31 protein-coding genes (2 of these 31 cut by a window edge) are annotated in these 57,671 nt (G+C 53.7%); 18 read left to right on the top strand and 13 right to left on the bottom strand.

Going from position 1 to position 57,671, the window contains the following annotated elements; genetic code table 11:
• The 6 genes from MHN33_RS18800 to MHN33_RS18775 all read left to right on the top strand — a co-directional run.
• A protein-coding gene (locus tag MHN33_RS18800; RefSeq protein ID WP_239400253.1) for a non-ribosomal peptide synthetase crosses the window boundary here: on the top strand, positions 1-696 show its 3' end. Its footprint begins 4,521 nt before the window's first position; the window shows 696 of its 5,217 coding nt (coding positions 4,522-5,217); its start codon lies beyond the left edge, outside the window; the stop codon is at positions 694-696.
• Between the two features lie 2 nt (positions 697-698).
• Complete coding sequence (locus tag MHN33_RS18795) at positions 699-5,093, top strand: type I polyketide synthase (RefSeq protein ID WP_239400251.1); 4,395 nt, start codon at positions 699-701, stop codon at positions 5,091-5,093.
• A gap of 163 nt (positions 5,094-5,256) precedes the next feature.
• Positions 5,257-6,645 carry a hypothetical protein gene (locus tag MHN33_RS18790; RefSeq protein ID WP_239400249.1) on the top strand — a complete coding sequence of 463 codons (1,389 nt, stop codon included), beginning with the start codon at positions 5,257-5,259 and terminating at the stop codon, positions 6,643-6,645.
• Between the two features lie 135 nt (positions 6,646-6,780).
• Positions 6,781-7,242, top strand: coding sequence for a GNAT family N-acetyltransferase (locus MHN33_RS18785; RefSeq protein ID WP_239400247.1), 462 nt, complete (start codon positions 6,781-6,783; stop codon positions 7,240-7,242).
• Positions 7,243-7,361: 119 nt separating this feature from the next.
• Positions 7,362-9,482 (top strand): TonB-dependent receptor, encoded by a 2,121-nt coding sequence (locus MHN33_RS18780; protein ID WP_239400245.1) that lies wholly within the window; start codon positions 7,362-7,364, stop codon positions 9,480-9,482.
• A 171-nt stretch (positions 9,483-9,653) separates the two neighbouring features.
• A complete protein-coding gene (locus MHN33_RS18775; RefSeq protein WP_239400243.1) occupies positions 9,654-25,874 on the top strand; it encodes a non-ribosomal peptide synthase/polyketide synthase in 16,221 nt (5,406 codons plus the stop codon).
• 373 nt (positions 25,875-26,247) lie between these two features.
• Here the strand turns inward: MHN33_RS18775 and MHN33_RS18770 are convergent, their stop codons facing one another.
• The gene (locus MHN33_RS18770; RefSeq protein WP_239400241.1) at positions 26,248-27,480 is read right to left on the bottom strand and encodes a lysine N(6)-hydroxylase/L-ornithine N(5)-oxygenase family protein; all 1,233 of its coding nucleotides are present in this window, start codon (positions 27,478-27,480) and stop codon (positions 26,248-26,250) included.
• 268 nt (positions 27,481-27,748) lie between these two features.
• Here MHN33_RS18770 and dapE point away from each other — a divergent pair, with 268 nt between their 5' ends.
• Positions 27,749-28,972 carry a succinyl-diaminopimelate desuccinylase gene (gene dapE / locus MHN33_RS18765; protein ID WP_239400239.1) on the top strand — a complete coding sequence of 408 codons (1,224 nt, stop codon included), beginning with the start codon at positions 27,749-27,751 and terminating at the stop codon, positions 28,970-28,972.
• A 25-nt stretch (positions 28,973-28,997) separates the two neighbouring features.
• Here dapE and MHN33_RS18760 read toward each other — a convergent pair whose 3' ends face one another.
• From MHN33_RS18760 to fhuF, 6 genes are all read right to left on the bottom strand, one after another.
• Positions 28,998-29,762: an SDR family oxidoreductase gene (locus MHN33_RS18760; protein ID WP_239400237.1), complete on the bottom strand. Its 765-nt coding sequence runs from the start codon at positions 29,760-29,762 to the stop codon at positions 28,998-29,000.
• Positions 29,752-31,074 (bottom strand): condensation domain-containing protein, encoded by a 1,323-nt coding sequence (locus MHN33_RS18755; RefSeq protein ID WP_239400235.1) that lies wholly within the window; start codon positions 31,072-31,074, stop codon positions 29,752-29,754. The genes MHN33_RS18760 and MHN33_RS18755 overlap by 11 nt, the downstream gene beginning before the upstream one ends.
• The gene (locus MHN33_RS18750) at positions 31,074-31,940 is read right to left on the bottom strand and encodes an isochorismatase family protein (protein ID WP_239400233.1); all 867 of its coding nucleotides are present in this window, start codon (positions 31,938-31,940) and stop codon (positions 31,074-31,076) included. Before MHN33_RS18750 ends, MHN33_RS18755 begins: the two co-directional genes overlap by 1 nt.
• A gap of 23 nt (positions 31,941-31,963) precedes the next feature.
• Complete coding sequence (locus tag MHN33_RS18745; protein ID WP_239400231.1) at positions 31,964-33,565, bottom strand: (2,3-dihydroxybenzoyl)adenylate synthase; 1,602 nt, start codon at positions 33,563-33,565, stop codon at positions 31,964-31,966.
• Entirely contained in the window at positions 33,562-34,800 is a 1,239-nt protein-coding gene (locus tag MHN33_RS18740) for an isochorismate synthase (RefSeq protein ID WP_239400229.1), read from the bottom strand. Before MHN33_RS18740 ends, MHN33_RS18745 begins: the two co-directional genes overlap by 4 nt.
• A 78-nt stretch (positions 34,801-34,878) precedes the next feature.
• Complete coding sequence (gene fhuF / locus MHN33_RS18735) at positions 34,879-35,577, bottom strand: siderophore-iron reductase FhuF (protein ID WP_239400227.1); 699 nt, start codon at positions 35,575-35,577, stop codon at positions 34,879-34,881.
• Between the two features lie 183 nt (positions 35,578-35,760).
• Between fhuF and MHN33_RS18730 the strand changes: the two genes are divergently transcribed.
• Complete coding sequence (locus MHN33_RS18730; RefSeq protein WP_239400225.1) at positions 35,761-37,398, top strand: cyclic peptide export ABC transporter; 1,638 nt, start codon at positions 35,761-35,763, stop codon at positions 37,396-37,398.
• Here MHN33_RS18730 and MHN33_RS18725 read toward each other — a convergent pair.
• The 4 genes from MHN33_RS18725 to MHN33_RS18710 form a co-directional block, all read right to left on the bottom strand.
• Positions 37,395-38,084 (bottom strand): 4'-phosphopantetheinyl transferase superfamily protein, encoded by a 690-nt coding sequence (locus MHN33_RS18725; RefSeq protein ID WP_239400223.1) that lies wholly within the window; start codon positions 38,082-38,084, stop codon positions 37,395-37,397. The two genes, MHN33_RS18730 and MHN33_RS18725, sit on opposite strands and share 4 nt — an antisense overlap.
• A 92-nt stretch (positions 38,085-38,176) precedes the next feature.
• On the bottom strand, positions 38,177-38,563 hold the full coding sequence (locus MHN33_RS18720) for a hypothetical protein (protein WP_239400221.1): 387 nt from the start codon (positions 38,561-38,563) through the stop codon (positions 38,177-38,179).
• 2 nt (positions 38,564-38,565) lie between these two features.
• A complete protein-coding gene (locus tag MHN33_RS18715) occupies positions 38,566-40,224 on the bottom strand; it encodes a S41 family peptidase (RefSeq protein WP_239400219.1) in 1,659 nt (552 codons plus the stop codon).
• Positions 40,225-40,386: 162 nt separating this feature from the next.
• The gene (locus tag MHN33_RS18710) at positions 40,387-41,091 is read right to left on the bottom strand and encodes a hypothetical protein (RefSeq protein ID WP_239400217.1); all 705 of its coding nucleotides are present in this window, start codon (positions 41,089-41,091) and stop codon (positions 40,387-40,389) included.
• A 160-nt stretch (positions 41,092-41,251) separates the two neighbouring features.
• On the opposite strand from MHN33_RS18710, the gene MHN33_RS18705 reads away from it, so the two are divergent.
• The 5 genes from MHN33_RS18705 (at position 41,252) to MHN33_RS23935 (ending at position 48,843) form a co-directional block, all read left to right on the top strand.
• Positions 41,252-41,632 (top strand): hypothetical protein, encoded by a 381-nt coding sequence (locus MHN33_RS18705; protein WP_046006139.1) that lies wholly within the window; start codon positions 41,252-41,254, stop codon positions 41,630-41,632.
• 590 nt (positions 41,633-42,222) lie between these two features.
• Complete coding sequence (locus MHN33_RS18700) at positions 42,223-43,416, top strand: DUF3103 family protein (RefSeq protein WP_239400215.1); 1,194 nt, start codon at positions 42,223-42,225, stop codon at positions 43,414-43,416.
• A gap of 375 nt (positions 43,417-43,791) precedes the next feature.
• Entirely contained in the window at positions 43,792-45,057 is a 1,266-nt protein-coding gene (locus MHN33_RS18695) for an efflux RND transporter periplasmic adaptor subunit (protein ID WP_239400213.1), read from the top strand.
• Complete coding sequence (locus MHN33_RS18690) at positions 45,050-48,193, top strand: efflux RND transporter permease subunit (RefSeq protein WP_239400211.1); 3,144 nt, start codon at positions 45,050-45,052, stop codon at positions 48,191-48,193. Before MHN33_RS18695 ends, MHN33_RS18690 begins: the two co-directional genes overlap by 8 nt.
• A 20-nt stretch (positions 48,194-48,213) precedes the next feature.
• Positions 48,214-48,843: a TetR family transcriptional regulator gene (locus tag MHN33_RS23935; protein WP_275442896.1), complete on the top strand. Its 630-nt coding sequence runs from the start codon at positions 48,214-48,216 to the stop codon at positions 48,841-48,843.
• Between the two features lie 88 nt (positions 48,844-48,931).
• Here the strand turns inward: MHN33_RS23935 and MHN33_RS18680 are convergent, their stop codons facing one another.
• Positions 48,932-50,545: an endonuclease gene (locus tag MHN33_RS18680; RefSeq protein WP_239400273.1), complete on the bottom strand. Its 1,614-nt coding sequence runs from the start codon at positions 50,543-50,545 to the stop codon at positions 48,932-48,934.
• A 354-nt stretch (positions 50,546-50,899) separates the two neighbouring features.
• Between MHN33_RS18680 and MHN33_RS18675 the strand changes: the two genes are divergently transcribed.
• The 5 genes from MHN33_RS18675 to MHN33_RS18655 all read left to right on the top strand — a co-directional run bounded on the left by MHN33_RS18675 (position 50,900) and on the right by MHN33_RS18655 (position 56,723).
• On the top strand, positions 50,900-52,717 hold the full coding sequence (locus tag MHN33_RS18675; protein ID WP_239400209.1) for an assimilatory sulfite reductase (NADPH) flavoprotein subunit: 1,818 nt from the start codon (positions 50,900-50,902) through the stop codon (positions 52,715-52,717).
• Positions 52,718-52,771: 54 nt separating this feature from the next.
• On the top strand, positions 52,772-54,496 hold the full coding sequence (gene cysI, locus MHN33_RS18670) for an assimilatory sulfite reductase (NADPH) hemoprotein subunit (RefSeq protein WP_239400207.1): 1,725 nt from the start codon (positions 52,772-52,774) through the stop codon (positions 54,494-54,496).
• Positions 54,497-54,560: 64 nt separating this feature from the next.
• Positions 54,561-55,301 carry a phosphoadenylyl-sulfate reductase gene (locus MHN33_RS18665; protein WP_239400205.1) on the top strand — a complete coding sequence of 247 codons (741 nt, stop codon included), beginning with the start codon at positions 54,561-54,563 and terminating at the stop codon, positions 55,299-55,301.
• 124 nt (positions 55,302-55,425) lie between these two features.
• Positions 55,426-56,217, top strand: coding sequence for a hypothetical protein (locus MHN33_RS18660; protein WP_239400203.1), 792 nt, complete (start codon positions 55,426-55,428; stop codon positions 56,215-56,217).
• On the top strand, positions 56,214-56,723 hold the full coding sequence (locus MHN33_RS18655) for a DUF4124 domain-containing protein (protein WP_239400201.1): 510 nt from the start codon (positions 56,214-56,216) through the stop codon (positions 56,721-56,723). Before MHN33_RS18660 ends, MHN33_RS18655 begins: the two co-directional genes overlap by 4 nt.
• Here MHN33_RS18655 and MHN33_RS18650 read toward each other — a convergent pair.
• Positions 56,720-57,671, bottom strand: the 3' portion of a protein-coding gene (locus tag MHN33_RS18650; RefSeq protein WP_239400199.1) for an NAD(P)/FAD-dependent oxidoreductase. The gene runs 146 nt beyond the window's last position; 952 of the gene's 1,098 nt are visible here — the last part of the coding sequence; its start codon lies beyond the right edge, outside the window; the stop codon is at positions 56,720-56,722. The genes MHN33_RS18655 and MHN33_RS18650 overlap by 4 nt on opposite strands.

Below are 57,671 nucleotides of genomic sequence, written 5' to 3'. Positions count from 1 at the left end.
GATCTGGTTAGCTGGCAAAATGGCGCGCTGCATTATCATGGCCGCAGCGATCATCAGGTTAAAATTCGCGGTTTCCGGGTTGAACTGGGTGAAATCGAAACCCGCTTAACGCAGTTGCCGGACGTGGATGTGGCGGTGGTGATCACCGAGCAGCAGGCACAGTCGTTAAGCCTGATCGCCTATGTACAAAGCGAGCGCCACGACGACCCGGGCTATGCACTCAGACTCAAGCGGGCGCTGACCGAGCAGTTGCCCGACTATATGGTCCCGGCACAGATTGTGGTGCTGGCACAGCTACCTGTTAATGCCAGCGGCAAGCTGGAGCGTCAGCAACTGCCAAAAGTCCAGCCCGCGCAGGCGCCGGTAGCCAGCACGGCAACCAATCAGACAGAGCAAGCATTGGAAACAACCTGGATGAAGCATCTGGCGGTCGCTCAGGTTGACCGCAATGCAAACTTCTTCGATCTTGGAGGCCATTCGCTGCTGCTGATGGCGGTCTTCGACGACTTAAAACCGCAGTTTGCCCAGTTGCAGCTGACCGACTTATTCGCCTATCCCAGCATCGCCAGCCTGGCTGCGTATCTGGACCAGTCACAAACAACACAGTCACAAACAACTAGCGCCCCGAGTGGCGCCCGGCAGCGCCGCGGCATGGGTGCCGTCGCTGCCCGTAAACGTAAAGTAAGAGAATCATAATCATGTCAGAACAGCACTATAGTGAACTGGATATTGCCATCATAGGAATGGCCGGGCGTTTCCCCGATGCGGATAACGTCGATGCCTTGTGGCAAAATATTCGCGCCGGCCGCTGCGCCGTGCAAAGTTATGACGACGAGGCGCTGCGTCGCGCCGGGGTGAGCGAGTCTGACTTAAACGACCCGGACTATGTGAAACGCGGCATACCATTTGACGGACTGGCGCAATTTGATGCTGAGTTTTTTGGCTACACGCCAAAAGAGGCCGAGCAGCTGGATCCTCAGCAGCGTCACTTTTTACAAACCTGCTGGCATGCCATGGCCCATGCCGGACTGGCACAGGGTGAGCTGACCGGCGTTTATGCCGGGTGTGGTGTCCCTGCTTATCTGATGCAAAACTTGTTGCAGGGACAGCAGCGCGATATCACCAGTCTGCTGGCGCTGACCAACGGCAATGACAAAGATTCACTGGCGACCCGGGTAAGCTATGAGCTGGACCTCAAAGGTCCGGCGGTCACGGTTCAGACTGCTTGTTCTACGTCACTGGTTGCGGTGCATATGGCGTGTCGTGCGTTACAAAACTTTGAGTGTGACTCGGCCCTGGCAGGCGGCGTGTGGCTCAACCTGACGCAGGATCAGGGGTATCATGCCCCGGCCGGTGGCAGCTTGTCGCCGTCCGGCCAGTTGAGTGCTTTTGGTGAGCAGGCCGATGGCATATTGATCGGCAGCGGTAGCGCGGCCGTAGTATTAAAACGCCTGGCAGAAGCGCAGGAAGACGGCGACCCTATTCTGGCGGTGATCAAGGGCTCTGCCATCAACAATGATGGCCGTGATAAGGTCGGTTATACGGCACCGAGCGTCAATGGCCAGGCTAACGCTATTATGGCGGCGCTTGAGTTTGCAGACATTGAGCCGCACAGTGTGGGCTATATTGAAGCCCATGGCACCGGCACTGAGCTGGGCGACCCGATTGAAATTGCTGCACTGAGCCAGGCCTATGGCGGTGATGCAAAGCAATACTGTGCGATTGGCTCGGCCAAAACCAATCTCGGCCATCTTGATGCCGCAGCCGGGGTGACCGGCCTTATCAAGGCGGTCCAGGCGCTGCGTCATAAGGAGTTACCGCCCAGCCTGCACAGTCAGCCTTTGAACAGCAAAATCGATTTTGCCAGCAGCCCCTTTTACGTTAATACCGAGCTGAAACCCTGGCACAGTGAAGGCGTTCGCCGTGCCGCGGTAAGCTCCTTAGGCATGGGTGGCACCAACGCCCATGTGATCCTGGAAGAATACAGCCAGCAAAGCACGGAGCAAAACAGCAATGCGCCTTGGCACATGCTGCCGATCAGCGCCAGCAGCCAAAGTGCTTTGGTTCGTCAGACTCAGGCGCTGGCCGACACATTGCAGCGCTCGCCAGAGCAGTTTGGCCAGCTGGCTGCCCAGTTGCAGCATAAACGCAGCGCGCTGGCGGTGCGTTATGCCTGTGTGGCAGAAAATGCCGAGCAGGCCATTACGCAGTTACTGCGAGAGCCGCAGGGCGATAAAGCGGCCGCGCCTCGGGTAGCATTGATGTTCTCAGGGCAGGGCTCACAGTATGTCACTATGGCCCAGCCGTTACTGCGTGCAGTACCGGCATTTAAGGCCGCCTTTGATGAGGTAATGGGGCATTTCCCAGAGACCTTACAGCAGGAGCTGCGCAGCGCCTTTAGTCCGGCAGACAGTGAGATCCTGACGGCCAATCAGCTACTGAATCAGACCCGCATTACGCAACCTGCCTTGTTTGTGGTCGCTTATGCCATGGCAAAATGTTACGAGGCGCACGGCGTGGTCATCAGTGCAATGCTGGGTCACAGCATTGGCGAATATGCGGCGGCTTGTCTGGCTGGGGTGATGACCCTGGAGGTGGCAACTCAGCTTGTGACTGCACGCGGTGAAGTACTGCAAAACATGGCGCCGGGTACCATGCTTTCTGTCATGGCCGATGGTGAAACCATGGTGCCTTATCTCAATGATGGGCTCGACATTGCGGCGCTGAACAGCCCGACCAATACCGTGATTGCCGGTACGCGCGAGGCGATCAAGGCCTTGCAGGGTGAACTGAAAGCGGCCGATATCGCTGCAACGCGCCTGCACGTTTCACACGCTTTCCACAGTCACCTGACCGAAGCTGTTTTACCTGACTTTGCCAATACGCTGGAACAGGTACTGAGTGTATCGCCGCTGCGCGCGCCAGAGGTGCCGTTTGTGTCTAACGTCACAGGCGACTGGATCACGGCCGAGCAGGCCTGCTCAGCGCAGTACTGGCTGGACCATATTCGTCAGCCGGTGAACTTTGTGGCCGGTGTGAAGGTGCTGGCAGAGAACACCGATGTGTTGATTGAAGCCGGACCGGGCGACACCCTGCAAAAACTGGCCAAACAAACGGTGAGTGAAGAACGGGTGGTACTGCATTCGGTGTCTCACGCACGTGACCTTAAAGCGCCATTACCGCCGTTTGCCAAAACCTTAGCTAAGCTATGGCAGCTGGGCTGTGCGGTTGACTTTACACAGCTGACACAGCGTCCACACGGCCAGGCCAACCTGCTGCCCGAGTACGTGTTTGCGGATACCGAGTACTGGGTTGAGCCGGGTACTGTGACAGCAACGACAGCGAATGTGACTAACAATGCGGTTCAACAAGGCGCGCAGCTTTATGCACCGCAATGGCAGCAATGTGTTGCACCACAAAAAGTGGCGTCACTGGCTGGCAAACGGGTGTTGCTGCTGGCAGCCGATGTGCCTTTGGTCACACCGCTGAGCGCAGCGTTAACCCAGGCAGGTGCTGAGCTGACTCAGATCTGGCAGGGAGAAACCTTCTCAGCCATCGATGCCCAGACTTATCGCCTGAACCTGCAAGATGCAGCGCAACTGAGTGAGCTGAGTACGGCGGTGGGGGAGTTTGATCAGGTGATCGACACCCGCTTTACGCAATCACTAAGCACCGATGTGCTGGCCTATAACACCTTACTGCCAGTGGTACAGTGGCTGATGTCGCTTGGCGGGCGTCCGCTGAGTATCGTCGCAACTGAGCTATTTAATGTGCTGGGCGATGACGCGATCAGTGCACAAAAGGCCTCCCTGTTAGGGCTCACGCGGGTTGCACCTTTGGAGCTGAGCGCACAAAACTGTCAGGTACTGGCACTGACACAGCAGATGGCAGACAACCCGAGCCAAAAACTCAGCAATCGTCTGGTCGCTGATCTGGCTCAGGGGGAAGGGGAAATTGCCTATCGCGGTGCACACCGTTTTACTTTAACGCAAGCTGCCGTGACCGCTCAGCCCACGCCAGGTGCTGCACCTGAGGTGACGTTAATCACAGGTGGATTAGGCGGCATAGGCCTTGCGCTGGCTCAGCACCTGGCCGGACAGGGACATACCCTGGTGCTGCAAACGCGCCAGTCAATGGCAGAGCCTGCGCAGTGGGCACAGCTGAGCGAAGATGAGCAGCAGCCGCAGAAGTTACGTGCGCGCTATCAGCAACTCCATGCTTTGCAGCAAAGCGGCGCCAGACTGAAAGTGATCAGCGCCGATGTGACGGATCTGACACAGATGCAGATGGCGCTTAACGAAGTGCAGACAGAAACGGGCACCGTGACTCAGGTGATCCATGCCGCGGGCTTGCCCGGTGGCGGCTTGCTCAATGAGATCTCGCCAGAGCAGGCACAACAAAGCGCCGTGGCCAAAGTACAGGGCACACAAACGTTATTGAAGCTGTTTGCCGAGACGCCATTGACGTGCATGGTACTGTGTTCCTGCCTGGCCTCCATAGTGGGCGCATTTGCGCAAAGTGATTACTGCGCCGCCAACAGTTATCTGGACGCGGTTGCACAGCAGGAGCACCCATTTACCGTGCAGGTACTGAACTGGGATGCCTGGATAAACACAGGGATGACGGCCAATATGACGCTGGCCGATGGACTGGGATTGAGCCACAAAGAGGCGTGCCAGTTACTTGATGCCGCACTAAGCCTGGATTTGCCACAGGTTTACTGTGCCAGCACCGAGTGGTCGCAATTGTGCGCGGCAACGCGAGCCACGGAGCAGGCATTGCTGGCACGACTGAACAAGCCCAAAGGCCATGCGCGCCCCGAACTGGCGGTGGATTACGAAGCGCCTGAGAGCGAGCTGGAGCATAAGCTGGTTGCCCTGTGGGCCGAGTATCTGGGTTTTGAGCAGATCGGTATTTTCGACAGCATGCTGGAGCTGGGCGGCGATTCGCTGGTGGCGATCCAGATGCTGGCCAAGGCCAAACAAATGTTTGCCGTTGAGCTGGAACCGGCTGCTTTCTTTGAAGATCCAACCATAGATAATCTGGCCTTTATGATTGAAGAACAGCTGGTGGCTCAGCTGCAATCTCACTAACTCCCTCTTGCGGCCTCATCAGAGGCCGCATTTTTATCTTCGCTTATCTGCATCCCATCGCTTTTTTGATAAATAACTTACCAGCAACGCTTGCGTTCTTTTTTGTGATACTATAACATTTCCGTGTTGTTATAATGTAACGTTGGAATTTAAGGTAGTATTGATGATTTTCAGAGCAAAGGTCCTGGCAGCGGCCGTATCGGCCATCTTGTTGTCTGCGTGTGGTGGTACAGATCACACCGTTGAGCGCACGGCGCAGCCTGTAGTCGCAGATGAAGCTAAGGCTGAAGAGGCGAAAGCGACAGAATCTGAAAAAGAAGCTGATCATGATGAACATGATCACGATGAGGGCGTAACCGATGTCGCAGGGCGTCTGGTGGTTAGCAGTGCTGACAGCCACGTGCTGCATGTTTACTCAACCGCCGATCAGTCTCTGATTGACTCAATTGGCCTGACTTACGCACCTGACTATTTATATGGCTCAGAAAATCATCGCTATGCGATTTCTGTACAGCGTACCAACGGCATGGTGGAGTTTTTGGACGGCGGTTTGTATCAGGAAGCCCATGATGACCATTTCCATGCTCATCAGGATGCACCGGCCGCTGTGTCATTTTATCTTGAGTCGGTGAAACCGACTCATGTGACGGTCAGTGAAGGTGGCATTGCCGTGTTCTCTGATGGCGATGTGAAAAGCCAGCACAGCGCGTCTGTGGTCATGTTCAATGAGTCGCACATCAGTGGCGCAAACAAAGAGGTGCCGGTGTGGGAATACAGCACATATATGCACGGCGCAGCCCAGGCACGCGGTGAGTACTTGATCAGCACATTGCGTGACAGTAGCAGCGAGTCACTGTTGCCTGCCCAGGTTGGTTTGTTCCATGCCCATGGCGACCATTTCCATGCTGACAAAGTCTTTGATGTTAGCTGTCCGGGCTTGCACGGCAGTGCACAGAATGAAGAAACCATTGTATTTGGTTGTGCTGACGGGGTGGCCTTGATCACTCAGGAAGGTCAGGCCTTCAGCGCAAGCAAAATCGCCAACCCGGAGCGCTTTGCCGAAGGTCAGCGTGTAGGCTCTTTGAAAGGTCACCGTCACAGTGATCAGTATATTGCCAGCGCCGGTGGTCAGTTATTTATGCTCGACAGCCATGACGCTGAGTTTGAAGCGCTGGAATGGCAAGTAACTAATGACCACAGCATCAACTACTATGGGTTCAGTGCCAGCGGCGAGCATATTGTCGTCATGGATAGCGCAGGCAAGCTCAGTGTCTTTGCCGCTCACGATCATGATGGTGAGCACCACTGGGAAGCTGAGCACGAAGTAATGGTCAGCGACAGTGCACTGGCCGATGGTCAAAGCTTCTCACTGGCATTGTCTCAGGCCGAAGAAGCGGTATTTGTCAGCGACCCGGCGAATAAACTGATTAAGAAATTCGATTTAGAAGCCGGTGCATGGTCGCAGACCTTTGAGCTGGATATTGTACCAGGCAATCTAGTGTGGCTGGGGATCGCCAAAAGCGACGCGGCGCACGACGAACACGAACACTAATTTGCCATAACCTTTTTTGTAGTGTTAGTAAGCCATCTCGGGTCAAACCAGGTGGCTTTTTTCTTGCCTGTAGATTGGCACTGGGACCTATTTGTGAGACGCTGCCTGCTCTATGAATAGTAACCAGGACAGATCATGCAGATCCGCATCGCAACTTTAGAAGACCTGCCTGCTTTAAGTCAGTTAGAGCAGGCCGTGATAGCCGCTGAGCGCCCCTACAATCAAGCCATTAAACCACAGGATGCGCGTTATTATGATTTACCAGCCCTGCTTGACCGTCCCGACACTCTGCTGGTCGTCGGTGAGCAAGACGACAAGATTGTGGCCACAGGCTATGTGCAACACCGGGACTCGAAAGCACAGCTGGTGCATGAGCGCCATGGTTATCTGGGCTTTATGTATGTCGATCCGGATTATCGCGGTCAGGGCCTGAATCGGGCGATCATGACCTATCTGATGGACTGGAGTAAACAGCAGGCGATCCACGACTTTTACCTGGATGTGTACAGCGACAATCAGGCCGCGATACGCGCCTATAAAAAGGCCGGATTCAGTCCCTGCTTGCTGGAGATGAAAGTCCATCTAAGCGAGGAATAGGGAAAGTTATTTCCCAGTTTGTGAGCGTAATATTATCTTTTTGATAATAATTACTATTTTTACTAAATTTGCTGTTTTTTGCTTCGTCTGGTTGTCGGAAATACAACTAGGATGAAATAATGAACAAACTCAAATACAGCATTCTGCCGCTCGCCCTTGCCGTTTCACAAGCCGTTATGGCCGACGATGACGCTGAACTCAAATCGATCGAACAGATCGTTGTCTATGGTGAGAATAGTCGCAATTCACTTAAAAACACGACCTCTTCTATCGCAGTGATCGATGAAGAACAGCTAAAAAGCGGCCAGGTTAATTCCTACGTGGACGCATTGCAGGGCATTGCGAACGTAGTCGTGACCGGTGGCTTGCCAGCCATCCGGGGTCAGCAGGGTCAGGGTGTATCGCAAGGGTTTGGGTCATTTTCATCGGGTGCTAAGCCACGTATTTCTATTATGCGCGATGGTGTGGCAGAGCCGTACGTAGCTAAAGTCAGCGGCGACTTGGGTTTGTGGGATGTGGAGCAGATTGAAGTTTTGCGTGGTCCTCAGTCTTCTAACAGTGGCCGTAACAGCAGCGGGGGGGTGGTGTACATCAAAACCAAAGAGCCTTCGCTGACGGACGTCGAAGCGGGTGTGCGCGTAGGTTACTCTGACCTGAATGAACAAAGCGAGCTGGCCGGTGTGGTGTCTATCCCGTTGCTGGAAGATCAGCTTGGTGTGCGTGCCAGTGTACAGCGCGTGGCAGGCGATTTGCATCATACTTTCCAGTACGATCAGGGTTACCCATTCGATCCGAATGACTATGACAGCACACGTGCAGACATTAAATTGAAGTGGCAACCGGCCGGTGTACAGGGTCTGGAGATGTTGCTGCATTATGTAGACAGCGAAGACACAGGCGAACGTGACTGGACTGTTGAAGGGCCTGAAATCGCGCCTATTTCCAAGCATGTGGTCAGTTATGAGCGCGTTTTCAATCCGGCAACGGGCCAGAGTGTTGCGCTGGGCTCTGGGGCCAGAGACAAAACCTCTGACTATCAGCGCTGGTCTTTGCGTACACGCTATGAAATCAACAGCCAGTTTGATTTTGAGCTGATGATATCAGACACCGATTACAGCTATATCTTTGAGCAATACCCAACCTACTGGTTTGTGCGCATGGAAGAAGAAGGACGTACTTATGATGCCAAGGTTACCTATGACGGTGACGCCGGTATCAGCGGCTACCTGGGCTACTATCACAATGAGCGTGATCAGGCATTTTTCCGTGAGAGCTGGTATCAGGGGACGGACGACAGCAGCTCAAAGGCCATTTATGGTGAGCTGACTTTCGCCTTAACAGATGCCACGCGTTTGGTTGCTGGTGGTCGTGTCACCGACGAATCACAATTTAGGATCTTTGATGGTTTTGGTTTAGGGCCTCAGGGGTTGCGTTTTGACATTGATGTGGATAACCGCATTTACCTGCCTAAGCTGGCAGTGCTGCACGACCTGGGCGAGACCACCACACTGAGCGCTAGCTTCAGAAAAGGTTACACCTCAGGCGGCGGAGATTTCCACTGGTTTACCCGTACTAACTACACCTTTGAGCCGGAATACGTCGATACTTTTGAGCTGGGCGCACGTGCCACGCTGCTGGGCGGTGAACTATCTGTATCAGCGAACCTGTTCTACAACGATTATTCCAATTATCAGCTGCTTGGTCGCGGACCAAGTGGTGATTTACGAGACAGCAAAGTGCTGAATCTGGCACAAGTCGAAAGCTATGGCCTGGAAACCGAAGCACGCCTGGCCGTGACCGAAGATCTGACGCTCTCTGCCAGCCTGGGCTTACTGGACAGCAACATTGAGGAAGCCAATGCGCAAAACCGCGATTCAGAAGGTCTGGACTTGCCTATGGCAGCCGACGTCACTATGGGACTTGGCGCCGAATATTGGCTGACAGAGCAAATACAATTTAGTGCGCGTAGTCATTATGTGGGAGAGTATTACAGTAAACTGGGAGGTAAGGATACTCATCTTGCCGGCGATTATGCAGAGCTGAATTTGTCTGTGGCTTATGTGACTGAGCAGTGGCGTATCAATGCCTATGTAAACAATGCGACCGACCACGAAAGCTTGTTGCACGGTGAACGTCATGACGGTAAGAGTGCGCAATATAAACACCTTGCCGGTGAATTCCGTTACGCGCGTCTGAGCGACCCAAGAACAGTGGGGATCTCCTTTAGCTACACGCTGTAATCCCTGTGCGGTCCGGGTTGCCATAACCGGCGCCCGGGCCCGTCAGTATGGCACTTTCCCTGCCTTCGCCATGCTGGAAAAATTTCATTCCTGAGGTGGATTTTTACCACCGACATTCGTCTTGCAGTCATATTTTAGAATCCCAATTTAGCTGACTGCAGTGGAGCCAGAATGTCACAGCAAAGACGTACCAGAAGAAATCGCGCCATTTCGTCCCTCTCTAGTGAAGATCAACAACGCCTGCAGGCCCGTATTGCAGAGGCCTCGGAAACGACCGGCCAGCTGACGGTGAGCGTGGCCCCCGGTGAACAGGTGCCACTGACTGCCGCGCAGCAGATTTTATGGTATGCCTGGAAAATGGACCCGGCTGATGCGTCTTATAACCTGGCTGGTGCCCTGCATTTTGATGGCCAGCTGCAGCCATTGCGCGTTAAGCAGGCATTCGAAGTGCTGCTGACTAAACACTCTGGTTTGCGTATTCGATTTGTTGAAGCCGCTGAGCAGGTCTATCAGATTGATGGTCAATATCAGCAACTGGACGTGACTGAACTGACGGTGCACGAGGAACAGCCGGACGATCCGATCCGTGCTTTTGTGGAGCAGCCGTTCGATTTGTGTCAGGCTCCTTTGCTGCGCATTGCGATTGCCACCCGGGGGACGCAGACCAGCCTGATCGTGACTATGCATCACATCATTACCGATGGCACCTCGATGCAGCAACTGCTGGATGAGTTTGTTGCGCTGTATAGTACACAAGGCACGGCCGATCGGACGCCGGTGCCAGGCTTTTTAGAATTTGCTAAATGGGAGCAACAGCAGGAGCGCTCCGAGTTATTTGCCACACAACTGGCAAACTGGTTGTCACATTTAGTGGAGACCGATGACACCCTCAGACTACCGGCCCGCGACCACCAGCGCCATGACCTGAATTATCAGGTTGGCTTTGAAACCCGCCCGGTGCCTGGGGCACTGTGGCAAAGGATCAGCGCGCTGGCAACGCAATATCAAATTACCCCGTATCTGATTTTACTAACAGCATGGCAAACTTTACTGGCCCGGCTCAGTGGCGGGCAGCATATTCGGGTCGGTGTACCTATAGCTAATCGTCACCGCAGCGAAACGCAAAACGTGGTGGGCTATTTTGTTAATACTCAGGTGATGCCAATCGAGGTGGATGACAGCGACAGCTTCCAGCAACTCCTGGCAAAGAACACGCTCATGAGCCGGGTGGCACAGAGTAACCAGGACTTACCGATCGACAAGCTGATTGAGGCGATAAAGCCCGCGCGACAGCGTGGTGTGCATCCGGTTTTCCAGGTGATGTTTAACTACCTGCGCCGTGACAAGCGTAACTTTAGCCAGCTTGAGTCACTGACCCTGTCTGGCACGCAAATGTACCGCTTTGGTATGCCGTTTGATTTGCAACTGGATGTGATTGAAGACATTACCGATGGCACCAGCCTGAATCTGGTGTTTGCCAGTGAGTTGTATGATGCGGATTTTGCGGTGCAATGTCTGACACAGCTGGTCACTTTGCTGGATACCTGTTTGAGTGACCCGGATCAGCCCATCAATAACGTCTCATTGCTACAAAACGCACAAACTCAGGCCTTGCTGGACATCGGCACGGGCACCCCGGCGTTTGATTATCAGCGTCCGATCACGACGCTGATCAGCGAGCAAAGTGCGCGCTCGCCCGAGGCAGTGGCGCTGCGCTTTGCCCAGCAGAGCATGACTTACGCTGAGCTGGAGCAGGCCTCTAACCAACTGGCCCATTGCCTGAATGCCCGGGGCATTGGGGCAGAAGACAAAGTTGCGCTGGTGTTCGAGCGCAGCCTGGAAATGGTGATAAGCATTCTGGCAGTGGTGAAGGCCGGTGCAGCCTACGTGCCGCTGGAACCTTCGCTGCCCTTGGATCGCATCGCTTATATCGCCAGCAACAGTGGCCTATCGTTGTTCTTAGGCGATGACTCACTCGCGCGTCTGGACAGCCTGAACGATTTGGCTGAGCGCGTCACCTATCAAAGTTTGTCTCTGACAGATTATCCCTCGCAGTTACCTGGGCACGACATCCCGGCAACTCAGCTGGCCTATGTGATTTACACCTCTGGTTCGACTGGCAAGCCCAAAGGCGTGGGGAACCAGCACAGCGCGATATACAACCGTATCGCCTGGCAACAGTCGGCCTATCCGATTGGCGCAGACGACAAAATACTGCAAAAGACCCCCTTCGGGTTTGATGTGTCGGTGTGGGAGTTCTTCTGGCCGTTAATGTACGGCGCTGAGCTGGTGATTGCCCAGCCGGGTGCCCACAAAGACAGCACCCAGCTGCTCGACACCATTAATCACTTTGGCGTCACCACCTTGCACTTTGTACCCTCGATGTTGCAGGCGTTTATCGGCCATGAGTCGGTGCATACCGCAACCAGCATTCGCCGAATTCTGTGTAGTGGTGAAGCCCTGCCCAGCGAGGTACAGGCACAGGCGCTGAGCAAATTACCCCAGGCTAAGCTCTATAATTTATATGGCCCGACGGAAGCGGCGGTGGATGTCAGTCACTTTACCTGTCATGGCGACCCGGCGTTGCCGGTGCCGATTGGGGCGCCGATTGCGGGGATCCGTTTGTATGTACTGGACCGGGCACTGAACCTGTGTCCGCCGGGCGTGGCCGGTGAGCTTTATATTGCCGGTACGGGTCTGGCACGGGGATACGTTAACCGTGCCGACCTGAGCGCCGAGCGCTTTGTGGCCGACCCGTTTATGAATGATGGCAGCCGCATGTATCGCAGCGGCGACTTAGTGTGCTGGAACAGCGAAGGTCAGCTGGATTATCTCGGCCGGACCGACCATCAGGTGAAAATTCGCGGCTTCCGCATTGAGCTGGGCGAAATTGAGGCCGCCTTGTACGCCATTAGTGGTGTTCGGGAAGCCGTGATAGTGGCCGACCGTGATGGCGCGACGCAGCGTCTGGTAGGCTATGTATCGGGCGAAGCGGACGTTGAACTGGCGGTCGACGCGCTCAAAGCAGAACTGGCGGCCCAACTGCCAGAGTATATGGTGCCGGCCGTGATCATGGTGCTGGATACGTTGCCGCTGAACAGCAATGGTAAAATCGATCGTAAGGCACTGCCAAAACCCAGTCATGAATCCAGCGTGGCGTACGAAGCGCCACAGGGTGAGCGAGAACTGGCACTGGCGCAGGTATGGCAAAAAGTGCTGGGTCAGGAGCAGATAGGACGGCTGGACAACTTCTTTGAACTCGGGGGCGATTCTATCCTGAGTCTGCAAATCGTCAGTGGTTTGCGCGAGCACGGCCTGGTGGTGACCCCGAAACAAATTTTTGAACTGCACACCATTGCCCGGCTGGCTCCGGCATTGACTGAACTGCCTGCCAGCCAGCGGATTGCGCAGCAAGTCAGTGGTGAGGTAACACTGTTACCCATTCAGCAGCAGTTCTTGGCGACCAGTCTGAGCGACAAGAATCACTATAACCAGGCGCTGCTATTGACGTTGGCCGCTCCGCTGAATGGCGCGGCACTACAGCAGGTCTGGTCAGCCCTGGTTGCACATCATGATGCATTACGTCTGTGCTTTAGCCAAAACGAGGCAGGGCAGTGGCAGCAGCGCTACCTGCCTTTTGACGCCGAGCGTGCCGTGGCCAGTGTCTGGGAGCGCAACGTCGCAAGTGCTGAGATCACGTCGGTGGCTGAGCAGGCGCAGCGCAGCCTGAATATTCAAACCGGTGAACTGGCGCGAGTGGTCCATATGACGCTTGAGGATGGCACTGCGCGCTTATTGCTGGTGATCCACCATCTGGCGGTAGATGGGGTTTCCTGGCGGGTGTTGTTGGATGACCTGGCGCGCGGTTATGCACAAGCGCAGCAACAGCAGGCTTGTGAGTTTGCCAGCAAGAGCCACAGTTATCAGTACTGGGCCGAGCAGGTAGCGGATTACGCCAGCCTGAATTCGCAGGAACTGGCATTCTGGACACAACAACAGTCATCAGCGCTGACCATTCCGGGGTTAAACCCAGCGGGAAGCCGGCGCCTGGCGGACAGTGCTGAAGTGCGTGTGACGCTGGAACAGTCCACCACTGAGCGTCTGCTGCAACAAGCAGGCAGGCCTTATCGCACTGTGGTCAATGAGCTGTTATTAAGTGCGCTGAGTGAAGCCGTCTACCAGTGGACGGGTCAGCAGGAGACAGTGATCAACCTCGAAGGCCATGGCCGCGAGCCCTGGGATGCACACACCGATCTCAGCCGCAGTGTTGGCTGGTTTACTACCTTATACCCGGTCCAACTGACGCGTTTAAATGTGCTGTCAGAGACCATCAAGCATACCAAAGAGCACCTCAGAAGTGTGCCGAATAAAGGCATCGGGTATGGCGCTTTGAAATACTTTGGTGAGTCGCAAGCACAGGCGACGTTAGCTGCTCAGCCTCTGGGTCAGATTGAATTTAACTATCTGGGTCAGCTCGACAACACGCTTAACCAGGGCGATGCGCCCTGGCGCCTGGCCAGTGAGCACAGTGGCGCGTCATTCAGTCCGGACTATGAGCCACACAGTGAGTTGAGTATCAATGGTCAGGTCAGTGACGGGGCCTTGCAGCTGACTATCAGCTATGGCCGAGAGCGTATTGGTGAGGCCGACATGCAAGCCTTTGCAGCGCATCTGCATGAAGCGCTGACACAGCTGGTTGCGCACTGTTGCGACAGTCGTGGCTGTCTGACACCCAGTGATGTACCGCTGAGCGGGTTGGCTCAGCAACAGCTGGATCAGCTGCCTCTCGACACCGCTGAGCTCAGCGATTTATACCCCTTGTCGCCGATGCAGCAAGGTATGCTGTTTCACAGTCTGATGGCGGAAGGCGAGGCCTATGTCAATCAAACCAGTTTAGAGATCAAGCGATTAGACGTCGCACGTTTCAAAGCTGCCTGGCTAAATGCAATCGCCCGTCATGATGCCTTACGCAGTGGCTTTTTGAGCTTGGACCCCCGACCACTGCAATTTGTGCGCAAAACCGTGCAGCCGGTATGGGAAACCCTGGACTGGCAGCACCTCGATAGCGCGCAGCAGCAACGTCAGCTGGCCGAACTGAGCGTTTCGCACCGCCAGCAGGGCTTTGCGATGGATGCCGAGAGCGGGTTGCAGCGCTTTGTACTGGTGCAGCTGGCACCACAGCGCCACGCCTTTGTCTGGACTATTCATCATATCTTAACCGATGGCTGGAGTTGTGCCGCCCTGATGGGCGAAGTGCTGCGTATGTACGACGGCGAGACACTGGCTGAGCCGCAGGCTCAGTATGGCGATTATATTGCTTACCTTGAACAACAGGACGTCGTGGCAAACCTGGCTTACTGGCAAACACAGACTGGCATGCTGGAAGAGCCCTGCTACCTCAGCGGCGCGTTTAAAGCCCCACAAAGCGGCGCACATGCGGCTTTGGATGTACTGTTGGATGAGGCGCAAAATACCGCGCTGAATGCTTTTGCGCGACAGCATCACCTGACTGCGAATACCCTGATGCAGGGCGCCTGGGCGCTCTTGCTGAGCCGTTATCTGGGCCGTGAAGCGGTGTGTTTTGGTGCCACAACTTCGGGTCGTCCAACTGAGCTGGCAGGCCATGAAAGCATTCAGGGGATGTTTATTAATACCATGCCCGTGGTGGTTGAAGTAGCGCCTGAAGTGACCTTGGCGCAGTGGTTACAAACCTTGCAGGGGACCAACCTGGCCGGGCGAGAGTATGAGTTTACGCCGCTGCATGAGATCCAGAAGCAGGCAAAACACCTGACCCTGGATCAGCATGGTCTGTTCGATACCTTATTAGTCTTTGAAAACTATCCAATCACGACCACTCTGCCGCAGGATGAGCAGGCAACCGAATTTACCGTGCGTGAAGCCCGTGAAGAAACCAATTTCCCGCTCACCATCAGCTTTATCCAGGAGCAGACCCTGAAGCTGCACTTCAGCTATCAGGGCAGCGTGCTGGCCGAAGCGGATATCCGAGCGCTGGCGACTCAGTTTAAAACCTTGCTGTTGACTATGATGGACGCTGCACAGGCTCCGCTAGCGGCGCTGTTACAGTTGCAGGATGCGTCGCAGTGCAGCGCCTTGCTGGACACCGGCACGGGCACCCCGGCGTTTGACTACCAGCGTCCAATCACCACATTGATCAGTGAACAAAGTGCGCGCACGCCCGAGGCGGTGGCGCTGCGCTTTGCCGGGCAGAGCATGAGCTATGCTGAGCTGGAACAGGCCTCTAACCAACTGGCACACTACCTCAATGCCCGGGGCATTGGCGCAGAAGATAAAGTGGCGCTGGTGTTTGAGCGCAGTCTGGAAATGGTGGTTAGCATACTGGCGGTGGTGAAGGCCGGTGCAGCCTACGTGCCGCTGGAACCTTCGCTGCCATTGGATCGTATCGCTTATATCGCCAGCAACAGTGGCTTGTCGCTGTTCTTAGGCGATGACTCTCTGGCGCGGCTGGACAGCCTGGGTGATTTGGCAGAGCGCGTGACCTATCAGAGTTTGTTACTGGCAGACTATCCCTCGCAGTTACCTGCGCATGAGATCCCGGCAACTCAGCTGGCCTATGTGATTTACACCTCAGGTTCGACCGGCAAGCCCAAAGGCGTGGGGAACCAGCACAGCGCGATATACAACCGGATCGCCTGGCAGCAGTCGGCCTATCCGATTGGTGCCGACGACAAGGTGCTGCAAAAAACCCCCTTCGGGTTTGATGTGTCGGTGTGGGAATTCTTCTGGCCGCTGATGTACGGCGCTGAGCTGGTCATTGCCCAGCCGGGTGCCCACAAAGACAGCACTCAGCTGCTCGACACCATTAATCACTTTGGCGTCACCACCTTGCACTTTGTGCCCTCGATGCTGCAGGCGTTTATTGGCCATGAATCGGTGCATACCGCAACCAGTATCCGTCGTATCTTGTGTAGTGGTGAAGCCCTGCCCAGCGAGGTACAGGCACAGGCGCTGAGCAAATTACCCCAGGCTAAGCTCTATAATTTATATGGCCCGACGGAAGCGGCGGTGGATGTCAGTCACTTTACCTGTCATGGCGACCCGGCGTTGCCGGTGCCGATTGGGGCGCCGATTGCGGGGATCCGCTTGTATGTACTGGACCGGGCACTGAACCTGTGTCCACCGGGTGTAGCTGGCGAACTTTATATTGCCGGTACGGGTCTGGCACGGGGATACGTTAACCGTGCCGACCTGAGCGCCGAGCGCTTTGTGGCCGACCCGTTTATGAATGATGGCAGCCGCATGTATCGCAGTGGCGACTTAGTGTGCTGGAACAGCGAAGGCCAGCTGGACTATCTTGGCCGGACCGACCATCAGGTGAAAATTCGCGGCTTCCGTATTGAGCTGGGCGAAATAGAAGCAGCATTATATGCAATTGATGGCGTCCGGGAAGCCGTAGTCGTGGCCGACCGCGATGGTGCGACGCAGCGCCTGGTGGGCTATGTGTCGGGCGAAGCGGACGTCGAACTGGCGGTCGACGCACTCAAAGCTGAACTGGCAGCCCAGCTGCCGGAATACATGGTGCCGGCCGTGGTCATGGTGCTGGGTACGCTGCCGCTGAACAGCAATGGTAAAATCGATCGTAAAGCACTGCCAAAACCTGAAAGCAGCACAGCGCAGTATGTTGCACCGCAAACAGCGCAGGAGCAGCAGCTGGCAGAGATCTGGCAGACAGTGCTGAGCGTCGAAAGCGTTGGCCGACAGGATAACTTTTTTGCTCTCGGTGGTGACTCTATCAGTGCCCTGAAGGTGATTGCGCTGAGTAAAAAACGCAATCTGGCGTTAGATATTAAGGCGGTGATGAACACCAAAACGTTGCAGGCATTGGCTGCCAGCCTGGATGATGCCGCCAGTGTCATCGAGATCCCACGCCAGGCATCGGCCTATTCTGGTTTGTCTTTTGCGCAGGAGCGCCAATGGTTCCTGTGGAAACTGGACCCGCTAAGCAGTGCTTATCACATTTCCGGCTCCCAGCACTTGCGTGGCGAGCTGAATAAGGCCGCGTTGCAGTACGCATTTGATCATTTGTTGAGTAAGCATGAAGCGCTGCGTACAGTGTTTGTTGAAGATGAAGCGGGAACCGTGGTTACTGAGGTGTTATCTGAGGGAGGTTGTGACATCCGCTATCAGGTCCCTGAGTCTGATGCAGCGCGCGCTGAGTTTAAGCAACATTTGGTGTCTGCGCCGTTTGATTTGACTCAGGGGCCGCTGCTGCGGGTTGGCGTGATTGCCGATGATGCACAGCAACATGAGCTGGTAGTGGTGATGCACCATATTATTTCCGACGGCTGGTCGCTAAAACTGATTGTGGCCGACTTTGTGCGTGCCTACGAAGCGGCATGTGCGGGTGAAATCCTGAGCATTGTACCGCAAGCATTGCGATACAGTGACTTTGCAGCATGGCAGCGCGAATGGCTGGCCACCGGCGAAGAACAAAAGCAGCTGGCTTACTGGCAGGCCCGATTGGGTGATGAGCATACCCCGCTGGCACTCCCGGCGGACTTGAACATCGCGGATGACAGTCAGCGCAATCAGACGCGCTCGGTACGCTTGTCGAGTGCTCAGCGTCAGACGCTGAGCGACTTTGCCGCTTTGCAGGGCGTGACCCTGTTCAATGTACTGATGACAGCCTGGCAGGTGCTGCTGCACAAATACAGTGGTCAGCGCGAGATCCGCGTTGGTATGCCGGTGGCAAACCGTCATCACAGCGGTACCCAGGATATCGTTGGCTTCTTTATTAACACCTTAGTAATTGACGCTCAGATCTCCGCCGAGCTGGCGCTGGGCAGTGTCATGACGCAGATTGACGAGGCACTGCGCGGCGCGCAGGCGCATCAGGATCTGCCATTTGAAAAGCTGCTCGATCACTTGTCGCTGGAGCGTAACTTAGGCGCGTCGCCACTGTTTCAGGTGCTGTTTAACCATCAGCGCCTCGAAGATGGCGCATTACGCCAGTTTGCCGGCCTGAGCGCACAAGAAGGAACAGCCCCCACCGGAGTGGCGCAATTTGATCTGGTGCTGAACTCACTGGAGCGTGAAGACGGCACGCTGGAACTGGCGCTGGATTATGTCGTGAATAAGTTCAGTGCAGCCCGCATCGACGCTTTGTTATCTGGTTTACAGCATATACTGACGGCCATGCAGGCTGATCTGCAGCAGAGCGTCGGTGAGTTAAACGTTTTGCCACAGGCTGAACTGGATCGTCTGGCGCCTGCGGATGCGCTGTATCAGGCCGAGCGCCTGCCCGGCGCTGACATTGCGACGCAAATACAGCAGCAGGCGCAGCGCACCCCGAATAAAGCGGCATTGAGTTACGACGGACAAACTCTGAGTTATGCTGAGCTGGAAGCACGCGCTAACCAGTTTGCCCAGTATCTGCGTGAGCAGGGCGTCGACCATGAGTCGCGTGTTGCAGTGGTATTCTCCCGCCATATCGATACCCTAGTGGTGTTTTTGGCGGTACTGAAAGCGGGCGGCTGTTATGTCCCGGTGGATGCGCAACTGCCATCCGAGCGAGTTGAAACCATTGCGGCGCAGTGCAGCCTGACAGTCTGTCTGGGCGACTCTCTGAGTCCGGTTAACCCAGCGGCGCTGGTGTATCAGAGCAGTCTCTGCGCGCATTACAGCGACAGTGCACTGCCTCAGTCGCGTCATCCGCAGCAGCTGGCCTATGTGATTTACACCTCTGGCTCGACCGGCGTACCCAAAGGCGTGGCGGTCTCAGATCAGGCGTTGTCCAGTCACTGCGCAGCGGTGCAGTCTTTGTATCAGTACCAGGCGGAAGATCGCTGTGCCATTTCGGTGTCGTTTGGCTTTGATGCGTCCATTGAACAGCTGTGGGGGCCGCTGCTGGTTGGTGCCACTGTGGTGCTGGATGAATTTAAACTGCTTAGTCAGCAGGAGCTGAACGACTTTATTACCGCACAGCGCATTACCGTGGCGGGCTTCACGCCGGCGTATATTCAACAGTTTGACACTTTACCCGCGCAATTGCGCTTGTGTATTGTGGGCGGGGAAGCCTGGTCAGCCCAACACTGCCAGGCACTGCTGCAAAGGCTGCCGCAGACCACATTTGTCAATGCCTATGGTCCGTCAGAAACGGTGATCACGCCGCTGGCATGGACTCAGGCGCAGGGCTGTGAGCTGCAAGGTGGGTACGTGCCACTGGGTCAGCCCATCGGTCAACGTGGCATGGTCATTCTCGATGATAGCCTCAATGTACTGCCCTACGGCATGACCGGTGAGCTTTACCTTAGCGGGGCGGAAATGGCACGGGGTTATCTGGGACAATCAGGCCTGACGGCTGAGCGTTTTGTAGCGAACCCTTTTGCCGATGATGGCTCACGTTTGTATCGCACCGGGGATCTGGTGCGCTGGAATGCGCAGGGTCAGCTTGAATACATGGGCCGATGTGATCACCAGTTAAAAATCCGTGGGTACCGGGTTGAAGCCGGGGAGGTAGAAGCGCGCTTGCTGGCCCATCGTGAGGTGGAAAAAGCCATTGTGGTGGCCGATGAGTCGCTGGGCTCCACGCGTCTGGTAGCCTACGTCAGTGGACGCGCTGAACAAACGCCGCAGGCCGACGCGCTCAGCGCGGCACTGGCCGAGCAGTTGCCTGATTATATGGTGCCCAGTGTGATCATGGTGCTGGATCTCATGCCTTTGACCCACAATGGTAAAATCGATCGCCGTGCCTTGCCGCAACCGCAGCGCAGCCAGCGCCTTGATGATTTGCCACCGCAGGGGGCGCAGGAAGTGCTACTGGCTCAGATTTGGCAGCAGCTGCTGAATCTGGAATCTGTTGGTCGCGAGGATAATTTCTTTGCGCTGGGAGGCGACTCTATCCTGAGCTTGCAGATCATTGCCCGACTGCGACAACAGGGTTATGCCCTGAGCGCTAAGCAAATATTTACCCACCAGAGCATTGCTAAACTGGCGCCTCTGATGACTCGTATTGCAGGCGATGCGCAGGCGCAACAACAGGTATCCGGCGAGGTGGCCTTATTGCCTATTCAGCAGGCCTTTTTTGCGCGCTCTATGAGCAACCAGGCACACTGGAATCAGTCGGTGATGCTGGAGCTGAATGCACCGATCGCACAGCCAACCCTGCTGACACAGCTGGCGTCCTTACTGCGCCATCACGATGCCCTGCGTTTGCGTTATCAGCAGGACGAGACGGGCCAGTGGCAGCAGCGCTATAGTGATTTTGACCCGGCCATGGCGCAGCAATGTTTGTGGTATCGCGATGCCAGCGCGGATGAGATCACGCCTATCGCTGAGCAGGCGCAGCGTAGCCTCAACCTGCAAGCGGGTCCATTACTGCGTGCCGTTCATCTGACCCTGGATGATGGCAGCGCTCGCCTGTTGCTGGTGATCCATCACCTGGCCGTGGATGGCGTGTCCTGGCGTGTATTGCTTGAGGACTTTACCATGCTGTGGCAACACCCGGATGCCGAACTGGGGGCAAAGACCCACAGCGTGCAATTCTGGGCAAAACAGATACAGAGTTATCCGGTGCAACACGCCAAAGAATTCGACTGGTGGCAGCAACAGGCCCAAACCCATACCACATTGCCTGAGCTAAATCCTGCCGGCAGCCGCCTGTATAAAGATGTTGAGCAGGCTGAGGTGATGTTGGATCCAGAGATGACCCAGGCGCTTTTGACTGAGTCAGGTCAGGCTTATCGCACTCAGGTGAACGACTTACTGCTCAGTGCGCTGAGTGAGGCGTTATATCGCTGGACCAGACAGGGCGTGCACACCATCAACCTGGAAGGGCACGGCCGTGAGCCCTGGCGTGAACAGATTGACCTGAGTCGCACCGTGGGCTGGTTTACCAGCCTGTTCCCGGTGACCCTGACACGCCACGAGACGCTGGCCGATACCATCAAGCACAATAAAGAACAGTTGCGGGCGATCCCGAACAAAGGCATTGGCTATGGCGCATTTCGCTATTTTGGCTCTGCTGAGCAGCAGGCAATGCTTAATACTCAGGGGCTGGGTGAGATCGAGTTCAACTATCTGGGGCAGCTCGACGGCGCCGCAGATCAAGCTGACAGCTGGCGCCCGGCCAGTGAAGACAGTGGCATGGCGCTTGACCCTGAGTATGTGATGGATAGCGAGTTGTCTATTCTTGGTCAGGTGTTGGACGGACAGCTGCAACTGCGGATCCGCTATGTGCCTGCGCGCCTGCCTGCACAGGTGGTGGCACAATTTGCGGCGCATCTCAAACAGGCTCTGATGGAGGTGATAGGCCACTGTGGTGACACAAGTACAACCCTGACGCCGTCCGATCTGCCCCTGAGCGGATTGACGCAGACACAAATCGACAAGCTGCCGCTGGCGCTTGAGAACATCAGCAGCGTATATCCGCTTTCGCCAATGCAGCAGGGTATGCTGTTCCAGAGCCTCTATCAGGGGGGGGAAACCTATATAAACCAGAGCTGCTTTATGGTTACCGGCCTGGATGTGGCACGCTTTAAAGCCGCCTGGCAGCAAGTGATTGCGCGTCACGATGCACTGCGGACCGGGTTTGTTGATGTGGATGGTATCTCGTTGCAATATGTTGCTAAGTCAGCCGAGCTTGACTGGCAGACGCTGGACTGGCGTGACCGAGCGGACTCTGAGGCAGCACTGAAAGCGTTTGCCAGACAAGAGTCGCGTCGCGGCTTTGATCTGCAAGGCGAGCCAGGATTGAGCAGAATGCGCATCATCGAGCTGTCAGACGGTCGTCATGCGTTAGTCTGGACTATGCATCATATTCTCACCGACGGCTGGAGTCGTTCTGCGATGCTGGGCGAAGTGTTGTTGGCCTATGACGGGCAAGCTTTACCGCCGGTAGCGGGACAGTATGGTGATTATATCGGCTACTTATCGGGCCTGGATGAGGTGCAAAATCGTGCCTTCTGGCAGCAACAATTGGCGCCACTGAACGAGCCCAGTTATCTGAGCCGTGCCCTGACTACACCTCAGGACGGAGAGTTTGGCGGGTTTGATGTGAGCTTATCGGAAGCTGAATTTGCGCAGCTGGTGGCTTTCTGTCAGGACCATCGCATTACCCAGAATACTCTGGTGCAGGGTGCCTGGGCGCTGCTGTTGAGTCGCTATCTGGGTCGCGATGCGGTGTGTTTTGGTGCCACGACGTCGGGTCGTCCGAACGATCTGGCGGGCCATGAAGCGATCCAGGGCATGTTTATCAATACTGTGCCCATGATCGCGCGCGTCGATCCTGCCCAGTCGCTGAGCGACTGGCTGCAGCAACAGCAAAGTACCGCGCTGGCAGTACGCGAGCACGAGTTTACACCGCTGTATGAAATTCAGAAGCTGGCCGCGCAATCACTGGAGCTCAGTCGCGAGGGCTTGTTCGATACCTTGCTGGTATTCGAGAACTATCCTATCGCTCAGGCACTATTACAACCAGGAGAGCGCCAGACAAACTTTGAGATCCTTGAAGACCGCGAAGAAACCAATTTCCCGCTGACCATCAGCTTTATTCTGGAAGACACATTGCGGCTGCACTTCAGTTATCAGGGAGCGGAGTTGGCCGAAACCGAAGTACAGGCGCTGGCGGCACAGTATAAAGCACTCATCCTGAGTATGCTGGCGATGCCACAGGCACGTCTGTCTGAGTTTTCATTGGTCAGTGAAACGCAGCAACAGGCCTTGCAGGCACAGGGCTTTGGCGAGTCCATCACGCCACTGCATTCGGGGGCAGTGGAGCCAATCTATCTGCCGGGTGGTGAAGTGCTTCAACCTGGTGCGACGCAATATCAGGATGTGGTCTCAACGATAAACCGGCTGGCGGAGTTAACGCCGGATGCTGAGGCGGTGATCTGTGATGGTCGCAGCTACAGCTACAAAGCGCTGGCCGACAAGTCCAGCCAGCTGGCCTATTATCTGCGTGCACAAGGGGTAAAGCCTGAGCAGCGAGTCGGTGTGGCACTGACGCGGGGCATTGATTTACCGCTGGCCTTTTTAGCTATCCTCAAAGCGGGTGCAGTGTATGTGCCGATGGATCTGAGCTATCCTCAGGAACGTTTGGCCTATATGATTCAGGACAGCCAGATGGCTCATATCCTGATCAGCGATAACAGCCTTGATGAGATTGCCGGTGATGCCAGGTTACACCCATTTGCCGACATTACATTGCGCGAGCAGTGGCAGCAGCCGGTAGTGTGTCCGGCGCAGGGCGCTTATGTGATCTATACCTCAGGCTCAACCGGCAATCCAAAAGGTGTGCTGGTCAGCCGGGCGTCCATTGCGGCGCATTGTCGTGGGATTGGCCGCCGTTATGAAATGCGCCCCAGTGACCGTGAACTGATCTTTATGTCGTTCTGTTTCGACGGTGCCCACGAGCGCTGGCTGACGGTACTGACCCATGGTGCTGCCGTGGTGATCCGCCCTGAGCGTCAGTGGGATTTGCACGAAACCTATCAGAATCTGCATCAGCAACGGGTTTCCATTGCCGTCTTCCCGCCGGTGTTCCTGCGTGAGCTGGCGGCGCATGTCGAGCAGGTGGGCAATCCGCCGCCAGTGCGGGTGTACTGTTTTGGTGGCGATGCGATGCCACAGGCCACCTTTGAGCTGGCCCAGCGGGTATTAAAACCCGACTTCTTTATCAATGGCTATGGTCCAACCGAGACGGTCGTGACGCCACTGACCTGGAAAGCCCTGCCGGGCAGTGAGTTTGATGCGGTTTACGCGCCGATTGGCGAACCGGTGGGTCAGCGTCAGGCCTGGCTGCTCGACAGTCACCTTAATCTGGTGTTGCCGGGACAGGTGGGCGAATTGTATCTGGCTGAAGAAATTGGTCTGGCACGGGGCTATCTGAATCGCCCTGATTTAACCGCCGAGCGCTTTGTGGCTAACCCGTTTGCCAATGATGGTAGTCGTTTGTATCGCACCGGGGATCTGGTGCGCTGGAACGAGCAGGGGCTGATGGAATATCTGGGCCGAACTGATCACCAGGTGAAAATTCGTGGTTTCAGGATTGAGCTGGGCGAAATTGAAACCCTATTACGCAAGCGCCCTGAAGTGCGTCAGGCCGTGGTGGTAGCAGATGAGACGCCCAGTGGTAAGCGTCTGGTGGCTTATGTCAGTGGTCACCAGGGTCAACAGCCAGATGAAGCTGTGCTCAAAGCCATGCTGGCGGCCAGCCTGCCGGATTATATGGTGCCTGCGGTGATCATGGCGCTTAGTGATTTACCGCTTAACAGTAATGGTAAAATTGATCGCAAGGCACTGCCTAAGGCAGAGTTACAAAGCGAAGTGAGTTATCTGGCACCACACAATCAAAGCGAAGCCCTGATGGCTGAGATTTGGCAAAGTGTGCTGGGCGTGACTCAGGTGGGGCGGCGGGATAATTTCTTTGCGCTGGGTGGCGACTCCATTTCCGGTCTGAAAGTGATCAGCCTGTGGCAGCAGCGCAGTGAACAGCCGCTGGCACTGAAACAGCTTTGGCAGGCGAATGATTTGGCGGCACTGGTGGCAAAGATGCAAAACACCGGCAGTGCCGTGCTGCACTCGCTTAACCCGGTTACAGAGCACGCTGAAACACTGTATTGTTTTCATGAGGGCAATGGTCTGACGGCCACTTACCGTCCTTTGGCGGAGCAGCTGACGGGACAATTCAATTGTGTCGGAGTGGCTCCGGCGGCGAACTTGTCAGACATCAACGGACTGACTGCACTGGCTGCGTATTATGGCGAAGTGCTGATGGCGGCACAACCGCAGGGGGCTTTCCATTTGATGGGCTGGTCTCTGGGGGGAGCACTGGCAGTGCTGGTAGCCCGCATCCTTAAGGCGCAGGGGCGTACTGTTCACCAGGTGTATCTGGTTGACAGTTTTAATCCGTGTAGTGACTTTGCAGCTACCCAGCTAAGCTGGTCAGACTGGGCGTTGGAATGGGTCGGCAGCACGGCGCAAACGGTTGAGTCGGGATTACATCAGGTGTTTGTGAATGCGCTCACTGCAGCGTTAGCGCAGGACCTTGTGGATGCCGGTACACTGGCGGCCTGGCTGGTGACACACCGAGACAGGTTTGCCGAGTTGTTCAATGAAGAGCTATTGCTGCTGCCTGAGCAGGAGCTTGGCAAGCTGCTATCGGATGGCTATGAATTGTATCGTCTGGCCCGGATGGAACCGGCCGGCACTCAGCCGGAATATGGGCTGAATGGCGTGACTAAACGGGCCCATGCCTGGTGGTCGACTGGCGCGCAGCCAGCAGAGACAGTGGCGTATCATGATGTGCTTGGCAGTGTGGTCACAGCCACCCATACCGACTATGATCACCAGCAAATCATCCGTGCAACAGCGGTTCAGACCGACCTGATAACTAAACTCACTCAGCGGGATTAACTTCCCGCGTTCCTAAAAAGCCGCTGCAAAGCGGCTTTTTTATGTCTGAAAGAAAGGGGTTATACCAATTTGCTTAATTAAGTGTTCTATTTTGAGGCGAGAAAATAGTCGATAACACCGCTCTAGCGTCCTGCTACCGCTGAGGCACCTACATTCATATAGGCGAGGCAAAAATTTGCGAACGAATACCTTAAGTAAAAGGTTCTAAATGAGAAGTTTTTAACGTAGTTAGCGGCAGATTTACTCCTTCAAATTGAACCGGTATTAAGTAACATTGGTATTATACACTCGGAGTAAAGATAAGGACGATGTCAGAGGTGAGAGCTTGGGAATCAGAAAGCGGGCTTCGCGATGGAAGCCCGTAGAAGGGAGGTTACAGTTCGAGTGCGTCGACAATCTCAGCGGAGCGCACCGCCAGAATAGACAGCAGAGAATCGCTGATCCCGTGGGTCTGTTCGTTTACGCCCTGGGTGAAGATCTTGGGCTTAAACTGCTCGTTGGTTTCTAGCTGATAATGACGCGTGATGTTCGGCTGCAGCCATTCGCTCACCTGTTCAAGTAGCGGCGAGCGGCTTGGATACTGGTAACCCGTGGCCAGCACCAGTTGATCGTACTCAACCTGGCTGACGCCGTGGACAGTTTCCAGCTCCAGTACCACTTTGCCCTGAGCATTGATGCGGGCGCCGTTGACACTGGTACGGTTGCGGATCGCCAGACGATCTGTGCCGTTGAGTTTTTGCTGATACAGGCTGGCGTAAATGTGGTCGATCAGCGGTTCATCCACCACCGAATAGTTGGTGCTGCGAAACTCGTTAAAGTAACGATCCCGTTGTTCTGATGACTTGCTGAACACCACGTCGGTAAAGCCGGGATCAAAGATCTCATTAACAAACGGGCTGGAATCGGCTGGTTTCATTGCACCGGCACGCATGATCATATCGACCTCTGGCTGCTCAGTCATCGCGGCCAGATCGGCAAAGATCTCGGCGCCACTTTGCCCGGCCCCAATCACGGCAACGCGATCGCCGTCTCTCACCTTGTCTTTATTATGCAGGTATTGTGATGAATGCCAGACGTTTTCAGCGTCTTGTAATGCATCAAATGGCGCCGGCACTTTAGCCGAACCACCCACGCTGACCACCAGATGTTTGGTCAGACGCACACTTTGCTGGCCTTCGCTGTCGCGGCTGATCACTTTGAGATGGTCGACCCGGCCGTCCAAAAGCACAGGCTCCACGCCACAGACCTGCTCACCAAAATGACAGTGATCACGGAAGTGACTGGCGGCCCAGCCCAGGTAATCATTGAACTCATGTCGTGACGGATAGAAAGTTTTCAGGTTGATAAAGTTGTCGAGACGCTTGTTATGGTGCAGGTAGTTGATAAAGCTGAAGTGACTGGTTGGGTTACGCAGCGAGACCAGATCCTTTAAAAACGAGATCTGCATTGTGGTGTTGTCCAGCAACATGCCACCATGCCACAAAAAGTCTGGTTGCTTTTCGATAAAGCAGACTCGATCGCTCAGTTTATTTTGTTCCTGAAGGGCGATAGCCAGGGCCAGGTTGGCGGGACCAAATCCAATCCCAATCACGTCGTATAGTTTCATTGTTTTGCCTTTGATTACCTTAACCACACGCAAAGCTGCGTGAAATAGTGTTTCTTGCCTTTAAGGACGAAGGCTGCGGGCATTTCTTTAGGGCTGAGCCGGGGGAATTAGCCACAAACCACAGAGAAAAAAAGCGCTTTGATCCAGGGCAAAAACCCGGCAAATAATATGAATTTTTTAGCCACCGACTCGTCTAGCTAATCAATCGGGGCAAAGGATTTACTTTTGCCCGCAATTTCAATAACTAAGAATGAACGGGTAAAGCGATATGCAAGTTGCCGGAACGGTTCTGAAACGCTGTGCGACATTAAGTGAACAGGCCATTGCACTGACTCAGAAATTGGTGCGTTATAAATCCATTACCCCGGACGATGCCGGCAGCTTCAGCTTTTTAGTGCGCAAGTTACAGTCGCTAGGCTTTGACTGTCATGAAGTCACGCGCGAGGGGGTGCGTAATTTGGTCGCGAAACGGGTGTTTGGCCCCGGTGAAACACTGGCCTTTGCCGGGCATCTGGATGTGGTGCCACCCGGTCCGTTGGCATTGTGGCAAAGCCCGCCCTTTGTGGCCAGTATTCAGGATGGCCGACTGTATGGCCGTGGCGTTGCGGATATGAAGGGCGCGATCGCCTGTTTTATAGCTGCCGTAGAGTCTATTCTGACGCAGTGTACGCGTGGCAGCCTGATGTTTTTGATCACCTGTGATGAAGAAGGGGAGGCGGAGCATGGTACAGCCGCGCTGATGAGCTATCTTAAGCAGCAGGGCGTCGATCACTTGCCGGATTATTGCCTGGTAGGTGAGCCATCGAGTCGCAAAACACTGGGTGATGTGCTGAAAATTGGTCGTCGTGGCTCTTTGTCTGCACACATCCGGGTATACGGGCGCCAGGGGCATGTGGCCTATCCTCACAACTGCGACAATGCCACCCATCATACCGCGCGATTATTGCAGCGCTTACTGGCACTGGAGTGGGACAAAGGCACGCCTCAGATGCCAGGAACAACATTTCAGGTGACTCAGCTCAACAGCGGTGAGTTTGTGGATAACGTGGTGCCGGGGGCCTGTGATGTGTGTTTTAATATCCGCTACAGCAGCCGTTTTAACGAAGCGGAGCTGAAGCGCCTGATCGACGACATTCTGCTGGATCTTGACTTAAATTACGACATCGAGTGGCAACGTCCCTGTGCGCCGTATTTTAATCAGGCGGATGAGTTTGTGGCCTTGATCTGCAATGCCATCGAAGCGGTGGTGGATCGGGTGCCGGTACTGACCACAGATGGTGGTACTTCTGACGGGCGCTTTATTGCCTCCAGTCATACTCAGGTGATTGAATTTGGCCTCAGAAATGACAATATCCACCAGGTCAACGAATCGGCCGACGTCCGGGACATTGCCGATCTGGCGCACATCTATCAGTTAGTGATCCAGGCGTTTTGTCTTGACCCGCAACGTATTATGGATGCCCAGGCAGAGCAGCTGGAAGCGTTGACCTAATCGCTCAGGAGGATGGGGCGAGACGTTAAAACGTCGCGCCACCGTCAATGGTGAGCACCTGCAAGGTGGTATGAGAAGACAGAGTGGACGCCACAAACACGATACTGTCGGCAATTTCTTCGGCCGTCGCCAGTTTTTGTAACGGGATCCCTAATTTGTACTGGGCGGCAAAGCCATCAATAACCCGCTGGGCACCCTGATCATCGTGCCACATACCCGTTTGCATTGGCGTCAGCGTCGATCCGGGTGCTATGACATTGCAGCGCACGCCAAAGTTGGCCAGTTCCAGTCCGGCTGTGAGTGTCAGCTGAGTCACCGCAGCTTTGGAGGCGCAATAGGCTGCCATTTGCTGGCGTGGCGTATCAGCGGCGTTGGAGCCGACGGTTACCACCGCACCTTTGCCTTGTTGTTTAAAGTGGGATGTGCAGGCATGTAAAAAAGTGAACACTGCGGTGCTGTTGACGTGCTGGCAGTGTTGCCACTGTGCCAGCGTAAGCTGCTCCAGATCGCCCAGCTCCAGTATCCCGGCAACATTGATCAGGTTGTAAGGGGCGAGGCCTTCTGTGAGCAGCTTGTCCAGCTGCTGGGCGAGCTGCTCCGGCGCACTCAGATCACATTCCACCGCACGGTACAGCACACTGAGATCACTAAACTGACGATCAAAACCAATCACTTTGGCACCCAGGGCATGAAAACGCTGTGCAGCGGCCAGGCCAATGCCCTGGCCGACCCCACTGATCCACACCAGCTGGTCGCGATATTCCTGTTGTAATCTGGTATCAAACAGCATGGGGAGCTCCCGTGTTCAATGCATTGATGACCGCGCCGAGTGTGCGGTTTGGCTGTCCTGACCAGCAGCGGGCTGCGGCAAAGATCTGAGTCTGTACCTGCTGTTGCTCAGTATCTGTGTAGCGCGCGACATTGGCGTCGGTATCCAGCTTCGCCGGTTGGTCCTGCAGCAAATGCCATTGCAGCATAATATCGTCGGTGGCACCGGCGCTGAGAATATGTGACCGGCATGAGATCGCGCCGTATTTTGGGCTGCTTGAGAAGGGCAACAGGTTAACCGTCGGGCCGTACACATGCGGGCTGAGACCCTGTTTGTTGCGCTCACGCTTGAGCTCTTCCACCCGGAAGGTTTGCAGCGATTTAAGGGCTTTGATCCCCTGATTGATCACCCGGCAGCACTGACTGAGGGTCATTTCGGCATCCAGCTCCAGTGGCAGCGGCATTACGTTGCTCTGCACACAGGGCGTACTTAACTCTACCTGGTGCTGACGGTTCATCATGATCATGCCCAGGGTAACATGATACTGACCGGATTTAGCGACCAGTGCAGCGCATACGGCAGCGATCAGCAGCTCGGCATGGCCTGCCTGACATAAAGCGGCGGCGGACTGAATGGTATGCCAGTCGGTGCGACTCAAAGTGGCGCTTTGGCGGCGGTTGGCCTCAGTGATATCGGCATCCAGGGGGCTAAAGCTCTGAGGTGGTGGCGCATTTTCCAGCCAGGCGATCAGCGTGGCTTTGGCCACCTGCTGACGGGCCAGATAGGTTTCGCTGCGTTGCCATTCGAGCAACTGGCTTTGTGTACCAAAGCGCAGATTGGGCAGTGCCCGGCCTTTTTGCAGTGCGTTATAGCTGCGGTTCAGTGCCTGCGTAAACAGACCAAATCCGTAGCCGTCGAGCAGCAAATGGTGACCCACAATAAACAGCAGGTCTTGCTCTGGCGTGCGTACCAGCGTTAGTTTTAGCAAGGCCTCATCGGGCAATGAAAAACTCTGTGCCATATACGGTGCAACAAAGTCACTGGCAAAAGCCTGAATATCCTCTGGCTGGGTGTCCTGAGTTTGAATGTCGATCTGCGGCACGTCCTTGTTCGGGCGCAGCTGAGGCACAAAACTGGCGTCATGGACAAACCGGCCCGCCAGACAGTCGCTGCTTTGCCATACGTGGGCCAGCGCCTGTTGTAACATGGTTGCTAAGATCTGACCCTGAAACTCGATGCACTCGGCGACATTAAATAAGGTACCCCGGCCGCTGATGGTGTGCAGCAGCCACATGGCCTGCTGCGAGTCGGTTAATGGCAAAGCGCTGGACATCAGTCCTCCTTACGCTCTTCGAGCAGCTCAACCCAGGCGGCCAGCGTCGGGATCTGGGCCAGTTCAATAAAATTGGTCTCGATGCCTTGTTGTTGCCATAGGGCAATCAGGTTCATCACCTGTACGGAATCCAGGCCATAGTCGATGAGGCTTTCATGCTCGTCAAACTCATCGTCTTCGCAGTCGATAAGCGGCAGGATATGCGCTTTGAGGCCTTCAAGTGTGGTAATGTCCTGGGTTTCTTCACCCAGGATTTCGGCTACGGTGGCTACTTTACCACAGCGCCCGGCCACAAAGTTCAGTGCCATCAGGTGCTCATCGCGGCTGAAATCGGCAATGGCATCGGCAATGACAAAGGGCTGAATGTCACGCATAAAGGCGTCTACTGCGGTGGTCATCACCCCGATATGGCCATAGATACCGACGATCATCAGCTGGTCCCGGCCGCGCTCACGCAACTGATCTTCAAAGTCACATTTCTGGAAGGCGCTATAACGCCATTTGGTCAGTACTATGTCCTGTTCGCCCGGTGCCAGCGCATCAACAATCGGCTGCTGCGCCGGGTCTTGCAGGCCCGGGCCCCACATATCGCTGAGCAGCCCGCGTTCATGCTGACCCTGTTTGATCGGCTGCGCGGTATAAAACACCGGAATGCCCTGCTCGTAACAGAACTGCTTGAGGCGCAGAATATGGCTGATCATGGTTTCAATCAGCGGGTTGTTGTCGCCATAGTAGCCAACAAAATAATGCTGGACATCGTGGATCAGCAGAGCGGCACGATTGGCATCGAGCTGCCAGTCAACGCGGTTTTCGGGTAACTCCGCAGCGCGGGGTAACGGGTAATGGGATAGCTTAGGAATACTCATGGTGTTTTTGCTTCTTTTATTAATCAGGCCTGGCCGTCAAAGGTGGCGCGCAGGGCTTTTTTATCGACTTTGCCGACCGCAGTCAGGGGCAGGTTGGTGACAAACTGAAATTTATCGGGCACTTTGAAATCGGCGATCCCCAGCTGGCGCAGATATTTGCGCAGTTGCAAGGGCGTAAGCTTCTCGGCCGCGACCACAAAGGCGCAGCTTTTCTCGCCCAAAGTGACATCGGGCATAGAGACAATAGCGACCTGCTCGATATGCTGATGACCCAGTAAATGGTTTTCCACTTCTTCGGCCGCAATTTTCTCGCCGCCACGGTTGATCTGATCTTTATCACGCCCGACCACAATCAGGTGGCCTGAGGGCAGTTGCTTCACCAGATCGCCGGAAGCGTAAAAGCCGTCGGCATCAAATGCGCTGGCGTTATGCTGAGGTGACTTGTAATAGCCCCGGAAGGTATAAGGACCACGAGTCAGGAGCCTACCGGCTTCACCGGGGGCAACGGGCTGGCCGTGCTCATCGGTCACTTTAATTTCATCGTCCGGGCTGATCGGGCGCCCCTGGGTCGTTAGCACGAGTTCTTCTTCGTCATCGTGGCGAGTATAGTTCACCAGTCCTTCCGCCATACCAAAGACTTGTTGTAGTTGGGCGCCCAACACTGGCCTGACCTGCTCAGCCACGGTGCGGCTAAGTTTGGCACCGCCGACCTGGATCAGCGTCAGGCTGCTCAGGTCGTGATGGCTTTGCGGGGCGTGTTGTAACCACAGCTGCAGTGCCGGTGGCACCAGCGCCGTGTGGGTAATGGCAAAGTGCTCAATTAGGGGAAAGCAATTGCTGGGACTAGGATCTGAAGCCAGGATCACGGACCCTCCGGCTGCAAACACACCCAGTGCGCCAGGTGAGCTGAGCGGGAAGTTATGTGGTGCCGGCAGGGCACATAAATAGCGGGTATCGCCGTGCAACTGACAAATATCCCGGCTCGCGACGACAGAGTAAAGATAATCATTGTGGGTGCGTGGGATCAGTTTCGGGGTGCCTGTGCTGCCGCCAGAGAGTTGGAAAAACGCCACATGCTCTGGATTGAGCTCTGGCGCACAGAAGGAGCGTGACTGTAAATACGCCTGTTTCAGCTCGCTATTGCCCTTACTGTGATCAACCATAATGTGGCTAATACAGGCAAAGCGATTAAATAATTCCCGAGTGAATGACTCATCGGCAAACAGCGCCTGAGCCGATGAGACGATCAACAGCTTGGGCTGAAGAATTTCACAGTAGCTTTGCAGCTCAGTGCGTTGGTGGTTAAACAGGGCGCATACGGGAGCGACGCCGAGTTTAAGCAGGGCAAAGTAGCTGATATAAAATTCCACACAGTTGGGTAGTTGAACCAGTGCCGTATCGCCTTGTTGTAGTCCCTGAACAGCCAGATGGGCTGCCAGATTCGTGCTGTATTCATCGAGCTGCTGATAGCTCAGCTGTCGATTGGCATCGGCGACCGCAATGCCTTGTCCGTTATGCGCCAGCTGTTCGTACAAAATACTGGTGAGCGGTTTGTCCTGCCAGTAGCCCTGGGCTCGGTAATGGGCGGCCAGCTCTTTGGGCCACGGGGTATATTCAATACTCATAGTGTGTGTTTCGTTTCTAAGTGATAGGCATGCCGTACGTCTAGCGCGTTCAGCATAGTGTTTAATTTTGCTTCGGTTTCCAGCCACTCGGAGATGGGGTCGGACGCTGCGACAATGCCGGCACCGGCAAACAGGGTCGCCAGATTGGCCTGCAGATAACCACAGCGGATCACCACCACCCATTCACCATTGCCCTGGTTGTCACACCAGCCGACGATCCCTGAAAACAGGCCGCGGCCATGGCCTTCCAGCGCGTCAATGTGTTGGTAGGCAAGTGCAGTGGGCTTACCGCACAGCGCCGGTGTGGGGTGCAGGCGGTTTGCCAGCGCAATCGCACTCTGCCCTGGGGCTTTGAGTGTGCCTTCAATTACCGTAGATAAATGCCACATGGTGGCCGTACTGAGCAGATCGGGCTGCTCAGGGATATGCAGCTGGTCACACAGTGGACCGAGGATCTGGGCCATATCCTGCAACACGACGGCGTGTTCAAAGCGGTCTTTTTTCGACGCAAACAGGGTGGCGCGGCGCTGGGCTTCTACACTGGGGCAGGGGTCGCGGGGAATGGAACCGGCCAGGGGGTTACTGAAAATCTGCCCGTCCGTTTTGCGTAGCAGCAGCTCGGGGCTGACGCCCATCAGTACACCCGCGTTGTACTCAGTGTGCACATCGTGCAACTGAGCGGGGATAGAAAAGTGATAGCCGCTGGGACTTTGTGCCAGCAGTTGTGAGAGCACACCAACCTGATCCAGCGGCTGCTCAAAGTGCAGTTCAACTTGTTTACTGAGTACGATTTTATCCAGCTGGCCATCGGCAAACAGGGTTTTGGCGTCGCGTACGGTCTGCTCGAAATGAGCCCTGTCCTGTTTATACTGCACCGACTTTAAACGATTGGGCGTCTGAACAGACTGATGCTGTGCACTCAGACACTGCGCAAACAGTTGCTTATCCAGCGTGCAAACCTGTTCCGGGACAATAAACTGAGCCTGTTGTTGTTTACAAAATGGCACCACGCCGAAGGCAATGGTCTGTCCATTGCCCCTGGCCGCATGCGCGTCCAGCTGTTGTTGCAGAGCGCTGGTCAGTACCTCATTATCATTTATGGGTAAGGTAAAACGTCTGGCCACACCGCGGCTTATCAGGCATGACGACCCGGACACAAATAAACAGTCCTGCTCGGGCCTGAACTTGCCTAGTTCGTGCGTCTGGGTGGGCTCGGATAATTGACCAGCATGCATGGGTTTATTTTCCTCTGTTGACTCTGTCGATAGCAACGCTGATGCGAACTGCGTTCAGCGAGATGTGACCAAGACGACTCATTGCGAAAAAGATTTAGTCCTGCAGTCGATTTGCTTGCGGGCTGTTTTGCGTGCAGCCATGAATTCCGGGCGTTTCGGGCAGTCACCGCAGTAGTCTTTGTGCGGGTGTGCATGAAGCAAGCAGCATTCGCCTCGCACCCGCTTTCCTGAAGCTAGGTATTCATTGCGCTGTGCTTTGAACAGCGGGTTAGGCTGATCTTGCCAGCAGTGGCGGTGCAGTAGAGTCCGAATGTCTTGTTGCAGCCCAGAGGCATCAGGTAACACACTGGCGATGGTGGTGCTGATGTGACGCAGGCGAAACACCAGGTTGCTCCACAACACCCGCTCAGGGATGCAAAATTCGCTGCTGAGAAAGGCATGAAGCGGGGCAAAGTGTGCAAAGATCAGCGGATGATATTTGACCCTCGCGCAACTGGCTGGCGCAAAAGGCTGGCCACAGGTCTGCAACATCAGCCGCTGGGTGGCTAAACACAACTGAACGTGCTGCGCAGCCACGGGCAGGCCCCGGTTGAGCACACTGTGACTGAGTAGCACAGTTGGCAGCACTCTGACGCAATAGCGCATATGCCAGGTGGAGGCTTGTGCCCGGGGTTGTTCGATGCCTTCGTTTTGGGCCCAGCTGCGGATGGCGCTTTTCAACGCAGTCACCTCAGCAAATTGCTGTGCCAGAGTGGGCAAGTCTGGGGATTGTGACAAAGTGACGGCCTCGCCATATTCCCTGAAGGGCCCCTGGAAAAACGGTTGTAATGTTGGAAGCAAGCGTACCTCGAGGTTGATTTGCTACAAATACCGATACATAGACGTTTTGAGGGTGAATTTTTTTACTCCCTGTTCGTCACCACCTAAAGCAAATCCACGTCAGCATAGAAGAGAGACCCCGTGCTTGCAAAATTGATCCGTAATACCTGGTGGCGCTTTATCGCTACCGCACTCAGCAGTGTCTTGTTTGGTCTGATCAGCGTGTCGCTGGTTGCGCTGATCAACGAAATCATTAACAGTAACCAGGCTGGCCGCTCTGAGCAGTTTGTCTGGTTTGCCGTACTGGCCTGTCTGGGGGTGGGTTTACAGCTGGCTTCTAAATTACTCGCTGAACAGCTCAGCCAGCAAAGTCAGGCTACCGTACGTCGTGAAGTGGCAGAGCACGTAATAGGCGCGCAGTTCAGCCATGTCGAAGCGCAGGGGGCCGGTAAGATCAAATCGTGTCTGACTGAGCACAGCCTCAAAGTGGCGGAGTTTTTCCAGAGCCTGCCGAATATTCTCAGTAATGCCATGGTGGTACTGGGCAGCTTTGTTTATATGGCCTGGCTCGACTGGCAGGTGTTTTTGTTTGCCCTGTTGACGTTGGTACTGGGTTCTGTCGGTTACAGTCTGGCCAACGCCAGTGCCTTTCGTAAAGTGACTGAAGCCGCGAAAATTCAGGATACCTTGTACGATCAGTTCGATGCCATCTACGCCGGCGCAAAAGAGCTAAAATTGCACCGGGAAAAGCGTGAAAGCTTCTTCCAGGAGGTGATTGGCAGCACCATCTCTTTACTGCAAAAACGTCGTGTACAGGGGGCCAGTATGTATCACTACGCGGCGTCCTGGGGAGGTTTCAGTGTATTTGCATTTATTGGTGGCGCACTGTTTTACCTCTCCGCGCCCGGCGCGGATAGCGGTAAAGTGATGTCGGGCTTTGCGCTGTTATTTCTGTATATGCTGACGCCGTTAGAAGTGATGCTGGCCGCCATTCCTAAAGCCGCCGCGGCGAAGGCCTCGGCAAATACCATTGCCTCTTTGACCGAAGAAATGGCGCTGATGCCGCACAGCAGTGAGGCTATGACCGACTTCAATGAACTTGCTCTGACAGACATCAGCCACGGTTATTACCATGAACAAAGTGATGAAGTGTTTGCCCTGACCCCCATCAATCTGACTCTGCGCAAAGGTGAGTTAGTGTATCTGGTCGGTGGTAATGGCAGTGGTAAAACGACCTTTGCCAAACTGTTGTGTGGCCTGTTTGAGGCGCGCCAGGGGCAAATACTGGTAGATGGACAAGCGGTGCAGTCGGCGCAGTTTGATGACTATCGCCAGCTGTTCAGTACAGTATTCAGTGATTTTTACCTCTTTGATCGGGTCTTGGGCTGTCAGGGACAGGCGTTGGAAGACAAAGGTAATGCTTTGATCCGAAAGCTTAATTTGCATCACAAGGTGGCAATTAAAGATGGTGCTTTTACCACCCAAAAGCTCTCGCAGGGTCAGCGTAAACGCCTTGCTCTGGTGGTGGCGTATATGGAAGACAGACCGTTTTATATCTTTGATGAATGGGCGGCGGATCAGGATCCAGTCTTTAAGGAGGTGTTCTATCGTGAGCTGTTGCCTGAGCTGAGTGCACAGGGCAAAACGGTACTGGTGATCACCCACGATGATAAGTATTTTGGCCTGGCCGACCGGCTGCTAAAAATGGACAACGGGTGTCTCAGCGAGCCTGGAGGGTTGGCTGCTGAGGCAACGTCACAGCAAGCGGCGCTGGCTTAAGGCGCCGCGCGCAGACAGCACTCGGTCAGTACCAGCTCATTATTGAGTTGATAATACACACTGACTTGAGTGCCCTGTGGCAGGATCTCATGGAGCGTTTCTGTGAGCGTAAAGTGTAGCTGGTTATCGCTGTGTTCAATCAGGCATGCGGCCTCAAAACCAAAAAAGCGTTGGACTACAGGGTACAGTGCCTTAAAAATGCTTTCTTTGGCGGAAAAGATCAGCGTTAGCGGGCAAGCATGATCTTTGCTCAGCTGCTCAAATGCCGGCCGTTCTGTTTTTCCCAGTATTTGTGTTTGTAGTTCCTGCTCTTGCCTGAGCGTCATCTTTTTTTCCAGATCTATGCCCAATCCCAGCACCGAGGGGTCATCACAGGCCATGGCCATGGCCAGTTCCTGAGTATGGGTAATGGTGCCCTGAATGCCCGATGGCCACACCGGTGCACGACTTTCTGCACTGGCAATGATAGTGTGGGGCTGTCCCAGCATTTTCAGCGCCTGACTGGCACAGTGGCGCCCGGCCAGATATTCGGCTTTACGTTTGGCAACAGCTCGGCTCAGTTTTTCCGGCAGCGGCTGGGTGTAGCGTGAAAAATCACTGTCCTGATAGGCTGCTACGCTAAAAGTGCTGCTATAGCTGGCGAATGGCAGCTGGGGTGTGAATAATTCGGCTGGTGTTAACGACATATGACTCCCTCAATTAGTGGCAGTCATATTACCGATATAAGGAAATGTTGCAAGTTCGCTCGGGTGTGAAGCCGGGCTTAACACTTAGCCCGTTAAGGCTGGCGCGGATTGATCACACAGGGCACCGAAGGCAATACCCGATATTCTCCGGTTCTGGGGTAATACAAAACACACTGCTTACCCCGTTTTTGCAGTTCGAAACCCGTGACACCGCCCTCTCTGCTGCCCAGTATGGGTTGTCCGGAGGGATCCAGCAGGTTACCTTTTTCAAGAAATAAGGTGGAATGCTGCATAAACACATTGTGGGCGAGTTTGGGGGCCCTGCCACCCTTGAGGGCGACAATGGCGTGTTGAATCTCTCGGATCATGTCCGGGGTGGTTTGTTCAATTAAGGCCGCATGGACTGGTGCAGCTTTGCTAGATTGGCAGCCGCTGAGCAGCAGAGCCAGTAAGGTGGCAAACCATCCCGAACATCTCATCGTTACTGTCCTTTAAGTGTTGTGTGGATCGCGCCATCACGTAGTGGTTTGAACGGTAAGATCACTGTGTTATGTGCCCCGGCCTGCCCGCTGTCATCGGGTCTGGCAGAAACCCCCGCCGTCTCGTTGGCCAGGCAGCTTCCGGTTGCACTGTGGTGTAAAGCAGTCGCCAGGAGCTGCTCACTTTCGTCCCCTAATTCATGGCTTAAATCATCACTTACCTGACAGCCAGGTACTTTTGCATCTAACCCGGTTTCGCCGCTTATCTGGCTTGCTGGTGTTGGGGTAAAGCCATTGGCGTAGTCGCCAAAGCCCTTTTCATTAGCAGATTTAGATTGAATGGTGTAATACACCATGCCACAGTTCGGTGCGGGTAAGAAACCATAGGGTTTACCTCGCGTAGTAGTGCCTATCTGAACCACCTCCACATCGATACCACGCAAGCCATTGATCACCATTTCACTCGCTGAGGCGGTGTCGTCGGTGGTCAGTACGTATACTTTAGACAAATCCAGGCTGGGTAAGGTGGTGTCATTGAGAAATACTTCTCGGGTCCAGTCAATCCGGCGAGGCTCAAAGGTGTAAACTCGGTTCTCACTCTGGCGCTTATCATTATAGGTAGTAACCCCAAAGTTGCGACTTAGTGAGCTGTCACCTGCAACCATATAACCTAGCTGTGCGGCGCTGTGAATGAGTCCGCCACCGTTATACCGCATATCCAGCACCAGCTCATTGACCCCCCTGTTTTTAAAACTGTCAAATGCCGCGATCAGGGGTTCCTGTGCAGTAGGGATAAACTGATTGAACTGCACATAGCCGACGGTTTTTCCACCGTGCGATATAATTTTGGTGTTTTGCACCGGTGTTTGCTCAAAGTCGACGGCTGTCATATTGGCCGACTTCTCTTCGCCCTGGGTAGGGCGAAAAACGAAGGTGTAGGCTTTTGGTTCACTGGGAAACAGGGCTTCGTTGAACAGCGTGACGTTATCACCGTCTACAAAGTCCTCGCCATCAATGCTGATCAGGCGGTCTCCTCTGCTCAGGCCTCTGGCCGCCGCTGGTGAGTTTGGTTCAATATAGGCTATGGTAAAGTTTCTATCTGGTGAAGCGGTTTTGATAGCTGCCCAGTGAATACCATAGCTGGTGGTCACACCCGACTGCCGTTCTTTTTGATAGCTTTCGTAGGTGCTGGAAAAGTGGAACTGGTCTTTCAGTGAATTATCCGGGTTACGCTGAGTGGTTTTTAGCTGGGCAAAATAATCTGCCACGGTGCTGAAATCTTGCGGGTTGTTGTCGGCTATTTCGTCATACCACAAGTAGGTTTCGTTGCTGAATGAGCGCAACCACATTTTTTCATGCATCACTGTCCCTTCTCTGTCCGGGAAGGGTTGGTTATTGTTAAACTCATCCAGCCCGGTCCGCGGGTTAGCGCAGTAGTTTATGAAGTTAGTGGCGGGCGGAAATACGCCAGGCTGCCAGCTTGGCTCTGTGCTGCTCCCACCTGAGTCGCTACCATTATTATTATTGTTATTAGTTGGTGTTGTCACAGTGCCAGAATCGCTGCCTGTGCTGCTCTCTGTGCCGCCGCCACCGCACCCTGAGAGCGCTGTGAGGGCCAAAGCCAATCCGATGGCAAGGTATAAGTTACTGAATTGCATCATGGTTTTATCCTGTCTGTTCGTTGCGCTAAAAACTGTCAACACTTTTTGTACAATACAACAGATAGACCGGGCTGACTGTTAATTAATGTCAACGGCAGCACAAATATTGAGTGTAAGCCATTCCATGCATATGAGGTAGGCGATTTTGCGCAGCATCTCGCTTTAGCCGGGTTGTCGGCGGCGTCTGCGCCAGGGACGAGACTGAAGCAGCAACAATATACCACTGAGACAAAATACCACACTACAGGCGGCAAAGGTGATCAGCAGTGGATTGTTGAAGTCATCACGCTCGTCATAATCCATAATGTGCAACATCCAGAAAAAGTCGAAAATGCGCCACAGCGTACTACGTACGGTGATCACCTGGCCACTGCGTGCCTCCAGGTACAGTGTCGTACTGAGTGGATCAGCAAACGTGATTTGCCAAACTTGAGGACGATACTGCACTTCCCGGGGGCCATTGGTAAGTAGCTGTACTGAGTTAATGGAGCTATCGCCGAGGAAATGGGCGCGGGCGTTGGCACGGATCTGGGTTTCGGTTGGGGCAGGAAAGGGGGCGCCGGTGGCGGTGAAATAGGTGCGTTCAGTTCCGTTAACAATGATCATGGGCTGATCTAAAAAGTGACTCAATGTCAGACTGCTAAATCCATCGACATTGCGCGCAAGGCGGTCGAGGTCAGCGGAATAATCGGCCGGAATAAAAGGGTTTTCCAGCGCACGTTTAGCCAGATGTTTGCCATGCACTTTATCCAGAGGAATAGCGCTCATCACCAGGCCACCGAGCAACCAGGCAAAGAGCTGCAGTGCCAGCAGATAACCCGCCAGTTTGTGGAATTTTCGGATAGGTTTGAAATTGGATTTATTCATAGTGCTGTTTTTTCGTCAAAATTGCTGATAGCTTATGAGAATTCGCGTAAAATCCATAGTGACATATTGTCGCACCTGCCAATCGACCGTGTTCTGGCGCTGAACATGACGCAGATATGGCAGCGAACCACTCAAAAAGAAACAAGGTAATTGCCCCGTCATGTCAGAAATCCAGTTTTTAAATGTCGACTTAGAGTTAGAATCCAAGCAGGATATTTCTGCTCTGGTTGCGGATCTTAAAAAGAACGCGGTGGTACTGCACTATGACCAGGATGAGTATCGCCAGCTGGCCAGAATTGAAGCCAGTGCTGAGGTAACGAGCCCGGACAAAGCCATTAATCATTTATGTGAACTGATCGAATCATGCTCTAAGTCAGCCCTGAAGCAGTGGCTTGGGTGTTCGAAACGCACCTTTGATATCGGCTTTAGCTGCGGAGAACAGCCAAAATGCTACTCTCAGGCGCTGCATGTGGATACTTTGTTGCGTATTTCTGCAATTGGTGCAGGCATGGAAATTACCCTCTACCCAGCTGAAAAGTAACGCTTTCATCCTAAATGTTACGCTCAGGCGCTGCACGTCGAGACTGTTGTTGCGGCTATCTGTCGTCGGCGCAACTGGTGCAGGTATGGAAATTACCCTCTGTCCTGCTGAAAAATAACGCTTTCATCCTAAATGTTACGCTCAGGCGCTGCACGTCGAGACTGTTGTTGCGGTTATCTGTCGTCGGCGCAACTGGTGCAGGCATGGAAATTACCCTCAGTCCTGCTGAAAAGTGATCGGTGCTGCCCATAATATATTCATTTGGTCGGCACGGCCTGTTCACATTGTACAGGTCTATTGATGTCAGTGAATTGCCTGCCTGAAACTGTTTCCCAGTGACTAATAATGACTCAAACCAAATAGAGCCTTCACTCTTGTTGATAGAAAGATCTAATTACCTCCTTATTTTTAACATTTAAAGTTGTTTTAAAACAGACGTATAATAAGTTTATGTTAATTTTCCTGTGTAAATTTTATATTAATGTGTTGATAATTTGATTTTCGTGTTTTATCTTGGGTTGGCACACGAGAGGTGGCTTCCCGTGGTTCAGGAGAGGCCGGAACAGGATTATTTCTGGAGAATTATAACAATGAAACGCATATCTCAGATGACTTTGTCGGCACTGGCTCTGAGCCTGAGTGCAGCAGCGAGCGCAACCGCAGCCCCGGTTGAGGCCGTGAATAAACTGGCAGCGCCACTGGCGCAGATTGACCGCTTTAATCCACAGGCCTTCCAGGTCAGTGACATCAAGAAAGTGATGGCGAAATCGCTGGCGCAAGAGTTGTCGCACCAGGGGCCGCGCTGGCAGTCAGCACTGGCAAGCCAGCCACGCCTGACGGTGCAGGACATGCAGGTATCACAGCAAGCACAGTCATTGATAGGCCAGGCAAGCACACAAACCCGGGTATTGAAAGGCTTGCCGCAAAGCGACAGCAACCTCTATCAATTGCGTCTGGCTTCGGCTGACATGCTGAGCCAATGGCAGGAAGGCGAAGAGCCGTTGATCGCCTTTGCACCGAAAGGGGATGATAAAACCTGGATCCATGTTGAAGCCTATGACAGTGACGGTCAGCTGCATCTGTTAGATGCACAGCAAATGCCACAGCGCCCGGTGCTTGTTCTGGAGCTGGATCAACAACAGGTGCGCCGTGAAGGGCTGGCCGTGATGCAGAACATTTTTAGCAGTGCCAGAGACGGACAAACGGTTGAACGTTTTTCTCGCGATATGCTGCAAACGAACCAAATGACGATTCAGTCTGAGGCCATTTCGACCAGCGTTTTGAAGCGTATTCGTCTCAACAACGATCAGGAACCCTGGGTACTGGGTAAAGCGGAAGTGTATGGCATTGTCACTGGAGTGAGTCCTTCGCGTGATGAACCTGTGCTGGATATTGTAGATATGCCCTACCTGGATCATGATGGTACTGACTACACACCAAATCAGATCCTGATCCACTGGGAGCGCTATCGCTGGCAGGCTGCGGACGTACTGTTAATGGAACAGGATGACAACACCAACTACAAAGATTTAGCGACGACCTTTTTAGATATCGTCACTCAGGTGATGCGCACCATTCCGGATCCCAATGTACAGGGCTATGCGATTATTCCTCAGCTGACCAATCAGCTGATCAAAGCCATGCCGGATCACTGGTTCAGCAATGACGATGATTATGTGGATGTTTTTTACACCTTGTTTGAAGGTCAGAATTACAGTGGTTACATGGGCGCCAGCAATAACGCAAAAATTACACTTTCTCCCCTAACCATAGAGCCAAGATAAGCGTCTGTGGTTATCCACTGGCGTTAGCTTTTTAGCTCACAACCCGTTGAGTAGGTTACGGTCTAACGGACTAGGCCGGTTTTTTTATTCTTCAGTGAGTATGCCTTGGGTATGCTCGCTTTTTCCTTGCTGGCGCTGCGTTTGAGCGGTGTGCATAATTTGCACGCGTCATACTTACTGCTATTCCCCTTTCTTTAACCTTTTCTTGTAACTGAGATTTTAATGCCAAAGCTGTTTACTTAGCTGTATCCGTGAGGGGGTTTTAACCCGCTTGCGATATCGCCTTTGCTGAGAAAATACACAGCTTATATTTACATACATTCTGGTATGTATATAATCCAAAACATTCTAATTGGTATGTAAAAGAGGATGAGTGTGAAATCATATTTAGTAATTGCTGCCACAATAATGAGTTTGCTGGTCGCTAAAACGGGCTATGCAGACAATATGCCTGTTGCTTATGCCGTTGAGGCAAGCACTGTGAGTAAACAGGCGATCAGAGACTGGGCATTTGCAGAAGGAATTGCACAGGGGATCCGCCGTGAGTACCTCAATTTTGAAAGTGGTGGTAAGGTGGTTTTTCTGGCAGATGACCGAAATGGCAACCGCTTGCGTGCCGGCAGTTTCGTCACCGGACCTAAACCGGGTGAGCGCTTTGGTCAGCTCCTTGCCCGCATTGACGAGCGTACCGGCGCAGAAGCGGTAAAAGGCTATGAGGCGTCACTGCGCAGTGCGGTGCTGGGGATTGAGCAGGCCCAGGCACAGCTGCATCAGGCACAAAACAACCATAATCTGGCGAAAACCAGTTTTGAGCGGGCACAATCAATGTGGGAGCGCAAGCTTATTGCCAAAGAGCGATTTGAAGCCGTTAAAACTGAGCTGCTGAACGCGCAGCAATCCATGCACACCGCGACTGCGGCACTGGACTCTGCCCGCAGTCAGAAGCTGGCGGCGCAGGCCCAGCTGAATCAGGGCAAAGTGAATCTGGAAAAGACCGGCATATTTGCGCCCTTTGATGGTCAGCTCAGAGCAGTCAACGTTCGTCAGGGGGATTACTGGACAGGGCCAGCGGCGGTGATGTCAGATAAAGATCGGGAAATGCATGCGGCTATGGTGGTGATTGACACCAGCCAGTACGAAGTCACTTTAAACGTACCTTATTATGCTGCCGACAAACTGGCGGAAGGACAAACCGTGTATCTGAGCTGGAGCAATGAAAAGCTGCTGAATGCAGCTAACAGTGGCTTTACCACCGGGGATATCAGCCTGGGCAAGATTTTCTCTGTCAGCCCGAGTATCAGCCTGAGTAAACGTGCAATTGAAGTGAAAGTGCATACTTTTGCAGGTGCGCAGCATCTTAAAGATGGCATGCATGTCAGTGCCTGGATCAAGGTGGCAGAAAAACCACTGACTTTGAGTGTGCCACATCAGGCTGTGATGATGCGCAACAACCGACCCTTTGTGTATGTGATCAACGAAGCGAATAAAGCACAACTGACGCCGGTTGAAACGGGCATTGAAGATCTCTATCGTGTTGAGATCCTGGCCGGGTTGAGCGCCGGCCAACAGGTGGTCGTGAACGGTGAGCACCTGTTGGTGCATGGCAGCGCGGTACGTGTTGTGGGAGCGGCCCATGAATAAGCTGGGTCTGGCACATAAGCTGTTTGTTGATAAAGTGATTTCAACCTTGCTGCTGGCTATCTTATTGGTCGGCGGGGTACTGGCTTACTCGGGCATGTTAAAAGAAAACTATCCCGATCTGGAAATACCCCAGGCCATTATTACGATTGAATGGCCGGGTGCGGCCGCAGAGCAGGTTGAAAAGGAGGTAACTAAACCCCTGGAAGATGCGCTCAATGGTTTGCAGGGGCTTAAAAAACTGCAAAGTGGCTCGCAGTTTTCTTACGCGGTGATAGCCGTGGAATTCAAATCTGATGAGCCGATGAATGAAGCTATGCAGCGGTTAAGGGCGAAAGTCGATGAGGGGAAGGCTGAATTTCCCGGTGCGGTAAAAACCCCGCTGATCGAGCAGGTGTCAGTGAATGACACGCCCGTCATTGAGTTTATGTTGTATGGCTCACTGGATGACACCAGTTTCAGTCAGGTGGTTAAAACCATCGAGAAGCGCCTTGAGGCCAAACCGGGAGTGAAAAAGGTTGATAAAGGTGGTTATCGCGAAACGGTGGTGCATGTGCGTATGCTGCCTGACAGGCTAAGATCTCTGAAACTCTCTCCTAATCTGGTTCGCCAGCGCATTGAAGAAGCCAACCTGGATACCAGCTGGGGGGAGTATGATGATGGTAATCGTATTCATCGCTTGTATCTGGCAGGTCGTTTCGATGATATCAAAGCTTTGCAGCAGTTGCCGATTACGCGACTGAACGATAATCGCCTGATCCGGCTTGAAGAAGTGGCGCTGGTTTACAAAGGGCTGGATAAAGTCAAAAGCGAAACTTATTTCTCTGAGCAGGGAGAACCTTTTACTCAGGGGGTGTCACTGGGGGTGAAAAAACGTCCGGGCGTTGACACCATTACGCTTATCAATGAAGTGAAAGCAGCCATGGTGGAGTACCAGACGCAAGGGTTCTGGCCGGATGGCCTGAAAGTACAGATTATCAGCGATGAAAGCGCCCTGATTGATGAGTCATTTGCCAATGTGTTCAGTAATATCTGGCAGGCCATGCTGGCGGTGTTCGTCATTTTAATGGTGTTACTGACCTGGCGGGAAGCGCTGATCGCCGGTGCAGCGATCCCGCTCACTTTTCTGGGGGCACTGATGATCCTGGGTTTATTCGGTTATACCCTGAATACCATGATGATCATCGGAATGGTGTTGGCATTGGGCATGCTGGTGGATGTCTTCATTCTGGTGATGGAAGGGATGCACGATAACCTCTATCGTAAACGCCTTTCATTTAAGGAAGCGGCGTTGGCAACCGTTAAGACCTACGCCATGCCCGCGTTTTCAGGCCAGTTGACCACCATTTTGGCGATGGCACCCATGATGGCCATCGGCGGTGTGGACGGTAAGTTTATCCGTCTGATCCCCATCACCGCGGTGTTGTGTCTGGTATTGAGCTATCTGATTGCGTTTCTGATCTGCATTCCTTTGTCGCAATATTTGCTGAGCAACGCCAAACAGGCGCAGATGAGTACGGTCGACAAGCTGACTCTGGTTGCCGGGCAAAGTTTACAGCGTTGGCTGAATCGGTTTGCCCTGCGCAGTCGTCGTCGCGCAAGTGCCTGGGTTGCAGGCAGCGTTATCGTGTGGCTGATCTCGACTGGGTTGATGAGTACGCTGCCGTCACTGCTTTATCCTAAAGCGGATGGCCGAAACCTCGCCATCACCATAGAGCTGGGACCGGATGCCACACTGGCACAAAGTCGCTCGGTGGCTGAGCGGGCTGGTGCATATCTGGCCACGCGGCCCTATTTTGAAAACGTGACTATGTACGTCGGCAAAAAGAGCCCCAGAGCGATAAGTTCCATCAGCGATCAGCTATTGCTCAATGAAAACCCGAACCTGGTGGGGTTCTCTGCGTTATTTGTACCTAAGGATGAGCGTACCCAGTTAGCCTACGAATATGTGCCAGAGCTCAGAGCGGGTCTGAACGAGGTGCTGGCCGACGTTGCCGGTATTACGGTGCTGTTTACACCAGAAGTGGGCGGGTCCAGCAATGATGACCCCGTGCAAATTGTGCTCAGTGGCTCAGATATGGCGCAGCTGTCGGCGTATGCCAGTCAGGTCCAGCAGCAATTGGCCACGGTTAATGGTGTGACGGATGTGCGTAATAACCTGGGGGCGTGGCAAAGTCAGGTCAGGCTGACGGCCAACCGGGAAGCGTTGAATTTTCATGGTATCACCGAGCAAGATTTTGCCAGTCAGCTACGCCTGGCAACAGAAGCGGATGAGTATGGTAAGTTTAAACTCGCGGGGACGGAAGATGACCTGAAGATCCGACTCAGTACCTACTGGGAGAGCCGGGATGAGGATATTGGTGGCCCTAAGTCTCTGGCTGAGATCAACCTGATCAGCTTATTCACTCCTGAGGGGGAGCTGGTACCCGGTGGCAATCTGGTGGAATATGAAATTGATGCAGTGCCGCCACTTTACACGCATGCCCAGACTCAGCGTGCCATTACTATCAAAGCCAAAGTGGAAGGGATCACGGTTGGCGAAGTCATTGCACAACTTGACCCCCAGTTGCAGGCATGGCAGCGAACCTGGCCAGAGGGATATAGGTATAGCTATGCGGGAGAGGCGGAAAATGCGGAGGAAACCTACGGCTCCGCCGGTATGGTGTTTGTGCTGGCCATTATGATGGTGTTTGCGGTGCTTACCCTGGCGCTGGATTCATTCAAGCAGCCACTGGTAGTGCTGTTTACTATCCCGCTGGCACTGATAGGTACCTTTAGCGGATTCTGGGTATTTCAGATCCCCTTTTCCTTCCCTGCCATGATAGGGTTAATCGCACTGGTGGGGATTGTGGTCAACAATGCCATCGTGATGCTGGACACCATTAACGGTCATATTAAAGCCGGGGTGGGGCTCAGTGATGCGTGTGCCCGTGGTGCAGCAGAACGATTGAGGCCCATTATTGGTACCAGCATCACCACCATAGTCGGGCTGGTACCCTTGGGGCTGAGCGATCCCACTTGGTTCCCGCTGTGCTTTGCAATTATCTTTGGCTTGCTGGCATCGACCCTGGTGGCCATGATTGTCATACCGGCAATGTACATGCTAGTCTCGCGGCCACTATCTGATAAGCCTGTTTAATACCTGGATGGAAACTACTGATGCCCAGAAGAACCAAAGAAGAAGCCGAGCAGACACGTCTGGCGTTGATTAAATCCGCACTGCAGCTATTCAGTGAAAAAGGGGTCGCACATACGACCCTGATGGATATTTCTAAGGCTGCGGGCGTGACCAAAGGGGCGTTTTACTGGCACTTCAAGAATAAGCTTGAAGTACTGGAAGCGATCACCCAGGAATATGCGCTGCCCCTGGATGAGGCTGCGCAGCAGAAGCTGGAAACCATGACACCCAGCACCGCGAATCTGATTGAGGCAATTACCTTTTATTTCGAGACACTGGAACAATCGGAGGCCCTGATTGCCTTTCAGGAAGTGATCTTGTTTAAGTGTGAATACACCGATGAGTTCAGTGCGTTACTTAAGCGAGATAAGGACGATCTCGAGAAAGCCCGTGATATTTTTAGCGCGTTTATTACTGATATGGGCCAGAGCCAATGGCAGGGACCACGCCCTGATACGGCGCACATCGAAGCGCTGAGTCAGGCGCTGCTCAATGCATTGGTGGGCGCATTGTTCCACTGGCTTACAACCCGCCAGGGCATTCTGTCTCAGACCGTGACACAAACGGTCAGGATGATTTTGCGTGGTGGTGGATTGAAAGTCGATTGCTAAAGAAGGTATACCTGTGTCTGCCTTTTAGGTATGGTTCAGCCACAGCCTTGTGCGCTGAACCTATTTTGTATCAATAGGCAGGTATGAATTACCAGATCTGCTCTACAAACTCTGGGTGATCCACAAACGGGTTACGATTGCCCTGATACTGGTAGGCGCCTTCGTTGCGGGCACGCTCCAGTGCATCAACCGGATCGGCCTGATGCCAGCGTTTGAGCATAGCAATAACCCAGGCCTCAAAGACCTGATCACTGCTGCCATTAAGGACCGCATCGCTGTAGCTGGAATTGTTCTGCCAGCTACTGATACGATCCTGATAGCGCGTGGCCATATAAAAATAAGCGCGGGCAAAGTCGCCTTTAAACGCATCGATAGGTTCAAACACGGTACCGCTGTAACCTATGCCCGAGGCACTGCCCACTTTACTGCCGTTACTTGAGGTATAAGTGCTGCTGCCCACTTCGCCAAACGGGAAGCTGCTGCGGCGATTATTCACATAGCCATCTGAGGCGAAGATATGGTGAATGTCTGAGTTCATTGGCTCAATTTTGCCGCCAAACCAGCTTTTCGGAAATGAATGCTCACGGTTGTAACAGTCGCCTTCAATGCGGGCGGTACCGCACTGATCGCCCACCGCCGTAAACTCGTGACTGTCCGTGCTGGTTGGCTTTTCAGAGTAGCGGTCCAGGACTGTGCCATTATTCTCAAAGTAGCGGTCACGCTCGTACTGATCGATGAACGACCAGATAGCGCCATAACCCTGATTATTATGGCTGGCAATGATGTTGTGCAGCGCCGTTTTCAGGGCATAACCCGATAAACCTGCCGCAGCACTGTAGTAACCTGTCGGTGTATCGCCACCACCATCGCCACCGCCATTATCGGTGCCGAGCGTGAAGCTGTGTGAAGCCGATGAAGTGAACTGGCTGCCCGATGCTATCATCCCTGAAGGACCGTTCAGGCTATATGAGCCGTTTCCATAACTGCAACAAATACCATCCCCATAGCTGTCAGATATCGTAAAAGTGTATGAGCCATCGGTTAAGCACAGGTTTTCACTGTAGTTCTGGCTGGCACCATAATTCTGGCCACTGGCGACGGTCGCATTCGACGCGTTTTTAATCACCCAGCTGGTTTCTTCACCGTACTTGTCTGTGGTCAGATTGAAGGTCAGCGCATTGGCCTGGCAGGCCCCATCGGTTGGCGGTGGCGTGCTCGTGGTACCGCTGGGCTGAAAGTTATCAACATATACTGTCTCATTGCCGTCAAATCCGCTGACGTCATAAAAGCGCAGGCCCACCGTGATTTGGCCATTGCTGGTGGCCGTATAATCATGGCTCAGTTGTTGCCATTGATTTAACTGTTGCGGATCCGAATAATTGTGATAACCGTCAGCGACCAGGCGAGCCCTGACGCCGCCTTCAGTATGGTAAACCCAGGTACTGAAGGTATAAGTTTTACCTGCCTCAACCGTGACGGTTTGTGCCAGATCGGTATTGCCCTGCGTTGTAGTCAGCACATTGACGGCGGCAGCCATCTGTCCGCTGTAAACGCGATTCTGTTCGGTAGTCAAAGAGATACCCGAATCAATGGTGGTCCAGTTGCTGGGTTTACCCAGCTGCCATTGCTCGAAATCTCCGTTGTCTACCTGTCCCCATGCCATGGTACTGAGCAGGCTTAACGCGCTGCCAGCCAGGCCCATAGTCAGGCACAAAGGCCCTTTTCTTGTAATCATTTTATTATTCCCGTGTTCTATTTTTAATTTATATTGTTGTTTGGTTGTTAAAAACTGAGTGGGAGTTTAAAGGGTTTCTGTTACATTGTCGTTAACTTTTTAATTGTGTAAATCGGTACAATGGTTTTTAATCTGTTTTATTTGGAGTTTTTGAATATCCATAACCAAATGGAATAACAAAGCAGATACTGTTCTTTTTGTCGCGCAGTGAGTTGCGTATCCTGCATGCTAAGAAAATGACCGAATTGCACTGTGTGCGGGTGGAACCGCCGGGCAGTTCGGCGGGGCAAGCTATATAAGGGTTATGGGGAAACAATCATCATGTTGTTAAGTCAACTCAGTGCCGCGGCCAGTCCGCTGACACAAGAACAACTGCAAAAATTACAGGGGTTAGTAGCGGAGCTTAATCCGATCCAGCAGGCCTGGGTCAGTGGTTATCTGGCTGCCAATGCCAACACTGCTGCACTTGCGGGGACTTTAGGGCAGGCACCGGCAGCAGCCTCAGAAGCGGCGCCTTTGACTATTTTATACGGCTCTCAGACGGGCAATGCCAAAGGTGTTGCTGCGCAATTAGAGAGTGCGGCGAAGGCACGCGGCCTGCAAACCAAGCTGGTTAATATGGCTGATTACAAACCTTCAGCTCTGAAGAAAGAACAGTTTATTGCCGTTGCGGTATCCACCTACGGTGAGGGTGAACCACCCGAAGATGCAGAGACCTTACATGCCTTTTTAGCAGGTAAAAAAGCCCCGAAGCTGGATGGTGTTAAAGTGGCTGTGCTGGGTCTGGGTGACTCAAGCTATGAGTTCTTCTGTCAGACTGCCATTGACTTTGAAGAGCGGCTGCAAAAGCTGGGTGCTGAGTCTGTGGTTGCGCGCGCTGATCTGGACGTGGACTATGAAGATCAGGCAACTGCCTGGATTGACAGTGCCCTGGACGCATTTGAACCTGCGCTGAAGGCGCAGCAGACAGAAGGCGGTGCCAACGTGGTGGCCATGCCGCTGGCAACTGCCGGTGCGCATGCCAGCCAGTACACCAAACAAAATCCGTTCAGCGCAGAAATCTCTGTGGTTCAGAAGATCACCGGCCGTAACTCGACCAAAGATGTTCGCCACGTCGAGATTTCGCTGGAAGGGTCTGACATTGCGTATCAGCCAGGTGATTCACTGGGCGTCTTCTTCCTCAATGACGAACAACGTGTGGACGAAGTGATTGCGCTGCTTGGTCTTGAAGGCGACAGCGAAGTGACGCTGGGCAACGAGACGCTGACACTGCGCACTGCCTTGATTGAAAAGCTGGAGCTGACTCAGTCTTACCCAGGCTTTGTCGAAAAGTATGCGGCTGCAACGAATAACGCAGAGCTGAGTACACTGGCCGGTGACAAAGCCGCGCTGCGTGAGTACATCGAAGCGCGTCAGATCTTCGATATCATCAAGCAACAGCCGGGAACACTCAGCGCGCAGGCGCTCGTGGACAGCTGTCGTAAGATCCAGCCGCGTTTGTATTCTATTGCATCGAGCCAGGCTGAAGTAGAAGAAGAAGTGCACCTGACTGTGGGTCTGGTGGAATTTGACGCCTTTGGTGAAACCCATCAGGGCGGTTGCTCTGGCTACCTGGCGCATCGCGTTGAGGAAGGCACACAAGTTAAAGTGTTCAGCGAGCATAACGACAATTTCCGTTTGCCAGCAGACGACAATACCCCCGTGATCATGGTCGGTCCGGGTACCGGTATTGCGCCATTCCGTGCTTTCCTGCAAGAGCGTGAAGCACGCGATGCTGAGGGAGATAATTGGTTGTTCTTCGGTAACCCGCACTTTACACAGGACTTCCTGTATCAGGTTGAATTACAAAAGTACGTGAAATCGGGCGTACTGAATCGCATTGATCTGGCCTTTAGCCGCGATCAGGCAGAAAAAATCTACGTTCAGGACCGCTTACGTGAGAAGGGTCAGGACGTATACACATGGTTGCAAAATGGTGCGCATTTTTATGTGTGTGGAGACGCCAGCCGTATGGCCAAGGACGTTCATCAGGCATTAGTGGACATCGTTAAGCAGTATGCAGGTAAGAGCGACGAGGAAGCTGAAGAGTATCTCAAAGAGCTACGCAGCGCGGGTCGCTATCAAAAAGACGTGTACTAATCCTACGGGATTAGTCTGTACACACCGTCACAGTGTAAGAATTTAGGAATAAAGATGAGCAATAGCGATTACAAACCCAACAGTAAGCTCGACCCGAACGCCAAACTGTCTGATAACGAGCGTTTGAAAACCCAGAGCAACCTGCTGCGTGGCACCATTACCAATGATTTGGGCGATCAATTAACGGGTGGCTTTACCGCCGACAACTTCCAGCTGATCCGTTTCCACGGCATGTACCAGCAGGATGACCGTGATATTCGTGCCGAGCGTATCAAGCAAAAGCTGGAGCCGATGCACAACGTGATGTTACGTGCGCGGATGCCAGGCGGGATCATCAAGCCGCACCAGTGGCTGGCGATTGACAAGTTTGCCGAAGAAAAAACCGAGTATGGCAGCATCCGTCTGACCACCCGTCAGACTTTCCAGTTTCACGGTGTGCTGAAACCACATATTAAAGAAATGCATCTGACGCTGAACGATGTGGGTATCGACTCCATCGCCACCGCGGGTGACGTAAACCGTAACGTCCTGTGTACCACCAATCCGGTTGAGTCTGAGCTACATCAGGAGGCCTACGAGTGGGCGGCACGCATTTCTGAGCACCTGTTGCCAAAAACCCGTGCGTATGCCGAGATCTGGCTAAACGGTGAAAAGCAGGAAACCACCGAAGAAGAACCTGTGTTAGGTAGCACTTACTTACCGCGTAAGTTCAAAACCACAGTCACTATTCCACCAAATAACGAAGTGGATGTGCACGCCAACGACCTGAACTTAGTGGCCATTGCTGAAGACGGCAAGCTGGTTGGCTTCAACGTACTGGTGGGCGGCGGATTGGCCATGACCCACGGTGATGTGAATACCTACCCACGTAAGGCGGATGATTTTGGTTTTATCAGCCTGGACGATACGCTGGCGGTGGCTGAGCACGTGGTTGGCGTACAGCGTGACTGGGGTAACCGCGCGAATCGTAAGAACGCGAAAACCAAGTATACCCTGGATACCTTTGGTAGCGATGCGTTTAAAGCGGAAGTAGAAAAACGTGCCGGTGTGACCTTTGCACCAAGTCGTCCGTATGAATTCACTCATCGTGGCGATCGCATTGGCTGGGTTGAAGGCATTGATGGTAAGCACCACCTGACAGTGTTTATTCAAAGTGGCCGGATTTTGGACTACCCGGACAAACCACTGAAAACCGGTTGTCGCAAGATTGCCGAGATCCATCAGGGCGATTTCCGCATGACGGCGAATCAGAACCTGATCATCGCGGGTGTGCCTGCTGAGCAGAAGGCTGAAATTGAGCAGCTGGCCCGTGAACATGGTCTGATTGATGATGCGCACACCGAGCAGCGTAAAAACTCGATGGCCTGTGTGTCTTTGCCAACGTGTCCATTGGCGATGGCGGAAGCTGAGCGGTACTTGCCTGATCTGATTGAAAAAACTGAAGCGATCCTGGCCAAACATGAGATTGCTGACGACGACATCATTTTGCGTGTTGTCGGTTGTCCAAACGGCTGTGGCCGCGCCATGCTGGCAGAAATTGGCTTTGTGGGTAAAGGACCTGGCAAATATAACGTGTATCTGGGCGGTAACCGTGCCGGTACGCGGATCCCGAAACTGTATCTGGAGAATGTCGGTGAAGAGGTCTATCTGCCGGCACTGGACGAGCTGATTGGTCAGTGGGCCAAAGCGCGTCAGCCGGATGAGTGTTTTGGTGACTTTGTGATCCGTAAGGAGATAGTGGCTGAAGTGAAGGTATCTAAAACCGACTTCCATGCATAATAAAGCGGGCGCTCGGCGCCCCTGATCACGGCTTTTGGCCGTGGTGGAATACTGGGAATGAGTAATGAGTGACTTTAAACAAATCCTGACACTGGATAAGGCCTCACAGCAGGCATTATTGAATGATGCCAACGGTATGCTGGCGCAAAAAAGTGTTGAAGAGCGCGTGATCTGGGCACTGGAAAATCTGCCAGAGAACCCGATATTATCGTCCAGTTTTGGTATTCAGGCTGCGGTGATGCTGCATTTAGTAACCCGTCAGCGTCCGGATATTCCGGTGGTCCTGACGGATACCGGGTATTTGTTCCCGGAAACTTATCGTTTTATCGATGAACTGACAGAGCAGCTGAACCTGAATCTGAAAGTTTATCGTGCGATACAGGGTCCGGCATGGCAGGAAGCTAAGTACGGCAAACTGTGGGAGCAGGGCGAAGAAGGTATTAAGCGTTATAACACGCTGAATAAGGTAGAGCCGATGACCCGAGCACTGAACGAGTTACAGGCCGGGACCTGGTTTAGTGGTTTACGTCGTCAGCAATCTTCTACCCGTGCTGATAAGCAGATCCTGGAGATCAGTCGTGGTACCGTGAAGGTGTATCCGATTATCGACTGGCACAACCGTGACGTTTACCAGTACCTGACCAAACATGGATTGTCTTATCATCCGTTATGGGAGCAGGGTTATGTGTCTATGGGTGATGTGCACACCACCCGTAAACTTGAGCCGGGTATGAGCGAAGAAGAAACACGCTTCTTCGGTCTCAACCGGGAATGTGGTTTACATATTGATGGTGACGGCATTTAAGCGGCCCTGATCAGAGCAAAATCACAAAAGCGGACTCGGCTATACAGCCCAGTCCGCTTTTTTGTCACTATTGAGATGCAAGCGCTACACTGTGAATTACGAGGGAAAAGAGAAGGTGAATGCGATGCGCACAATGTACAGTCTGTTTGCTCTGTTGCTGTGGCTGGTGCCATTGAGTGGCCATGGTGCTGCAACACCCCTTCCTCAGACAGGATCCGAGTTGCCGGTGTTGCGCGTCGCCTTGCCCTATAACGCCTTCCCCCCTTTTGTGACCGGTGATCCCGCCCGGCCCGGTGTGCTCCCGGAGCTGCTGGCACACTTTACTCCTGAGGGAGAGCCGCTGGATGTGGACTATATACCGGAAGAGCGATCGAAAAAGCTGATAAAGCACGATCAGATCCAGGTACGGATGGAATCCGAATCCTGGTATCGGGGTGATACACCCATGTGCTGGAGCCAGGGGTTATACTGGGTAGAGGACGTGTTGATCACTCATCAGGATGCGACTGTACCCGACCAGGACTATCAGGGTTTTATTATGCTCGGACGGTTTGGTTATACTTATCCAACGGTTGAGCAGGCACTGGCACTGGGACAGTTACAGCAGAAGCTGTTTTACTCGGAGCGGGAGATGCTGGATGCACTGGCCTCACCGGTGAAAGAGGACCGTCGCTTCGCACTGATGAGCCTGCCTACAATTCGCTGGCTACAGCTGCGTAATCCCAAATTTATCACGGCGCTTAAAGTGCATCAGGTGGTCGATACCGCGGCATTACAATTACAGTTTAATCGCAGTGCGCTGGGGCTAAAAGGCTGTGCAAAATTTCGTGATTTCTTTATGCGCTTTCGTCACTCTACCGAATATCACTCTATACTGTTAAAGTATGGCCTCGATATTAAGGGAGTGCCGCAATGAAGTACGTAAGTTATCTGTTAATTATGGTGATGCTGATTGGTGTGGCGTCACTGTTTGTCCTAAAGCGGCCCGACGGCCGCACCTGGTTGAGCCTGGATGATATCCTCGGCAAGGCGCAGACTCAGGCCCAGCAAATACTGGATGAGTCAAAGCAGCAGCTGGATAAAGCGGTGGATATCGTAAATAGTTCGGATCAACCGACGCCCCAGCAAAAACCCAGTAAAATCTATAAATGGCAGGATACGCAGGGCAACTGGCATTACTCAGACCGGCCAAATGCCCGCGGGCAGAGTGAAGAAATGACGCTGGATCCGAGCAAAATTACCATTATGGCGGCGGAAAACACCGATATTCTCAGGCAGCTAAAAGAGCAGCAGGATGCCGGCCGTATTCCCAAAGATTTACCCGCCAATATGAGCCCGACAGACATTAAGAAACTGGTACAGGACGCGCAGAACATTGAAAAACTGATGCAGGAGCGCAGCAAAAAGCTTGAGGAGCTCTAGCGTTTGAGCTGCGACTCAACATACTCGGCGATCGCCAGACTGGCAGTCAGACCGGGTGATTCAATCCCAAACAGGTTGATGAGGCCATTAACACCATGGTGTTGATGGCCGTCAATCACAAAATCCTGCCCCTGGTCCAGATATAGCTTAGGTCTTATTCCCGCATAGTCCGGCTGCAGCCGTGCAGGGTCCAGTGCGGGCCAGTAGCTTTGTATGGCCTCGACAAAGCGGGCTTTTGCCTGAGCGTCCACCTGGTAATCCAGCTGATCAACAAACTCGGTGTCGGGTCCAAATCGGAGTTGACCGGCCATATCTAACGTGGCGTGGATCCCCAGACCATGCTGCTCCGGCATTGGATAGATAAGATGATGAAATGGATGCGAGCCCTGATAGCAAAAATACTGACCTCGGCATAAATGGCTTTGTGGAATGTGATGCTTCCCCAGCCCGATGATGCGCCTGGCGTTATCCTGTGCAAACAGGCCACCGGCATTGATCAACGTATGACAGCTCAGCTTAAAGCCTTCGCCATCACAATCCAGGATCACATTAAACCCGCTGGCCGTTGGTTCAGCCGAGTCAAAGCGGGTGTGGCAGACCAGGTTACCACCTGCGTGCTCCAGCTGATGCACCAGAGACAGCATCAGCTGATGACTGTCGACAATGCCGGTAGATGGAGAAAACAGTGCGGCACTGACACGCAGCCCGGGGGCCATATCGGCAATTTGTGCCCTGCTAAGTGGTGTCAGGTCATGCACGCCATTGCGTTTAGCCTGCGTCTCGATGTTAGCCAGTTTGTCTTGCTCTGCGGCTGTGCGCGCGAATAAAATTTTACCGAGTCGCTTAGCTGGTACATGGAAGCGCTCGCAATGGTCATATAGCAACGCCTTACCACGTACACACAGGCGCGCTTTGAGGCTGTGCTCATCATAATAGAGCCCGGCATGG

This window comes from Pseudoalteromonas sp. OOF1S-7, assembly GCF_022347765.1.
Taxonomy (GTDB): Bacteria; Pseudomonadota; Gammaproteobacteria; order Enterobacterales; family Alteromonadaceae; genus Pseudoalteromonas.
This window is presented reverse-complemented; position numbering and strand designations above follow the sequence as displayed.

Bases quoted from the DNA above. Each gene is read 5' to 3' on its own strand.
- MHN33_RS18750 (WP_239400233.1), bottom strand. From the start codon at position 31,940: ATGAGTATTCCTAAGCTATCCCATTACCCGTTACCCCGCGCTGCGGAG.
- MHN33_RS18700 (WP_239400215.1), top strand. From the start codon at position 42,223: ATGAAACGCATATCTCAGATGACTTTGTCGGCACTGGCTCTGAGCCTG.
- MHN33_RS23935 (WP_275442896.1), top strand. From the start codon at position 48,214: ATGCCCAGAAGAACCAAAGAAGAAGCCGAGCAGACACGTCTGGCGTTG.
- MHN33_RS18795 (WP_239400251.1), top strand. From the start codon at position 699: ATGTCAGAACAGCACTATAGTGAACTGGATATTGCCATCATAGGAATG.
- MHN33_RS18760 (WP_239400237.1), bottom strand. From the start codon at position 29,762: ATGCTGTTTGATACCAGATTACAACAGGAATATCGCGACCAGCTGGTG.
- MHN33_RS18770 (WP_239400241.1), bottom strand. From the start codon at position 27,480: ATGAAACTATACGACGTGATTGGGATTGGATTTGGTCCCGCCAACCTG.
- MHN33_RS18755 (WP_239400235.1), bottom strand. From the start codon at position 31,074: ATGTCCAGCGCTTTGCCATTAACCGACTCGCAGCAGGCCATGTGGCTG.
- MHN33_RS18740 (WP_239400229.1), bottom strand. From the start codon at position 34,800: ATGCATGCTGGTCAATTATCCGAGCCCACCCAGACGCACGAACTAGGC.
- MHN33_RS18680 (WP_239400273.1), bottom strand. From the start codon at position 50,545: ATGGGCCTGGCTGGCAGCGCGTTAAGCCTGCTCAGTACCATGGCATGG.
- MHN33_RS18675 (WP_239400209.1), top strand. From the start codon at position 50,900: ATGTTGTTAAGTCAACTCAGTGCCGCGGCCAGTCCGCTGACACAAGAA.
- MHN33_RS18745 (WP_239400231.1), bottom strand. From the start codon at position 33,565: ATGAGTATTGAATATACCCCGTGGCCCAAAGAGCTGGCCGCCCATTAC.
- MHN33_RS18790 (WP_239400249.1), top strand. From the start codon at position 5,257: ATGATTTTCAGAGCAAAGGTCCTGGCAGCGGCCGTATCGGCCATCTTG.
- cysI (WP_239400207.1), top strand. From the start codon at position 52,772: ATGAGCAATAGCGATTACAAACCCAACAGTAAGCTCGACCCGAACGCC.
- MHN33_RS18660 (WP_239400203.1), top strand. From the start codon at position 55,426: ATGCGCACAATGTACAGTCTGTTTGCTCTGTTGCTGTGGCTGGTGCCA.
- MHN33_RS18780 (WP_239400245.1), top strand. From the start codon at position 7,362: ATGAACAAACTCAAATACAGCATTCTGCCGCTCGCCCTTGCCGTTTCA.
- MHN33_RS18690 (WP_239400211.1), top strand. From the start codon at position 45,050: ATGAATAAGCTGGGTCTGGCACATAAGCTGTTTGTTGATAAAGTGATT.
- MHN33_RS18705 (WP_046006139.1), top strand. From the start codon at position 41,252: ATGTCAGAAATCCAGTTTTTAAATGTCGACTTAGAGTTAGAATCCAAG.
- dapE (WP_239400239.1), top strand. From the start codon at position 27,749: ATGCAAGTTGCCGGAACGGTTCTGAAACGCTGTGCGACATTAAGTGAA.
- MHN33_RS18665 (WP_239400205.1), top strand. From the start codon at position 54,561: ATGAGTGACTTTAAACAAATCCTGACACTGGATAAGGCCTCACAGCAG.
- MHN33_RS18775 (WP_239400243.1), top strand. From the start codon at position 9,654: ATGTCACAGCAAAGACGTACCAGAAGAAATCGCGCCATTTCGTCCCTC.
- MHN33_RS18655 (WP_239400201.1), top strand. From the start codon at position 56,214: ATGAAGTACGTAAGTTATCTGTTAATTATGGTGATGCTGATTGGTGTG.
- MHN33_RS18785 (WP_239400247.1), top strand. From the start codon at position 6,781: ATGCAGATCCGCATCGCAACTTTAGAAGACCTGCCTGCTTTAAGTCAG.
- MHN33_RS18710 (WP_239400217.1), bottom strand. From the start codon at position 41,091: ATGAATAAATCCAATTTCAAACCTATCCGAAAATTCCACAAACTGGCG.
- MHN33_RS18725 (WP_239400223.1), bottom strand. From the start codon at position 38,084: ATGTCGTTAACACCAGCCGAATTATTCACACCCCAGCTGCCATTCGCC.
- MHN33_RS18715 (WP_239400219.1), bottom strand. From the start codon at position 40,224: ATGATGCAATTCAGTAACTTATACCTTGCCATCGGATTGGCTTTGGCC.
- MHN33_RS18720 (WP_239400221.1), bottom strand. From the start codon at position 38,563: ATGAGATGTTCGGGATGGTTTGCCACCTTACTGGCTCTGCTGCTCAGC.